At 72.4% G+C, this 57,671-nt stretch carries 46 protein-coding genes, 1 tRNA gene and 1 pseudogene (1 of these 48 running past the window's edge); 24 read left to right on the top strand and 24 right to left on the bottom strand.

The features are described 5' to 3' along the window. Positions 1-164: the 3' portion of a respiratory nitrate reductase subunit gamma gene (gene narI / locus BBH68_RS02095; RefSeq protein WP_065958489.1), read on the top strand. The gene continues 592 nt to the left of window position 1, outside the view; only the last 164 of its 756 coding nucleotides appear in the window; its start codon lies off the left edge, out of view; it ends in the stop codon at positions 162-164. Here narI and BBH68_RS02090 read toward each other — a convergent pair. Beyond that, complete coding sequence (locus BBH68_RS02090; protein WP_065958488.1) at positions 106-657, bottom strand: MarR family winged helix-turn-helix transcriptional regulator; 552 nt, start codon at positions 655-657, stop codon at positions 106-108. The genes narI and BBH68_RS02090 overlap by 59 nt on opposite strands. A 452-nt stretch (positions 658-1,109) precedes the next feature. Between BBH68_RS02090 and BBH68_RS02085 the strand changes: the two genes are divergently transcribed. The 4 genes from BBH68_RS02085 to pyk all read left to right on the top strand — a co-directional run bounded on the left by BBH68_RS02085 (position 1,110) and on the right by pyk (position 5,377). Further along, a complete protein-coding gene (locus BBH68_RS02085; RefSeq protein ID WP_065958487.1) occupies positions 1,110-2,564 on the top strand; it encodes a lysine N(6)-hydroxylase/L-ornithine N(5)-oxygenase family protein in 1,455 nt (484 codons plus the stop codon). Further along, complete coding sequence (locus tag BBH68_RS02080) at positions 2,564-3,019, top strand: NUDIX domain-containing protein (RefSeq protein ID WP_065958486.1); 456 nt, start codon at positions 2,564-2,566, stop codon at positions 3,017-3,019. Before BBH68_RS02085 ends, BBH68_RS02080 begins: the two co-directional genes overlap by 1 nt. Positions 3,020-3,096: 77 nt before the next feature. Then, positions 3,097-3,810: an SIMPL domain-containing protein gene (locus tag BBH68_RS02075; protein ID WP_065958485.1), complete on the top strand. Its 714-nt coding sequence runs from the start codon at positions 3,097-3,099 to the stop codon at positions 3,808-3,810. Positions 3,811-3,943: 133 nt separating this feature from the next. Continuing rightward, on the top strand, positions 3,944-5,377 hold the full coding sequence (pyk, locus tag BBH68_RS02070; protein WP_065958484.1) for a pyruvate kinase: 1,434 nt from the start codon (positions 3,944-3,946) through the stop codon (positions 5,375-5,377). 47 nt (positions 5,378-5,424) lie between these two features. Here the strand turns inward: pyk and BBH68_RS02065 are convergent, their stop codons facing one another. Both BBH68_RS02065 and BBH68_RS02060 read right to left on the bottom strand, forming a co-directional pair. Continuing rightward, positions 5,425-6,213 (bottom strand): helix-turn-helix domain-containing protein, encoded by a 789-nt coding sequence (locus tag BBH68_RS02065; RefSeq protein ID WP_065958483.1) that lies wholly within the window; start codon positions 6,211-6,213, stop codon positions 5,425-5,427. Between the two features lie 86 nt (positions 6,214-6,299). Beyond that, a tRNA-Leu gene (locus BBH68_RS02060) sits at positions 6,300-6,384 on the bottom strand. 91 nt (positions 6,385-6,475) lie between these two features. Here BBH68_RS02060 and BBH68_RS02055 point away from each other — a divergent pair. Then, complete coding sequence (locus BBH68_RS02055; RefSeq protein ID WP_065958482.1) at positions 6,476-7,105, top strand: ANTAR domain-containing response regulator; 630 nt, start codon at positions 6,476-6,478, stop codon at positions 7,103-7,105. A 96-nt stretch (positions 7,106-7,201) separates the two neighbouring features. Here the strand turns inward: BBH68_RS02055 and BBH68_RS02050 are convergent, their stop codons facing one another. The 8 genes from BBH68_RS02050 to BBH68_RS02015 form a co-directional block, all read right to left on the bottom strand. Continuing rightward, positions 7,202-7,918 (bottom strand): ABC transporter ATP-binding protein, encoded by a 717-nt coding sequence (locus BBH68_RS02050; protein ID WP_065958481.1) that lies wholly within the window; start codon positions 7,916-7,918, stop codon positions 7,202-7,204. Beyond that, positions 7,915-8,802, bottom strand: coding sequence for an ABC transporter ATP-binding protein (locus BBH68_RS02045; RefSeq protein ID WP_065958480.1), 888 nt, complete (start codon positions 8,800-8,802; stop codon positions 7,915-7,917). The genes BBH68_RS02050 and BBH68_RS02045 overlap by 4 nt, the downstream gene beginning before the upstream one ends. A gap of 5 nt (positions 8,803-8,807) precedes the next feature. Next, entirely contained in the window at positions 8,808-10,550 is a 1,743-nt protein-coding gene (locus BBH68_RS02040; protein WP_065958479.1) for a branched-chain amino acid ABC transporter permease, read from the bottom strand. A gap of 13 nt (positions 10,551-10,563) precedes the next feature. After that, positions 10,564-11,496 (bottom strand): branched-chain amino acid ABC transporter permease, encoded by a 933-nt coding sequence (locus tag BBH68_RS02035; protein WP_065958478.1) that lies wholly within the window; start codon positions 11,494-11,496, stop codon positions 10,564-10,566. 99 nt (positions 11,497-11,595) lie between these two features. After that, the gene (locus BBH68_RS02030) at positions 11,596-12,834 is read right to left on the bottom strand and encodes a branched-chain amino acid ABC transporter substrate-binding protein (RefSeq protein WP_065958477.1); all 1,239 of its coding nucleotides are present in this window, start codon (positions 12,832-12,834) and stop codon (positions 11,596-11,598) included. A 442-nt stretch (positions 12,835-13,276) separates the two neighbouring features. Further along, complete coding sequence (locus tag BBH68_RS02025; RefSeq protein ID WP_065958498.1) at positions 13,277-13,693, bottom strand: hypothetical protein; 417 nt, start codon at positions 13,691-13,693, stop codon at positions 13,277-13,279. Between the two features lie 146 nt (positions 13,694-13,839). Next, complete coding sequence (locus BBH68_RS02020) at positions 13,840-14,355, bottom strand: hotdog fold thioesterase (protein WP_065958476.1); 516 nt, start codon at positions 14,353-14,355, stop codon at positions 13,840-13,842. 79 nt (positions 14,356-14,434) lie between these two features. After that, positions 14,435-16,729 carry an FdhF/YdeP family oxidoreductase gene (locus BBH68_RS02015; RefSeq protein ID WP_065958475.1) on the bottom strand — a complete coding sequence of 765 codons (2,295 nt, stop codon included), beginning with the start codon at positions 16,727-16,729 and terminating at the stop codon, positions 14,435-14,437. Positions 16,730-16,898: 169 nt separating this feature from the next. On the opposite strand from BBH68_RS02015, the gene polA reads away from it, so the two are divergent. From polA to BBH68_RS01995, 5 genes are all read left to right on the top strand, one after another. Further along, entirely contained in the window at positions 16,899-19,637 is a 2,739-nt protein-coding gene (gene polA / locus BBH68_RS02010) for a DNA polymerase I (RefSeq protein ID WP_065958474.1), read from the top strand. A 165-nt stretch (positions 19,638-19,802) separates the two neighbouring features. After that, the gene (locus BBH68_RS02005) at positions 19,803-21,608 is read left to right on the top strand and encodes a lytic transglycosylase domain-containing protein (protein ID WP_065958473.1); all 1,806 of its coding nucleotides are present in this window, start codon (positions 19,803-19,805) and stop codon (positions 21,606-21,608) included. A gap of 161 nt (positions 21,609-21,769) precedes the next feature. Then, the gene (locus BBH68_RS40395; protein WP_104531196.1) at positions 21,770-21,904 is read left to right on the top strand and encodes an SPW_0924 family protein; all 135 of its coding nucleotides are present in this window, start codon (positions 21,770-21,772) and stop codon (positions 21,902-21,904) included. A 24-nt stretch (positions 21,905-21,928) separates the two neighbouring features. Then, positions 21,929-22,960: a cell envelope lipid trafficking protein PgfA gene (gene pgfA, locus BBH68_RS02000; RefSeq protein WP_065958472.1), complete on the top strand. Its 1,032-nt coding sequence runs from the start codon at positions 21,929-21,931 to the stop codon at positions 22,958-22,960. Between the two features lie 44 nt (positions 22,961-23,004). Next, positions 23,005-23,640, top strand: coding sequence for a hypothetical protein (locus BBH68_RS01995; protein ID WP_065958471.1), 636 nt, complete (start codon positions 23,005-23,007; stop codon positions 23,638-23,640). A 106-nt stretch (positions 23,641-23,746) separates the two neighbouring features. Here BBH68_RS01995 and BBH68_RS01990 read toward each other — a convergent pair whose 3' ends face one another. Both BBH68_RS01990 and BBH68_RS01985 read right to left on the bottom strand, forming a co-directional pair. After that, positions 23,747-26,437 (bottom strand): ATP-dependent RNA helicase, encoded by a 2,691-nt coding sequence (locus BBH68_RS01990; protein ID WP_065958470.1) that lies wholly within the window; start codon positions 26,435-26,437, stop codon positions 23,747-23,749. 67 nt (positions 26,438-26,504) lie between these two features. Next, on the bottom strand, positions 26,505-27,473 hold the full coding sequence (locus BBH68_RS01985; protein WP_425428756.1) for a class I SAM-dependent methyltransferase: 969 nt from the start codon (positions 27,471-27,473) through the stop codon (positions 26,505-26,507). Between the two features lie 357 nt (positions 27,474-27,830). Between BBH68_RS01985 and rpsA the strand changes: the two genes are divergently transcribed. After that, positions 27,831-29,330, top strand: a complete 1,500-nt coding sequence (rpsA, locus tag BBH68_RS01980; RefSeq protein WP_065958468.1) for a 30S ribosomal protein S1 — start codon at positions 27,831-27,833, stop codon at positions 29,328-29,330. An 86-nt stretch (positions 29,331-29,416) separates the two neighbouring features. Here the strand turns inward: rpsA and BBH68_RS01975 are convergent, their stop codons facing one another. Then, a complete protein-coding gene (locus BBH68_RS01975; RefSeq protein ID WP_065958467.1) occupies positions 29,417-29,875 on the bottom strand; it encodes a right-handed parallel beta-helix repeat-containing protein in 459 nt (152 codons plus the stop codon). 438 nt (positions 29,876-30,313) lie between these two features. Between BBH68_RS01975 and BBH68_RS01970 the strand changes: the two genes are divergently transcribed. The 3 genes from BBH68_RS01970 (at position 30,314) to BBH68_RS01960 (ending at position 32,547) form a co-directional block, all read left to right on the top strand. Continuing rightward, entirely contained in the window at positions 30,314-31,258 is a 945-nt protein-coding gene (locus BBH68_RS01970; RefSeq protein WP_065958466.1) for a PAC2 family protein, read from the top strand. Positions 31,259-31,311: 53 nt separating this feature from the next. Beyond that, positions 31,312-31,953 (top strand): dephospho-CoA kinase, encoded by a 642-nt coding sequence (gene coaE / locus BBH68_RS01965; protein WP_065958465.1) that lies wholly within the window; start codon positions 31,312-31,314, stop codon positions 31,951-31,953. Between the two features lie 225 nt (positions 31,954-32,178). Next, positions 32,179-32,547 carry a tetratricopeptide repeat protein gene (locus tag BBH68_RS01960; protein WP_065958464.1) on the top strand — a complete coding sequence of 123 codons (369 nt, stop codon included), beginning with the start codon at positions 32,179-32,181 and terminating at the stop codon, positions 32,545-32,547. Here the strand turns inward: BBH68_RS01960 and BBH68_RS01955 are convergent. Then, positions 32,516-32,851, bottom strand: a complete 336-nt coding sequence (locus tag BBH68_RS01955; RefSeq protein ID WP_065958463.1) for a DUF6343 family protein — start codon at positions 32,849-32,851, stop codon at positions 32,516-32,518. The genes BBH68_RS01960 and BBH68_RS01955 overlap by 32 nt on opposite strands. A 209-nt stretch (positions 32,852-33,060) precedes the next feature. On the opposite strand from BBH68_RS01955, the gene BBH68_RS01950 reads away from it, so the two are divergent. Beyond that, positions 33,061-34,266, top strand: a complete 1,206-nt coding sequence (locus BBH68_RS01950; protein ID WP_065958462.1) for an ADP-ribosylglycohydrolase family protein — start codon at positions 33,061-33,063, stop codon at positions 34,264-34,266. Between the two features lie 44 nt (positions 34,267-34,310). Here BBH68_RS01950 and BBH68_RS01945 read toward each other — a convergent pair whose 3' ends face one another. Beyond that, entirely contained in the window at positions 34,311-35,387 is a 1,077-nt protein-coding gene (locus tag BBH68_RS01945; protein ID WP_065958461.1) for an RNA ligase (ATP), read from the bottom strand. Between the two features lie 105 nt (positions 35,388-35,492). Next, positions 35,493-36,716 (bottom strand): FUSC family protein, encoded by a 1,224-nt coding sequence (locus BBH68_RS01940; protein ID WP_065958460.1) that lies wholly within the window; start codon positions 36,714-36,716, stop codon positions 35,493-35,495. A gap of 101 nt (positions 36,717-36,817) precedes the next feature. Here BBH68_RS01940 and BBH68_RS01935 point away from each other — a divergent pair, with 101 nt between their 5' ends. Beyond that, positions 36,818-37,288 carry a type II toxin-antitoxin system PemK/MazF family toxin gene (locus tag BBH68_RS01935; protein ID WP_425428755.1) on the top strand — a complete coding sequence of 157 codons (471 nt, stop codon included), beginning with the start codon at positions 36,818-36,820 and terminating at the stop codon, positions 37,286-37,288. Between the two features lie 111 nt (positions 37,289-37,399). Here the strand turns inward: BBH68_RS01935 and BBH68_RS01930 are convergent, their stop codons facing one another. Further along, complete coding sequence (locus tag BBH68_RS01930; RefSeq protein WP_065958459.1) at positions 37,400-37,942, bottom strand: DUF1697 domain-containing protein; 543 nt, start codon at positions 37,940-37,942, stop codon at positions 37,400-37,402. A gap of 220 nt (positions 37,943-38,162) precedes the next feature. Between BBH68_RS01930 and BBH68_RS01925 the strand changes: the two genes are divergently transcribed. Then, a complete protein-coding gene (locus BBH68_RS01925) occupies positions 38,163-40,580 on the top strand; it encodes an NB-ARC domain-containing protein (RefSeq protein WP_281182458.1) in 2,418 nt (805 codons plus the stop codon). A 143-nt stretch (positions 40,581-40,723) separates the two neighbouring features. Here BBH68_RS01925 and BBH68_RS01920 read toward each other — a convergent pair whose 3' ends face one another. Further along, complete coding sequence (locus BBH68_RS01920) at positions 40,724-42,775, bottom strand: CDP-glycerol glycerophosphotransferase family protein (RefSeq protein WP_245737851.1); 2,052 nt, start codon at positions 42,773-42,775, stop codon at positions 40,724-40,726. Between the two features lie 108 nt (positions 42,776-42,883). On the opposite strand from BBH68_RS01920, the gene BBH68_RS01915 reads away from it, so the two are divergent. After that, positions 42,884-43,531, top strand: a complete 648-nt coding sequence (locus BBH68_RS01915; protein WP_065958458.1) for a nucleoside/nucleotide kinase family protein — start codon at positions 42,884-42,886, stop codon at positions 43,529-43,531. Positions 43,532-43,560: 29 nt separating this feature from the next. On the opposite strand, the gene BBH68_RS40390 is transcribed toward BBH68_RS01915, so the two are convergent. Beyond that, a complete protein-coding gene (locus BBH68_RS40390; RefSeq protein WP_425428754.1) occupies positions 43,561-44,310 on the bottom strand; it encodes a methylated-DNA--[protein]-cysteine S-methyltransferase in 750 nt (249 codons plus the stop codon). 160 nt (positions 44,311-44,470) lie between these two features. Then, positions 44,471-45,400, bottom strand: coding sequence for a glycerophosphodiester phosphodiesterase (locus BBH68_RS01905; RefSeq protein ID WP_065958456.1), 930 nt, complete (start codon positions 45,398-45,400; stop codon positions 44,471-44,473). A 205-nt stretch (positions 45,401-45,605) separates the two neighbouring features. Here BBH68_RS01905 and uvrB point away from each other — a divergent pair, with 205 nt between their 5' ends. The 4 genes from uvrB to BBH68_RS01885 all read left to right on the top strand — a co-directional run bounded on the left by uvrB (position 45,606) and on the right by BBH68_RS01885 (position 51,938). Beyond that, positions 45,606-47,753: an excinuclease ABC subunit UvrB gene (gene uvrB, locus BBH68_RS01900; protein ID WP_065958495.1), complete on the top strand. Its 2,148-nt coding sequence runs from the start codon at positions 45,606-45,608 to the stop codon at positions 47,751-47,753. Positions 47,754-47,998: 245 nt separating this feature from the next. Further along, the gene (locus BBH68_RS01895) at positions 47,999-48,577 is read left to right on the top strand and encodes a TerD family protein (protein ID WP_065958455.1); all 579 of its coding nucleotides are present in this window, start codon (positions 47,999-48,001) and stop codon (positions 48,575-48,577) included. Positions 48,578-48,684: 107 nt separating this feature from the next. Further along, entirely contained in the window at positions 48,685-50,652 is a 1,968-nt protein-coding gene (locus tag BBH68_RS01890) for a TerD family protein (RefSeq protein WP_065958454.1), read from the top strand. 263 nt (positions 50,653-50,915) lie between these two features. Further along, positions 50,916-51,938: a TerC family protein gene (locus tag BBH68_RS01885; protein WP_065958453.1), complete on the top strand. Its 1,023-nt coding sequence runs from the start codon at positions 50,916-50,918 to the stop codon at positions 51,936-51,938. A 45-nt stretch (positions 51,939-51,983) separates the two neighbouring features. Here the strand turns inward: BBH68_RS01885 and BBH68_RS01880 are convergent, their stop codons facing one another. The 3 genes from BBH68_RS01880 to BBH68_RS01870 form a co-directional block, all read right to left on the bottom strand. Continuing rightward, on the bottom strand, positions 51,984-53,294 hold the full coding sequence (locus BBH68_RS01880; protein ID WP_065958494.1) for an MFS transporter: 1,311 nt from the start codon (positions 53,292-53,294) through the stop codon (positions 51,984-51,986). A gap of 142 nt (positions 53,295-53,436) precedes the next feature. After that, positions 53,437-54,093 carry an MBL fold metallo-hydrolase gene (locus BBH68_RS01875; RefSeq protein ID WP_065958452.1) on the bottom strand — a complete coding sequence of 219 codons (657 nt, stop codon included), beginning with the start codon at positions 54,091-54,093 and terminating at the stop codon, positions 53,437-53,439. A 4-nt stretch (positions 54,094-54,097) separates the two neighbouring features. Next, complete coding sequence (locus tag BBH68_RS01870; protein WP_065958493.1) at positions 54,098-54,826, bottom strand: maleylpyruvate isomerase family mycothiol-dependent enzyme; 729 nt, start codon at positions 54,824-54,826, stop codon at positions 54,098-54,100. Between the two features lie 230 nt (positions 54,827-55,056). Between BBH68_RS01870 and uvrA the strand changes: the two are divergent. Then, positions 55,057-57,660, top strand: a pseudogene (gene uvrA, locus BBH68_RS01865) (excinuclease ABC subunit UvrA); the annotation flags it as partial. Between the last annotated feature and the right edge of the window lie 11 nt (positions 57,661-57,671).

Genomic DNA, 57,671 nt, shown 5'->3' with positions numbered 1-57,671 from the left:
TCAGCCGGCTCGTGCACGCCTTCACCGCACCCCTCGGCTACCTCGCCAGGCCCTACGTCGTCTACCGCTCCCGAACCCCCGCCCGCCCCTACCGCCACCCCGCCCTCACCGGGCCCGACGACGCGGACGCACCTCTCCGGAAGCGGCGGCGAGCACATCGCTGAACCGCGCCGGACCCGACCCCGACAGCCCGGCCCCCCGCAGGTCGGGCTCGTCGGCGACCGCGCCCAACGCCCGCAGCCCCCGCGCGAGCCCCGCCCGCTCGGCCGCGGGCAACCGCCCCACCAACACCGCGATCTCCCCCCGCCGGTACTCCAGAACCCGCGCCACCAACTCCGCGCCCCCGTCCGTCAACCGCAGCACCACCTCCCGGCGGCTGTCCGGATTGACCTGCCGATCCACCAGCCCCCGCGACTCCAGCCGGGCCACCGTCCGCAGCGCGGTGGACGGATTCACGCCCAACCCCGCCGCCAGCTCCGCCAACTTCACCGGCCCGCACCCGTCCAGCACCATCAGGGCCCGCAGCTGCGTCAGCGTCAGCGTCTCGTCGATCGACGCCAGCGCACGCGCCGAAATCGCCACCAGCAGCCGTGAGGCGGCCATCACCGAAGCGATCAGCTCCTCGGCCAGGCCACCGTCCTCCGGCTGCTCATCCATGCCCGCCCCCGCCCACTCGTCCCACCGGTCCCGGGCATCCTAGGCGCGCCCCCCGGATCACGCCGGGCTCCCGACGCCTGCCACGCCCGACCCGACACGGGCCCCGGCGGCCGAAAACCTGCCCCCCGAACAGGGGCGCGCGGCCCCCACCGTACGCCCCTCACCCCGCCCACCATTACCACGTACGAGTGGACCCACGCCCACCCCCCACCGAACCGCCCTCCCGCGAAGTACTTTTAAGCCGTCCTCACCCGTGAGCCGCCCTCACTCCTGAGCCGTCATCGCCGTGCCGCCACGCGCGAAAAGCCGTGGCCCGGACCCTGGCACAGACCATGGCCCGGACAGCCCCGGGACCCCGCCTCCACCCCCGCACACCCACCCCCCGGCACACCCACCCCGCACACCCAGCCCAGCGCCCCCGGACGCCGGTCGAACCGTCGAAGGCAGCCCCCATGAGCACCACCCAGCCCCCCACCCCCGCCGCCGCCCCACCCGACCACCCCCTGGACCTCGCCGGCATCGGCATCGGCCCACTCAACCTCTCCCTGGCCGCCCTCGCCCACCGCATCCCCCACCTCCGCACCGCCTTCTACGAACAGCGCCCCACCTTCCACTGGCACCCCGGGCTCCTCATCGACGGCGCCACCATCCAAGTCCCCTACCTCGCCGACCTCGTCACCCTCGCCGACCCCACCAGCCCCTGGAGCTTCCTCAACTACCTCAAAATCCACGACCGGCTCTTCCCCTTCTACATCGCCGAGCGCTTCCACATCGAACGAACCGAATACGACGCCTACTGCCGCTGGGTCAGCCGCCAACTCCCCGGCCTCCACTTCAACCACCAGATCGACGCCATCCGCTGGAACCACGACCACCTGCTCTTCGAGATCGACTACACCGAACTCGACCCCACCGGCGAAGCCCGGCACATGGGCCGCAGCTACGCCCGCGCCCTCGTCCTCGGCGTCGGCACCGAACCCCACGTCCCCCCACCCCTGTGCCCCCTCGTCGACACCCCCGGCGTACCCGTCATCCACTCCGCCGACTACCTCCAACACCGCGACCGGCTCCTGACCGCGGGCCACATCACCGTCGTCGGCTCCGGCCAGTCCGGCGCCGAAGTCTTCCTCGACCTCCTCCGCAACCGGCCCCCGGGCGCCGAAGGACTCCACTGGCTCACCCGCACCCCCGCCTTCGCCCCCATGGAATACAGCAAACTCGGCCTCGAACACTTCACCCCCGACTACGCCCGCTACTTCCACGCCCTGCCCGAGTGCGTACGCGACCAACTCCTGCCCCGCCAATGGCAGCTCTACAAGGGCATCGCCCACGACACCATGACGGCCATCCACGACGAGCTCTACCGCCGCACCCGACACGGCCGCTGGCCCGACGCCGTCCTCACCCCCGGCGTCACCGTCCGCACCGCCGGCCGCATCGCCACCGCCCGCCTCGAACTCCACCTCGAACACCACCAACAAGGCACCCGCAGCCGCCACACCACCGAAGCCGTCGTCCTCGCCACCGGCTACCGCGAACGACGCATCGAGACCCTCATCGCCGCCCTCGACCCCTACATCCGCCGCGACCACCGCGAACGCCCCCGCATCGACGAACACCACCGCATCGTCCTCGACCCCCTCGTCAAGGGCCCCATCTACGTCCAGAACGCCGAACGCCACGCCCACGGCGTCGGCGCCCCCGACCTCGGCCTCGCCGCCTGGCGCTCCGCCGTCATCCTCAACTCACTCACCCCCCGGCCCACCTACACCCTCCCCGCACGCACCGCCTTCACCACCTTCGGCCTGACCCCCACCACCCCCGGTGGCCCCACCACCCCCGGCGGCCACCTCCCCGAGCAGCGCGACAGCTTTCGATCACCCGACACCCAGGCCATGCTTGGGTGATGGCCAACAGACAACTCAGAGTCGCCGCATACGCCGTCTGCATCCAGGACGGCAACATCCTCCTCGCCCGATGGGTCGGCCCCGACGGCAAACAATGGACCATGCCCGGCGGCGGCATCCAACACGGCGAAGACCCCTACGACGCCGCCATCCGCGAAGTCGAAGAGGAAACCGGCTACACCGTCGAGATAGACCAACTGCTGGGCATCGACTCCGTCCACCACCGCTACACCCGCCGCCGCGGCCGCGACGCCGACTTCCACGGGCTCCGCGTCATCTACACCGCCCACGTCACCGGCGGACAGCTGCGCCACGAGACCAACGGCTCCACCGACCAGGCCGCCTGGATCCCACTCGACCGCGTCGCGGAACTGCCCCGGGTCCCCCTCGTGGACATCGCCCTCTCCCTGCACCGGACCCGCCCCGCGCAAGGCCGCGTCCAGACGCCCGCCTGACGAGCGTCCTCCCCACCCCCTACGCTCTCCTGCCACCACCACCGACGCCACCACCCACCGACCCAGGAGCCCACCCCATGGACCAGGCCTCCCCGCAGCCCACGACCGCCCTGCCCTACGGCACCCCCGAAGCCCCGCGCGTCGCGGTCCGCGGCGAGGCCCACCTCGAATTCGACCCCGAGATCGCCCGCCTCGGCATCACCGTCAGCGCGCGCGGCAGCGACCGCCGCACCGCCCTCGAAGACCTCACCCGCCGCAACGGCCAGGTCATCGAGCTGGTGAAGTCCTACGGACAGGCGGTCGAGAAGCTGGAGACCGGCGCCTTCGCCATCACCCCGCAACTCACCGCCAAGGGCCGCCACGAGCGCGTCCACGCCTACCACGGCCGGGTCCACCTCTCCGTCACCATCGCCGACTTCACCGCCCTCGGCGAACTCACCACCCGCCTCGCCGACCTGGAACTCACCCAGGTCAACGGCCCCTGGTGGGCCCTCCGCCCCGACTCACCCGCCCACGGCGAGGCGCGCCGCCAGGCCGTACGCGAAGCCGTCCAGCGCGCCCGCGAGTACGCGGGCGCGCTCGGCGCCCGGCTCGTCGCCCTCGTCGAGCTCGCCGACCTCGACGCGGAGAGCACCGAGCAGCCCTACCCGGTCGCCCTCGCCGGGGCGCGCAGCGCGGCCGGCTACGGCGCCGCCCCCCAAGCCGCCCCCGCCCTGGACCTCGAACCCCAGCGCCAGACCGTGTACGCCCAGGTCAACGCCCGCTTTACGATGTCCCCTCCGCAGCTGTGAAACCGCCCGGAAACCGCTCATCGGAGCACCGCCCTGCACGTTTCATTAGTTGTCGACGAGCGGACACCCAAAGGCCATGGAGGAGTGGCAGGTTCCCGGTTCTTTACCCGCCGGTAAGTCATAGGCTCGCCGCATGCGCCGAGCAAAAATCGTCTGTACTTTGGGACCCGCAACCGACTCGTACGAGCAGATCAAGGCGCTCGTCGAAGCCGGAATGGACGTGGCCCGCTTCAACCTCAGCCACGGCACCTACGCCGAGCACGAGGAGCGTTACCGGCGAGTCCGGAAGGCCTCGCTCGAAACCGGTCGCAGCGTCGGCATCCTCGCCGACCTTCAAGGCCCGAAGATTCGTCTCGGCCGCTTCCGCGAAGGCCCCGTACTCCTTGAACGCGGCGACGAGTTCACCATCACCGTCGAACCCATCGAGGGCGACCGCCTGCGCTGCGGCACCACCTACAAGGGCCTGGCCACCGACGTCAGCCGGGGCGAGCGCATCCTCGTCGACGACGGCCGGGTCACCCTTGAAGTAGTGGACGTCGAAGGCCCCCGCGTGCACACCATGGTCATCGAGGGCGGCATGGTCTCCGACCACAAGGGCCTCAACCTCCCCGGAGTCGCCGTCTCCGTCCCGGCACTCTCCGACAAGGACATCGAGGACCTCCGCTGGGCGCTGCGCACCGGCGCCGACATCATCGCCCTCTCCTTCGTCCGCAACGGCAAGGACGTCGTGGACGTGCACCGCGTCATGCGGGAGGAGGGCGTCCGGCTCCCCGTCATCGCCAAGATCGAGAAGCCGCAGGCGGTCCAGGACCTGGAAGGGATCGTCGACGCCTTCGACGGGATCATGGTCGCGCGCGGCGACCTCGGCGTCGAGATGCCGCTGGAGCAGGTGCCGCTGGTCCAGAAGCGCGCGATCAAGCTCGCCAAGCGGAACGCGAAGCCGGTCATCGTCGCGACCCAGATGCTCGACTCCATGATCGAGAACTCCCGTCCCACCCGCGCCGAGGCCTCCGACGTCGCCAACGCGGTCATCGACGGCACGGACGCGGTGATGCTCTCCGGCGAGACCAGCGTCGGCAAGTACCCGATCGAGACGGTCAAGACCATGGGCCGCATCGTCGCGGCGGCCGAAGAGGACATCCTCGCCAAGGGCCTCCCCCCGCTCACGGAGCGCAACAAGCCCCGCACCCAGGGCGGCGCGGTCGCCCGCGCCGCCGCCGAGATGGGCGACTTCCTCGGCGCGAAGTTCCTCGTCGCCTTCACCCAGAGCGGCGACACCGTCCGCCGCCTCTCCCGCTACCGCTCACCCATCCCCCTCCTCGCCTTCACCCCCGAGCCCTCCACCCGCTCCCAGCTCAACCTCACCTGGGGCGTGGAGACCTTCCTCGGCCCCATGGTCGACTCCACGGACGAGATGGTGGCCCAGGTCGACGAGGAACTCCTCCGCATCGGCCGCTGCCGCAAGGGCGACCTCGTCATCATCACCGCCGGCTCCCCGCCCGGCGTCTCGGGCTCCACGAACCTGGTGCGCGTGCACCGCATCGGCGAGGGCGGCGACTTGCGGTAGCGGTTCTGGCCCTGGTCCGGGCCGGAGTGCGGAGCGGTGCGGGGGGCTCAGTACTTCGGCCCGATGTGGGCGTCCATGAGGGCGACGGAGGCGCGCTTGGCGACGGATATGTTGAACGGATCGCTTCCTCGGGCGAGGGTGGACCACTCGACGCCCACCTTCGTGAGGGTGTCGGTGCACAGCTTGCGGATGTCGTCGGACTTGTTGGCGAAGAAGTACCGGGGATATTCGTAGCGCTTCGATTCCCCGGCGACCTTCCGCACAGTCCAGTTGATGATGCGGCAACCATCGGAGTGGAACAGCCCGCGTAGGAATTCCCATGGCTGCCTGTCCACGATGCGCTGCTGCCATGGTTCGAGGGTGATGCGTCGCTCGTGCTTCTTGCCCGCGCCGTGCTGAGGAAAGACGCACCAGAGGTGCTTGGAGTAGACCTTGACGTTATGGCAGCCGGGCCTGCGTACTCGGCAGACCGAGTTGTCCGGGAAGACCGCCTGCATCGCTTCATGGCACGCGTCCATGATCCCCGGCCAGGCATCGCCACAACTGATCATGAGGCTGGGGGCGCGGTGTGCGGAGTATTGGATGATGTGCCCGTCGCCCAGATACAAGCCGAGCAGATAGGCGTAGGCGGCTTCGTCGAGCCGGCGGCCGTCGCAGCGGGGACACGGCCGAGGGGATCTTCCTGGGAGCGCACCTTGCTTCGCGCGATCGAGATGGAGCCAGTAACCGACAGTCCCCGTTGGTACACCGAGACGCCGGGCGACGTCCGCGTTCTTGACCCCGGAGCGGAGCAAAGCGATTGCCTTCTGCCGCACCTCAGTGCTGTGCGTATGCATGCACTAACTCTTTGGCACAAGAGTTCGGTCTCGAGGTTGAACGGCTAAGGTTCACGAGAATGTGCACGTCCGCTTTGACTGCTCGGTGCCCGGTGTGGGATTCGAACCCACACGCCCCAAAGGGCACGGCGGTTTGAGCGCCGCGTGTCTCGCCTGTTCCACCAACCGGGCTGGTTGCGCTCGCTCAGCGTACCCTGTGCGGCTCACTGCTCGCCGCTAGGTAGGCTCAAGAGAGCAGGACCTGCCATGACCGAGGAGCCACGTGAGCACCACCGACGCCCCCGACGCGCAGTCGCACGTCCCCCCGCACACCACCCGCGTGGTCATCGCCGAGGACGAGGCGCTCATCCGCCTCGATCTCAAGGAGATGCTCGAGGAGGAGGGGTACTCCGTCGTCGGCGAGGCGGGCGATGGGGAGACGGCCGTCGCGCTCGCTCAGGAGCACCGCCCCGACCTGGTGATTCTCGATGTGAAGATGCCGGTCCTCGACGGCATCTCCGCCGCCGAGCGGATCGCGGCCGACCGTATCGCCCCGGTCCTGATGCTCACCGCCTTCTCGCAGCGCGAGCTCGTCGAGCGGGCGCGGGACGCGGGGGCGATGGCGTATCTCGTGAAGCCGTTCAGCAAGAGCGACGTGGTCCCGGCCATCGAGATGGCCGTCTCCCGGTTCACGGAGCTGAAGACGCTGGAGAAGGAGATCGCCGACCTCGCCCAGCGGCTGGAGACCCGCAAGCTCGTCGACCGCGCGAAGAGCATTCTGCAGACGCAGTACGGGCTGACCGAGCCCGCCGCGTTCCGCTGGATCCAGAAGACCTCGATGGATCGCCGGATGTCCATGCAGCAGGTGGCCGAGGCGGTCATCGAGGACGCCGAGGAGAAGAAGCAGCAGTAGTGCCCGAGTCGGAGATGGGGTGAGGGCCTGCCCGTACCGTCGCGGTGCGGGCAGGCCCTCGGTGCGCGGGTGCGCGGGGGCGGGGCGGGGGGGGTGTCAGTCCTCGCCGAGGTAGGCCTTTCGCACGGACTCGTCGTGCAGCAGTTCCGCGCCCGTGCCGGACAGCACGATGTTGCCGATCTCCATCACATGGCCCTGGTCGGCCAGGGAGAGGGCGGCCTGGGCGTTCTGTTCCACGAGCAGGATCGTGGTGCCCTGGGCCTTCAGTTCGGCGATCGTCTGCATGATCTTCTGCATCATGATCGGCGAGAGGCCCATGGAGGGCTCGTCGAGCATGAGCAGTTTGGGGCGGGACATCAGGGCGCGGCCCATGGCGAGCATCTGCTGTTCGCCGCCGGAGAGGGTGCCCGCGGCCTGGGCGCGGCGCTCGCCGAGGATGGGGAAGAGGTCGTAGGCCTTCTGGATGTCCTGGGCGATGCCGGCGGCGTCCTTGCGCAGGAAGGCGCCGAGTTGGAGGTTCTCGGCGATGGTCAGGCGCGGGAAGATGTGCCGGCCCTCGGGGGAGTGGGCGAGGCCGAGGGCGACGATCTTGTGGGCGGGGATGCCGTTCAGGGGCTTGCCGTCGAAGCGGATGGAGCCGCCGAGCGGTTGCAGCAGGCCGGAGAGGGTGCGCAGGGTGGTGGTCTTGCCCGCGCCGTTGGTGCCGATGAGGGTGACGACCTGGCCGGCCTCGACGGTGAAGGAGATGCCTTTGACGGCCTCGATCTTGCCGTAGGCGACGCGCAGGTCCTCGACCTCGAGCAGTGCGGTCACTGTCCGTCCTCCGTACGTGCTGTGGTGCTCTTGGGGGCCCCGCTCGGCCTGGTGCCCTGCTGTGCCTCGGCGGCCTCGACTTCGGCGGCCTCCTCCTGGCCGGGCGCGCCTTCGAAGGGGGTGCCGATGTAGGCGGCGATGACGCGCTCGTCGCTCTGGACGACGTCGGGGGTGCCCTCGATGAGTTTCTGGCCTTGGACGAGCACGGCGACGCGGTCGCAGAGGTTGAAGATGAAGCGCATGTCGTGCTCGATGACGAGGACGGCGGTGCCCTGGTCGCGGATGGCGAAGACGAGTTCTTCGGTGGCGCGGGTCTCCTGGGGGTTCATGCCGGCGGTGGGCTCGTCGAGGAGGAGCAGGCCGGGGTCGCTGGCGAGGGCGCGGGCGATTTCCAGCTTGCGCTGTTCGCCGTAGGGGAGGTTGCGGGAGAGGTGGTCGGCCTTGTGGGCGAGCCCGGTGAACTCGAGCAGTTCCATGGCGCGTTCCTTGGAGGCGGCTTCGGCGCGTTTGAAGCCGGGGCCGCGCAGGAGGGCGGACCACAGGCCCTCTTTGGTGCGGGTGTGGCGGCCGACGAGGACGTTTTCCAGGACGGTCATGTTGGCGAAGAGCCGGATGTTCTGGAAGGTGCGGGCGACGCCGGCCTGGGTGACGAGGTGGGGCTTGGGCGGCAGGACGGTGCCTTTGTAGGAGACGCTGCCCTCGGTGGGGACGTACAGCCCGGTGAGGCAGTTGAAGAAGGTGGTCTTGCCGGCGCCGTTGGGGCCGATGAGGCCGACGATCTCGCCGGAGTTGACGGTGAGGTCGACGGAGCGTACGGCGGTCAGTCCGCCGAAGCGCATGGTGACGCCGTTGGCGTTGAGCACGGGAGAGGTGGTGGTCGTCATCTCTGTTACGCCTCCGCCTTGGTCACGCCGACGGCGTTGCCGGAGAGCTGGGGCTGGTCGGGGACGTCGAGCTGGCCGGTCTCGTGGTACTCGAGCTGCTGACGCCGGTTGGGGATGATCCCTTCGGGGCGGAAGCGCATCAGGAGGATGAGCGCGATGCCGAAGGCGAGGAGCTGGTAGTCCTGGAGGAACTCCAGCTTCTTGGGGATCAGGAACAGGAGCGTGGCGCCGAGGAGCGGGCCGCCGATGGTCCCCATGCCGCCGAGGATGACGGCGGCGAGCAAGAAGGTGGAGTTGGGGGGTACGGGTCCGGCGAAGACGTACTGCTCGGGCACGACGGTGGACTGGACATGCGCCCAGACGGTGCCGGCCACGCCGGCGAGGGTGGCGCCGAGGGCGAAGGCGATGAGCTTGACGCGGAAGCCGTTGATGCCCATGGCGGTGGCGGCGGTCTCGTCCTCGCGGATGGCGACCCAGGCCCGGCCGATGCGGGAGTTGCCGGCGCGGCTGAAGACCAGCACGACGACGATCGTCACCAGCAGCATCAGCAGGAAGTAGTTGGCGTTGGTGTCGAGCGTGTGGCCGAGGACGGTGTGGTCTTCCCCGAAGTTGAAGCCGAAGATCTCCAGCGGCGGGATGTTGGGGATGCCGTTGGGGCCGTTGGTGACGGATGGGCCGGAGGTGCCGTCCAGGTTGAGGACGGCGATGCGGAAGATCTCTCCGAAGCCGAGGGTCACGATGGCGAGGTAGTCGCCGCGTAGCCGCAGGGTGGGTGCGCCGATGAGGACGCCGAAGATCAGGGAGACGACGGCGCCCGCGATGACCGCCGCCCAGAAGGGGAGGTGGATGTCGAGGGTGGAGGATCCGGCTCCGGAGACCAGGGCGGCGGTGTAGGCGCCGACGCCGAGGAAGGCGACGTAGCCGAGGTCGAGGAGGCCGGCCAGGCCGACGACGATGTTGAGGCCCAGGGCGACGGTGGCGAAGACGAGGATGTTGACGCCGAGTTCGGTGTAGCTGGCCTTGTTCTGGGTGAACGGGAAGGCCACGGCGGTCACCAGGGCCGCGATGAGGGTGACGGAACGATACTTCGCGGTGAGCGCGCTCAGGCGGGTGACCACCCCGGCCTTGAAGAGGGCGGCGGCGGCGAACCCGGTGGCGATCAGGTAGCCGAGGAACGGCTCGGGGTCGTCCGCGTCGGTCTGGATGCCGTAGTTGACGACGTAGAGCCCGATCGCGAAGACGGCGGCGATGATGAGGATCTCGGCCCAGGACGGCAGCTTTGCCGGGCGCTTGAGCGGGCGGGCGTCGTTCGGGAGCAGGAAGGCCGCGACGGCGGGGATCAGGCCGGCGATGGCGGCGACCCAGGCGCCGGGTTCCCAGTTGGCCAGGCCGCCGAGGTCGACGGCGATGGCGATGACGGTGAACCAGGTGGTGGCGAAGGTGCCCAGGGCCATGAGCCGCAGGGCCTGGGTGGAGCCGGCGGGGGTGAGCCAGCCGAGCCCGCGCACGTCCATGGCGGAGAGCGCGAAGAGGGTGGTGAGCAGGCCCAGCACCAGGGTGAGGAGCTGGAGGCCGCCGGGGTAGCCGTTGAAGGTGAGGTCGCCGGGGAACTCGGAGGTCCAGGTCCAGGCGAGGAAGGTGGAGGCGACGGAGGCGAGGCCGCCGGCGGCGGTGATCGCGCGCAGCATGGTGGGGCGCCCGCCGGTGGGGGCGTTCTCGCCCGTGGTCTTGCTGGTGTCGGTGGTCATGTGTGGTCCCTCCTCACGCCCGGTCCGCGACGCGTTCGCCGAGCAGGCCCTGTGGCCTGACCAGCAGGACGACGATGAGCAGGGTGAAGGCCCAGACGTCCTTCCAGGCGCCACCGCCGAGCTGTTCCATGCCCGGGATGTCCTGGATGTACTTGATGGCCAGGGCTTCGACGATGCCGAGGACGACTCCGCCGAGCATGGCGCCGTAGATGTTGCCGATGCCGCCGAGCACGGCGGCGGTGAAGGCCTTGAGGCCGGCGATGAAGCCCATCTCGAAGCTGATCTGTCCGTACTTCAGCCCGTGTGCGAGCGCGGCGACGGCGGCGAAGGCGCCGCCGATGGCGAAGGCCATCACGATGATGCGGTCGGTGTTGATGCCCATCAGCTTGGCGGTGTCCGGGTCCTGCGCGGTGGCCTGCATGGCGCGTCCGGCACGGCTCTTGGAGACGAACAGGCCCAGGGCGAGCATGCACAGGGGGGCGGCTATGAGGAGGAAGACATCGCCGCGCTGGATGTGCAGATTGCTGAGGATCTCCAGGGACTTGCCCTCGAACTGGGGGAAGCTGCGCGGCTGGTCGGCATCCGGGTAGAAGGCCCAGACGGCCTGCTGGAGCGCGATGGACAGGCCGATCGCGGTGATCAGGGGCGCGAGCCTGGGTCCTCCGCGCAGTGGCCGGTACGCGAAGCGCTCGGCGGCCGTGGCGATGCCCACCGAGGCGATGACGCCGCCGACGAGCATGAGGGGCAGGGCCAGGGAGAGCGCGGTGCCGCTGGGCAGCCAGAGGTAGATGGTGAGGGCGCCGAAGCCCCCGACCATGAAGATCTCGCCGTGGGCGAAGTTGATGAGCTGGACGATGCCGTAGACCATGGTGTACCCGATGGCGATCAGGCCGTAGAGGGCGCCAAGGGTCAGGCCGTTGACCAGCGTTTGCGGCAGTTCGTGCACCGCAGGGCCTCCGATGAGCGTGTCGGATATGACACCGCGCGGGGGCGCTGTTGCGCCTCCGCGCGGCTGGGGGTCGATGGGCGGGGCGGTCCCGCGGGGTCAGTCCTTGAAGGTCCTGCTGACCGCGTCCTTCCAGACCCCCTTGGTGACCTTGTAGACGGTGAGCTGCTTGTTGGTGGTGTCGCCGTACTCGTCGAAGGAGACCTTGCCGGTCACGCCGTCGAAGGAGACCTTGGCCAGGGCCTCGGTGATCTTGGCGCGGGCGTCGTCGGGCAGCTTGCCGTCGTTGTCCTGGACCACGGCCTTGACGGCCTGGACGATCGCCCAGCCGGCGTCGTAGGAGTAGCCGCCGTAGGCCGCGTAGGGGTCCTTGTAGCCCTGGGCCGAGTACTCCTTGACGAAGTTCTTGGCGGAGGGCAGCTTCTCGACGGGGTAGCCGACGGAGGTGGCCAGGTCACCGTCGTTGCTGGTGCCGGAGGCCTTGATGAAGGCGGGGTCGTAGATTCCGTCGCCGCCCATGATCGGGACGTCGGCCCCGGCCTGCTTGACCTGGTCGGACAGGAGGCCGCCCTCGGGGTACTGGCCGCCGAAGTAGACGGAGTCGGCGCCGGAGGACTTGACCTTGCCGGCGATGCCGGAGAAGTCGGTCTCCTTGACGGTCAGGTGGTCGGTGCCGACGACCTTGCCGCCCAGGCGCTCGAACTCCTGGGAGAAGATCTTGGCGAGGCCGGCGCCGTAGGTCTGCTTGTCGTCGACGACGAAGACCTTCCGCTTCTTGGCGTCCTTGTAGTAGTACTGCGCGGCGAAGCGGCCCTGGATGACGTCGGTGGTGGCGGTGCGGAAGTAGGTCTTGAAGGGGCGGACCTTCTTGCCCGAAGCCCAGTCGGGGCCCTGGCTGAGTTCCGGGTTGGTGTTGGCGGGGGATATCTGCGCCAGGTCGGCCTTGGCGAACACGCCCTGCATGGACTGGGAGACGCCGGAGTTCAGCGGGCCGACCATGGCGACGATCTCGTCGTCGTCGACCATCGAGGTGGCGTTCTGCTTCCCGGAGGACGGGACGGCCTGGTCGTCAAAGGCCTTGATCTTGAAGGTGACCCCGGGCACCTCGTTGTTCTTGTTGGCCACCTTGGTGGCGAGGTCGACCGAGTTCTTGATGCCCTGGCCGAGGGCGGACAGTGAGCCGGTCAGCGGGGCGTCGACACCGATGACGACGGTGGTCTTCTTGTTGTTGTCGCCGCCGCTGTCACTGTCGCTCTTGTCGCGCGATCCACAGGCGCTGAGGGTGAGTGCTCCCGCAGTGACCGCGGTCGTGATGATGAGCAAGGAACGGTGTCGCACGAGGAATCCTTTCCCTGGCCGGCCCCCTCTTCCGGGCGCCGAGTCCTCGCCGGAGGTCCTGGAACGGCCGTGTGGGTGTTCGGTGAACACCCGAAGGTGTGGTGACTGGCTGTGACTCTAAGCGCGGGGCGGAGCGTGGGGCAGAGGTCCAGGCCATGATGTGACTGTCTTGTTATGACACAGGTCACCCAGGCCCGTCCGTGTAGCGGAACCTAAGGGATTAATCGGGCGTATCGCTTTAATTCATAAGGTCCGGATACTGAGAATCTGCAGTTCCGCTAAGTAGTGCGGCGAGTTGGCGGCGCATGTGTGGACTGACGTGCGATCATGTACACAGAAAGATCACCAAGACGGGTCTTGAGAAAAGTCAAGACCCTGTTTCGCATTGCGTGAATGTTACAGACGGTTACGATCGCCGGTCCTGTCGCCGGTCATGCCGGGGTCATGCCGGGGGGCGCCAGTTCTCCGAGCTGCGGGTCGCGCCGTGCTCGGCCGTACAGCGCCGCCGGGTCTCCTGCCTGACCAGCTTCCGGGCGGCGCCGGCGCCGTGCCGCTTCCGCTCCGCGCGGGCGGCGCGCACGACGTCGTCGTAGATCTCGTACTGCTGGTTGGACAGCCCCTTCTGCTCCCAGTCGAGCCCGGCCCATCTGCTGTCCGCCAGGTCCTGCCCGGCCCAGTACGAGATGAGGTCGTAGCACAGCTCGACGGCCGAAGTCGTGGGCGGCGTGGGGGAGTTGGGTGCGGGGCGGGGGCCCGGGCCGCCGCACGCGCTCACCGCCGCGGCGAGTATCAGCGCGAGGACGCCGACGACGCCGGGGCGGATCAGGGCGCGGGTCCGCGCGCGGGTCGATGCCCCCATGGGGAAACGGTAGAGCCCGCCCGGGCGGGCGGGCAACGGCCGTGCGCGGGGGGCTCGTTCGGGTGGAGGGGGTGTTCTCGGTGGCGCCGTGGCGCCACGGGGGAGGCCGGGCGGCCCGGCGGCGGGGCCGGGCCGCCCGCCGGGCGTCAGCTCGCCGGGCCGTCCTCCGTGTCGCCCGCTCGGGTGACATGGGTCAGCGCCTGGTCGACGTCGACCTCGCGCAGCAGGCAGGTCAGCCGGGCCGTGCACACGCGCCGGTCCTGCTCGTCGGTGATGACGATCTCGTACGTGGCGGTGGAGCGGCCCCGGTGGACGGGCGTGGCGACGCCGGTGACCAGTCCGGACCGGACCCCGCGGTGGTGGGTGCAGTTGAGGTCGACGCCGACGGCGATCTTGGAGCTGCCGCCGTGCAGCATCGAGCCGACCGAGCCGAGGGTTTCGGCCAGGACCGCCGAGGCGCCGCCGTGCAGCAGCCCGTACGGCTGGGTGTTGCCCTCGACGGGCATCGTGCCCACCACGCGCTCGGCGGAGGCCTCGATGATCTGCACGCCCATGCGGGTGCCGAGGTGTCCGGCGGAGAACAGCGCGGGGAGGTCGACGCCGAGCGCCGCGTATTCGTCGATGACCTCTTGCGGAAACTTCACGCCGGTCTGCTCGCCCATGGGGTCCTGCTCCAATCGTCCGTGTGTCCTGCCGTCGTCCTGGTGGCGGCCGGCCCCTGCCGGCCGGCTGAGCAAACGCTCAGGCGGGGTCGCTCGGTTCCAGGCGGACCACCACCGACTTGCTGGCCGGGGTGTTGCTGGTGTCCGCGGTGGCGTCCAGCGGGACCAGGACGTTGGTCTCCGGGTAGTAGGAGGCCGCGCAGCCGCGCGCGGTGGGGTAGTGGACGACCCGGAACCCGGGGGCGCGGCGCTCGCTGCCGTCCGTCCATTCGCTGATCAGGTCGGCGTACGAGCCGTCGGCGAGGCCGAGTTCGCGCGCGTCCTCGGGGTGCACCAGCACCACGCGCCGGCCGTTCTTGATGCCGCGGTAGCGGTCGTCCAGGCCGTAGATGGTGGTGTTGTACTGGTCGTGGGAGCGGAGGGTCTGCAGCAGCAGACGGCCCTCGGGCGCCGTCGGGTACTCGACGGGCGCGGCCGTGAAGTTGGCCTTGCCGGTGGCGGTGGGGAAGCTGCGCGAGTCGCGCGGGGCGTGCGGCAGCGCGAAGCCGCCGGGCCTGCTCACCCTGGTGTTGAAGTCCTCGAAGCCGGGGATCACGGCCGCGATGCGGTCGCGGATCGTGCCGTAGTCCTTCTCGAACTCCTCCCAGGGGGTGCGGCTCTCCGGGCCCAGCACGCGCCGGGCCAGCCGGCAGACGATGGCGGGCTCGGAGAGCAGGCCGGGGCTCGCGGGCTCCAGGCGCCCGCGGGAGGCGTGCACCATGCCCATGGAGTCCTCGACGGTGACGAACTGCTCGCCGCCGCCCCGCACATCGCGCTCGGTGCGGCCGAGCGTGGGCAGGATGAGGGCCCGCGCGCCGGTGACCGCGTGGGACCGGTTCAGCTTGGTGGACACATGGACGGTGAGACGGGCGCGGCGCATCGCGGCCTCGGTCACCTCGGTGTCGGGGGAGGCGGCGACGAAGTTGCCGCCCATGGCGAAGAAGACCTTGGCCTGCCCGTCGCGCAGCGCCCGGATGGCGCGTACGACGTCGAGGCCGTGCTCGCGCGGCGGGGCGAAGCCGAACTCGCGCTCCAGGGCGTCCAGGAACTCCGGGGCGGGGCGCTCGAAGATGCCCATCGTGCGGTCGCCCTGCACATTGCTGTGCCCGCGCACCGGGCAGACACCGGCGCCGGGCCGGCCCACATTGCCGCGCAGCAGCAGGAAGTTGACGACTTCCCGGATGGTGGGCACGGAGTGCTTGTGCTGGGTCAGGCCCATGGCCCAGCAGACGATGGTGCGCCGGGAGGCGAGGACCATGCGCAGCGCCTGGTCGATCTCGGCCCGGGTGAGGCCGGTGGCGCGCAGGGTCTCGTCCCAGTCGGCGGCGCGGGCGGCGGCGGCGAACTCCTCGAAGCCGTGGGTGTGCTCGCGCACGAACTCCTCGTCGACCGCGCCGGGGGTGGTGTCGGCGGCTTCGAGGATCAGCCGGTTCAGGGCGCGGAAGAGGGCCTGGTCGCCGCCCAGCCGTATCTGGAGGAACAGGTCGGTGAGCGCGGTGCCGCCGCCCACCAGGCCGCGGGCGGTCTGGGGGTTCTTGAACCGCTCCAGGCCGGCTTCGGGCAGCGGGTTGATGCTGATGATCTTCGCGCCGCCGGCCTTGGCCCGCTCCAGGGCGGAGAGCATCCGCGGGTGGTTGGTGCCCGGGTTCTGGCCGGCCACGATGATCAGATCGGCCTTGTGGAGGTCGTCGAGCAGGACGCTGCCCTTGCCGACGCCGAGGGTCTCGGTGAGTGCCGAGCCGGAGGACTCGTGGCACATGTTCGAGCAGTCGGGCAGGTTGTTGGTGCCGAATTCGCGGGCGAAGAGCTGGTAGAGGAAGGCGGCCTCGTTGCTGGTGCGCCCGGAGGTGTAGAAGACGGCCTCGTCCGGGCCGGCGAGGGCGTGCAGTTCCTCGGCGATGATGTCGAAGGCGCGCTCCCAGGTCACCGGCTCGTAGGACGCGGCGCCCTCGGGCAGGTACATCGGGTGGGTGAGGCGTCCCTGCTGGCCGAGCCAGTAGCCGCTGCGGCCGGCGAGGTCGGCGACGGGGTGGGCGGCGAAGAACTCGGGGGCGACCCGGCGCAGCGTCGCCTCCTCGGCGACGGCCTTGGCGCCGTTCTCGCAGAACTCGGCCTTGTGGCGCTTGTCCGGCTCGGGCCAGGCGCAGCCCGGGCAGTCGAAGCCGTTCTTCTGGTTGACCTTGAGGAGGGTGAGCGCCGTGCGGCGCACGCCCATCTGGCGCTGGGCGATGCGCAGCGTGTGGCCGATGGCGGGCAGCCCGGCGGCGGCGTGCTGCGGGGCGGCGACCTCGGGTGCGTCCTGCACCGGGTCGCCTGCGGGCGGCTTGGCTGCCATGTCGCTCTCCCTCTCCCGTGGGCCGGGTCCTTTGTGCTCGGTGTGGCGTGTGCTCGAGTGTGGCGTGTGCTCGGGTGTGACGTGTACGGACCGATCCTTTCATGACGCACGCGGTTCGTGGGCGGGAGGCGGGAGGGCGTTGTCGGTGGGGCGTGGCAGGATCGGGGGCGTGGCAGAGAAAGCATCGAAGAAGACCGCAGCGCCCGCGTCCGCCGACCGTGCGGGAGACCGCCCCCGGCTCCTCCTGCTGGATGGGCATTCCCTGGCATACCGGGCATTCTTCGCGCTGCCGGCGGAGAACTTCAACACCACCACCGGCCAGACCACCAACGCGATCTACGGCTTCACGTCGATGCTGGCCAACACGCTCCGTGACGAGCGGCCCACGCATCTGGCGGTGGCGTTCGACGTCTCGCGCAAGACCTGGCGCTCCGAGGAGTTCACCGAGTACAAGGCGAACCGCTCCAAGGCGCCCGACGAGTTCAAGGGCCAGGTCGAGCTGATCGGCGAGCTGCTCGACGCGATGAACATCACCCGCTTCGCGATCGAGGGCTTCGAGGCCGACGACATCATCGCCACCCTCGCCACCCAGGCCGAGGCCGAGGGCTTCGAGGTGCTGATCGTCACCGGCGACCGGGACTCGTTCCAGCTGGTCAGCGACCATGTCACGGTCCTCTACCCGACCAAGGGCGTCTCCGAGCTGACGCGCTTCACCCCCGCCAAGGTCGAGGAGAAGTACGGCCTCACCCCCCGCCAGTACCCGGACTTCGCCGCGCTGCGCGGCGACCCGTCCGACAACCTCCCGGGCATCCCGGGGGTGGGGGAGAAGACCGCGGCGAAGTGGATCAACCAGTTCGGCTCCTTCGCCGAGCTGGTGGAGCGCGTCGACGAGGTCAAGGGCAAGGTCGGCGACAAGCTCCGCGACCACCTGGAGGCCGTCAAGCTCAACCGCCGGCTGACCGAGCTGGTGCGGGACGTCGAGCTGCCGGTCGGCCCCGACGGCCTCAAGCGCCTTCCGTACGACCGGCAGGCGCTCTCCGTGATCCTTGACGCGCTGGAGTTCCGCCACCAGAACTTCCGGGACCGCGTCCTGGCCGCCGACCCCGGCGCCGCCGAGGAGGAGCCCGCGGCCGCGAGCCCCGGCGTGGAGGTGGACGGCTCGGTGCTCGACTCGGGCGACCTCGGCCCGTGGCTGGAGCGGCACGGCGCGGAGCCGCTCGGCCTCGCCACCGTCGACACCCTGGCGCTGGGCAGTGGCAGCGTCAGCCAGATCGCCCTGGCCACCGCCTCGGGCCCGGCCGGCTGCTTCGACCCCTCGGCGCTGGACGAGGCCGACGAGCGGGCGTTCGCCGCCTGGATCGCCGATCCCGGCCGGCCGAAGGTGATGCACGACGCCAAGCGCGTCATGCGGGTCTTCGCCGAGCACGGCTGGACCGTGGCCGGGGTCACCATGGACACCGCGCTCGCCGCCTACCTGGTCAAGCCGGGCCGCCGCTCCTTCGCGCTGGACACCCTGTCCGTGGAGTACCTGGGCCGTGAGCTGTCCCCGGCCGCCGCCGCGGACAGCGGGCAGCTCGCCTTCGGCACCGACGAGCAGGCCGAGCAGGACGCGCTCATGGTCCAGGCCCGGACGATCCTGGACCTCGGCGCGGCCTTCGGCGAGCGGCTCGCCGAGGTCGGCGCGGTCGAGCTGCTCCGCGATGTCGAGCTGCCGACCTCCGCCCTCCTGGCCCGCATGGAGCAGGCGGGCATCGCGGCGGACCGGGCCTGGCTCGACCGCATGGAGCAGCAGTTCGCCGGGGCCGTGCAGCAGGCCGTCAAGGAGGCCCACGCCGCGGTGGGCCACGAGTTCAACCTCGGCTCGCCCAAGCAGCTGCAGGAGGTGTTCTTCGGCGAGCTCGGCCTGCCCAAGACCAAGAAGACCAAGACCGGCTACACGACGGACGCGGACGCGCTGGCCTGGCTGGCCACCCAGACCGACCACGAACTCCCGGTGATCATGCTGCGCCACCGCGAGCAGGCCCGGCTCCGCTCCACCGTCGAGGGCCTGATCAAGACCATCGCCCCCGGTGGCCGCATCCACACCACCTTCAACCAGACCGTGGCGGCGACCGGGCGGCTCTCGTCCACCGACCCCAACCTGCAGAACATCCCGGTGCGCACCGACGAGGGCCGGGCCATCCGGCGCGGCTTCGTCGTCGGCGAGGGCTTCGAGTCGCTGCTGACCGCCGACTACAGCCAGATCGAGCTGCGCGTCATGGCCCATCTGTCCGAGGACGAGGGCCTGATCGAGGCGTTCACCTCCGGCGAGGACCTGCACACCACGGTCGCCTCCCAGGTGTTCGGCGTGGACAAGTCCGCGGTGGACCCGGAGATGCGCCGCAAGATCAAGGCGATGTCCTACGGGCTGGCGTACGGCCTGTCGGCGTTCGGCCTCTCCCAGCAGCTGGGCATCACCCCGGACGAGGCCCGCAAGCTGATGGACACCTTCTTCGAGCGGTTCGGCGGGGTGCGCGACTACCTCCAGCGGGTCGTCGACGAGGCCCGCGCCACCGGCTACACCGAGACCATGCTCGGCCGCCGCCGCTACCTCCCCGACCTCAACAGCGACAACCGCCAGCGCCGCGAGATGGCCGAGCGCATGGCGCTCAACGCGCCGATCCAGGGCACCGCCGCCGACATTGTGAAGATCGCGATGCTGCGGGTGGACGAGGCGTTGACGCGAGAGGAACTGTCGTCGCGGATGCTGCTCCAGGTCCACGACGAAATCGTGCTGGAGGTCGCCCCCGGCGAGCGCGAGCGGGTGGAGGCCCTGGTGCGCCGGGAAATGGCCGGGGCCTTCCAACTCCGGGCCCCGCTGGACGTGTCCGTCGGCTCCGGCGCGGACTGGGAATCCGCGGCGCATTAGGACCCGGCCGACGGGGCACGAGGACTCGCGCAGGGCCGGTGGGGCCGCCTCGGGGGATGGCACGGGCGGTACGTACCGGTAGCTGCGGAGCGGCAAGTTGCCGTAATGTCACCAGGGTTGACGCTCCGGGGGGAGCGTGCAGTGCTCGACGGGAGGGGCAATCGCATGGCACCGCACATCGGCCGACGACTGCGCAAGGGGGCGGCCACGACGGCGGTGGCGGCGGTCGTGATGGCCGCCCTCACCGCCTCGCAGGCCCCCGGGTTCGCCGGTACGGCCCCGGACCGGCACCACGACAGCGCGGGCGAGACGCCGACCCCGCCCACCGAGGCCCCGATCGACGGCGGCTCCTCGTACCACACGGACCTGCCGCCGCTGCGGAAGCCCGGCAAGCCCGGCGCCTCCATCGACCTGCCGGGGCTGCCGGACGGCGTGGCCACCGCCGAGGCGGGCATACCCGCGACCGTGCTCGACGCGTACAAGAAGGCCGAGGCGGCCCTCAAGGAGTCCAAGCCCGGCTGCAACCTCCCCTGGCAGCTGCTCGCCGCGATCGGCAAGGTCGAGTCCGGCCAGGCGCGCGGCGGCCGGGTCGACGCCGAGGGCACCACCTACTCGCCCATCCTGGGCCCGGTGCTCAACGGCAACGGCTTCGCCAGGATCACGGACACCGACGGCGGCGCGTACGACGGGGACACCACCCACGACCGAGCCGTCGGCCCCATGCAGTTCATCCCCTCCACCTGGGCCACCTGGGGCAGGGACGGCAACGGCGACGGGGAGAGGAACCCCAACAACATCTACGACGCCGCGCTCGCCGCCGGCGCGTATCTGTGCGCCAACGGCCGCGATCTGTCGGTCAAGGCCCACCTGGACCAGGCGATCCTCGGCTACAACCACTCGCAGGAGTATCTGGCCACGGTCCTGTCCTGGTTCGAGTACTACAAGAAGGGCACCCACGCCGTGCCCGACGGCACCGGTGTGCTGCCCGACCCGGACAAGGCCGGCAGCGGGAAGGACGGCGGCAAGGGCGATAAGGGAGATAAGGGCGGCAAGGGCGGCAAGGGGGACAAGGGCAAGGACCACAGCGGCTCGGGGAGCCCCACCCCGCTCCCGGACCCGACCCCGGGCGGCGGCGACAACTCCACGTCCGAGCCCCCCACGCCCGGCTCCGACGACCCCGGGACGCCCACCCCCGGGACGCCCACGCCCGAGCCCCCGACGCCGGGGACCCCCGCCCCCACCCCGTCCGCGGTCGCCAAGCTCAAGACCGTCGGCACCACCGAGCTGACGGCCACGGCGGGCACCGAATTCGCCGTCAAGCCCCGGGTCCGCGCCGAGACCACCGACGGCAAGCCGGTCCCGGGCGTGCTCGTGCGGTACGAGATCCGCGGCGAGACCGACGCCCGCTTCCCGGGCGGCGCGACCCGCGTCACCGCCATCACCGGCAGCGACGGCACCGCCACCGCCCCGGCGCTGCGCGCGGGCGAGACCACCGGCTCCTTCACCGTCCGGGCCACGGTCGTGGGCCGCGGCGTGGACGCCGCCGAGTTCCCCGCCACCGTCAAGGCCCGCCCCGTGCCGCAGGCCGACGCGCTGGTCCGCACCGACGACAAGGTCCTCAAGGCCGAGGCCGGCGGCTCCTTCGCCGACACGGTCGCGGTCAAGGCGACGTACAAGGGCAAGGCCGCGGCCGGGGTGGCCGCGACCGCCACCATGATCACCTCAGACTCGGCGAAGGCGGACAAGCCCACTCAGAACGACAAGGGCCCCTACTTCAAGGACGCCAAGGGTCAGCCGATCCGCACCCTCACCGCCCTGAAGACGGACGCCAACGGGCAGCTGATCCTGCCCAAGATCTACACCGATGACCAGACGGGCACCTTCCTGCTCCGCCTCACCATCGCCGGCGGCGCGACCCTGACCATCGAGCTGACCGTCACCCAGCCCGCGGCCCAGGAGGCCGCCGGGTAATCACCGGCCGAGGCCACCACGCACCGCCCCTGTCGCCCCACCCGGCGCAGGGGCGGTGCGCGTGTGCGCCCAGGTGTTCTCATCTTCGCCGCCCGTTGCTACGGTGCCCCGACCCTGACGAACCGTCAGACATGCGACCGCAGCAACCGAAAGGCCGACACATGCGCGCCCTCGCCGCCGCCGCGATCGGACTGGCCGCCGCATTCGCCCTCGTCCTGACAGTGACGGCCCTCGGCGCCCCCGGCGGGAAGACCTCCCCGAAGCCCCTGCTCACCACCGTCCCCGAGCACCCCTGAGCCCCGCGGGAGGGACCGACCGCCATGCGCCGCAAAGCCAGCCTGGTGCTGCTCGCCTTCGCCGTCTTCTTCGCCGTCCTCGCCCCGCTGCTGCGCTGGTACGCCTTCCCGCGGCTGGCCAAGATCCCGCCCGACGAGTACCAGACCGCCGTCCTGGAGGCCAAGCCCGCCGTGCTCCTCGACTACGGCACCATGCGACCCAAGAAGGTCCCCCAGGTCAGCATCGTGCAGACGCTCCGCGGAAACGTGGCGGCGGCGAAGAAGGCCGGGAAGGCCGCCGGGCGCGACGTCGTCGTCTGGGACGCCCTGTCGTACATCGCCGGACCCGACGGCAAGATGGTCTCCAAGATCCCCGAGCGCTACGTCTTCGACGCCCACTCCCAGGACCCGGTCCACCAGGGCGGCGAACACGTCGACGGCGACCCGGTCCGCCGGGAGGGCATCGAATTCAAGTGGCCGTTCCTCACCGAGAAGCGCGACTACACCTACTTCGACGCCCAGACCAGGACCTCCGCGCCCATCCACTACAAGGGCACCCGCACCTTCCGCGGCCTGGAGGTCTACTACTTCGAGCAGACCATCCCCTGGACGAAGGTGCCCCTGCCCAAAACCATGCCGGTCGAGGGCATCACCCCCGAGACCGTCCGCAAGGCAGGCACCACCCGCTGGTACACCACCAAACGCATGTTCTGGGTCGAGCCCACCACCGGCGCGCCCGTCAACGGGGAGGAGATCCACCGGGAGGAGCTGCGCGGCGGCACGCTGCTCGGCGACCGCGACAAGGTGACCGTCTTCTCCGGCCATGTGAAGATGCGCGAGGACTACATCGCGCACACGGTGAAGCTCGTGAAGTCCCAGCGGCAGCTCGTCCTCCTCCTCACCACCTATCTGCCCTGGGGCTTCCTGGCCCTCGGCACCGGGCTGCTCGCGCTCTCCCTCGTGCTCGAGGCCCGGGGCCGCCGGCCCGGCAGTGACACCGGCACCCCCGACGAGGCTCCCGCCCCGCCGCCCGCACCGGCCCCGGCGCCCCCGGTGGCCCCCGCGTCCCCGGTCTGAAGCGAGCCGGCGGGGCTGTCGGTGGCGGCCCGTAGCGTACGCCCATGCCTACCACCACCTGCCTGCCCACCGCCGAACTCGTCGATCAGCTCGTCGAGCTGGCCCGCCTGGACTGGACGCCCGGCGCCACCGCGGCCGCCGCCGAGCGCTTCGGCTGGACGCCGGTGGACGACGGCTCCTGGACGGCCGCCTTCGCCACCAACACCGGCCACTACGTCGTCCCCGACTGGTTCGCCGCGCCGCCGGAGCGGCGGACGGAGGACGAGGAGTGCCACATCCCGTTCTGCTACTACTACGAGGCCGACGACTTCGACCAGGAGCTGGCCGCCGGCGGCCTGAGCGGAAACATCGACTGGCTGGAGAAGCAGCACGCCCAGGACCCCGAGTGGCGCTTCGACCGCGACGCCGACCGCGCCCACTTCGACGCCCAATGGCTGCTCGCCGTCACCCTCTTCACCCGGCGGCTCGGCGCCCCGGAGGTCACCGCGCGCGACGAGGAGCGCAAGACACCGTGGCACTACGCGGCATGGCGCTGCGGGGCGAACGCGCTGGTGGTCGGCCAGTGCACGGACAGCGGCTCCTACGACACCTTCGAGCAGGCGCTCGTATGGATCGCCCCCTACCCGGCGGACCGGCCGTTCCCGGACGCGGGCGCGTTCGACGGCCTCATCGAGTGCTGACCGGGGCGACCGGGGACCCGACGAAGGGACGGGGGGCTGAGGGGGCCGGTGCCCACGTGGCCTGCGGGCCCGATGCGTTGGGAGTGCGGGGCTTGGGCGGGCCGGGTCAGCGGCGGGCGTTGGTACGGCGCGTCGGCTCGGCGGTCGCCGGGTCCTCCGGCCACGGGTGCTTGGGGTAGCGGCCGCGCAGCTCAGCGCGCACGGACCGGTACCCCTCCCGCCAGAACGACGCCAGATCGGCCGTGACCGCGGCCGGGCGCCCGGCCGGTGACAGCAGGTGCACCAGCAGCGGCACCCGCCCGCCCGCGATCCGGGGCGTCTCCTGCCAGCCGAACAACTCCTGCAGCTTGACGGCCAGCACCGGCTGCTCCTGGCCGTAGTCCACCCGCACCCGCGAACCGCTGGGCACCCGCACCCGCTCCGGGGCCAGTTCGTCCAGGCGCGCCGCGTCCCCGGTCGCCCACGGCAGCAGCCGGGCGAGCGCCTGGCCCGCGTCCACCCGCTCCAGGTCGGCCCGCCGCCGCGCCCGGTCCAGCTCCGGGCCCAGCCAGGCGTCGAGATCCGCCAGCAGCGCCGGGTCGGACACATCCGGCCACGGGGCGCCCATCTCCCGGCGGAGGAACGCCAACCGCTGTCGCAAGGCGACCGCTTCCGGGGACCAGCGCAGCAGCTTGAGCCCCTCCTCGCGCAGCCCGTCCCGCAGCGCGGCCCGCACCAGAAGCGGGTCGGGCGCGCCCAGCGGCCGCGCCGCCAGCTCCACCGCCCCCAGCCGCTCCACCCGCCGCGCCACCACGTCCCCGCCGGACCAGCGCACCTCCTCGCCCCGCTGGTACAGCGCCGACGCCGCGGTACGCGCCGTCTCCTCGTCCACCACGGCCGCGAGCCGCACCCGCGCCGACGCCGCCGAGACGGGCCGGTCCGCGACCGCCACCGCCAGCCACGGCGCGTCCCGCAGCCGGGACCCCTCACCCAGCTCCGCGCCGGTGCCGGAAGCCATGAGATAAGACCTCTCCCCGCGCCGCCGCGCCACCCGCTCCGGAAACGCCAACGCGGCCACCAGCCCGACGACGGCGTCGTCGCCGAAGCCACCCCGCGCCCCGCGCCCGCCTCCTGATTCCGCCGGGCCCGGCTGGGAGGCGGGCGCCGGGTCGCCCGCCACGGCCGGCGCACCCCCGCTCGGCGTGGCGCCAGGCGGCGCGGTCGGGCCAGGGGCGTGCGCCGGGTGGGCGGAGGGGCGCGACTTGCTTATCGCGCTCTCCAGGCGTCGTGCCTCCTGGCGCCAGCGGGCGCTGTACGCGTCGGTGCCGCGCCGGGCGGTGCGCCAGGCGGCGGCCAGGTCGTCGCCGTACTCCCGGGGCGGTTCCTCGCTGAGCAGCGCCACCGCCTCGGCCGCCCGGCGTGCGCCGACGTCGCGCGCGCCGTCCAGCAGGGCGCGCGCGAGCCTCGGGTGGAGCCCCAGCCGGGCCATCCGGGTGCCCCGGTCCGTGGGCCGCCCGTATCCGTCCACGGCGCCGATCGCGGTCAGCACCTCGCGCGCGGCGGTCATCGCCCCGCCCGGCGGCGGGTCGAGCAGCGCCAGGCCGGAGGCGTCGGGGTCGCCCCAGCAGGCGGCCTGCAGCGCGAAGGCCGTCAGGTCCGCCACGCCGATCTCCGGGGACGGGAAGCGCGGCAGCCGGGCGTCCTCCGCCTCCGGCCAGCAGCGGTAGACGGTGCCCGGCGCCTCACGCCCGGCGCGGCCCGCCCGCTGCCGGGCCGCGGCCCGCGACGCGCGTACGGTCGTCAGCGCGCTCAGCCCCCGCGCGTGGTCCATCCGCGGCTCCCGCGCGAGACCGCAGTCCACGACGACCCGCACCCCCGGCACGGTCAGGCTGGACTCGGCGACCGAGGTCGCCAGCACCACCCGCCGCCGCGCCGCCGGCCCCGCCGCGCCCGCCAGCACCGCGTCCTGCGCGGCGGCCGGCGCGCGCCCGTGGACCTGGAGCACCTCCGCGCCGGCCGCGCCGAGCAGCCCCGCGACCCGCGCGATCTCCCCGACGCCCGGCAGGAAGCACAGCACGTCCCCCTCCCGCTCGCGCAGCGCCCGCCGCACCACCGCCGCGACGTGGTCGAGGAGGGCGGGGTCCACCCGGGTGCCGTGCGGCGGGCGGACGGGGCGCTCCGGCGGCGCCCACACCACCTCCACCGGATGCGACACCCCCTCGGCGGACACCACCGGCGCCGGCCCGCCGCCTTGCCCGCCGTGGCCCAGCAGCCGGGCCCAGCCCTCCGCGTCCGTGGTCGCGGACGCCGCGATCAGCCACAGGTCGGGCCGCAGGGTGGCCCGTACGTCCAGCAGGAAGGCGGCCGCCGTATCGGCGTCCAGGTGCCGTTCGTGGCACTCGTCGAGCACCACCGCGTCGATCCCGGCGAGCTCGGGGTCGCGCTGCAGCCGCTGCAGCAGCACCCCGGTGGTGACCACCTCCACGACGGTCTCGCGGCCCACCCGCCGCTCCCCGCGCACCGTGAAGCCGACCCGGCCGCCCACCGACTCCTCGCCCAGCAGCCACGCCATCCGCCGCGCGGCGGCCCGCGCCGCGATCCGCCGCGGCTCGGCGACCAGCACCCGCCGCGGGGGCCGGCCGGAGGGTCCCACCGCCCCGGCGAGCGCCAGGGGCACCAGCGTCGTCTTGCCGGTCCCGGGCGGGGCGCACAGCACCGCCACGCCCCGGTCCTCCAGCGCGCGCAGCAGGGCGGGGACGGCGTCGCGTACGGGAAGCGCGTCGAGCGCGTCGGCGCGGGGTGCGGGGCCGCTGGTCATCCGAACATCCTGTCAGCCGGCCGAGCCTGCGCCGCCGCCCGGACGCCCCCGTTCCGCCGCCCCGGCATCAGTCCCGCTCGCACACGAAGATCGCCGTCCCCGGGATCAGATTCCCGCGCAGCGGGGACCAGCCGCCCCACTCCTGGTCGTTCCAGGCGGGCCATTCCGGTTCCACGAGGTCGAGCAGCCGGAAGCCCCCGGCCACCACGTCCCGCACCCGGTCGCCCAGGGTGCGGTGGTGCTCCACATAGACGGCCCGGCCCGTTTCGTCCTGCTCGACGTAGGGCGTGCGGTCGAAGTAGGAGGCGGCGACGCTCAGCCCCTCGGGGCCGGGTTCGTCCGGGAAGGCCCACCGGATCGGATGCGTCACCGAGAACACCCAGCGCGCGCCCGGCCGCAGCACCCGGTGCACCTCGCGCATGACCCGCACCGGGTCGGCGACGAAGGGGATCGCCCCGTACGCGGAGCAGGCGAGGTCGAAGGAGCCGTCCCTGAAGGGGAGCGCCGTGGCGTCGGCCTGGACGAGCGCGACCGTCCCCGAGCCCCCCGTACCGGCCGCGCCTCCCGCACCGGCCGCGCCCCCCGTACCAGCCGAGCCGGCCGCGCCTCCCGAGACAGCCGCGCCTCCCGAGACAGCCGCACCCGCTTCGGAGTCCCTCCGCAGCGCGTGCCACAGCTGCCGGTGCGAGATGTCGAGCGCCACCGGCCGCGCCCCCCGCGCCGCCAGCCAGCGCGAGCACTGCGCCGCGCCCGCCCCGACCTCCAGGACGGCCAGCCCCCTGAGGGCGTCCGCCGGCCCGAGCAGACCGGCCTCGGCCTCGTCGAGCCCCTCGGGGCCCCAGACGAAGCGGTCGTCGCCCAGGAAGCCGCCGTGCTCCTCCTGGTACTCGTCCGCGTTGCGGTCCCACCAGCCGCGGTTGGCCCGGCTGCTCTCCGCGGCGTCGGCGGTGCGCCGGGTGGCCGCGGGTTCCTCGGGGTCGCCGGCCATGGGCTCGGCGGGGTCGTCGGTTGCACGAGGCATGTGTTCTTGGACCATCGGGCGCGTCGTCGTACTCTCTGTATCGACCTGTGGCTGTGGGGAACGGCTGGACTCCGCGTCGCAGCACGGACTGTGCGATGTGCCGGGTTTGGGGCTAAATGTCCCGCGTGCGCTCTTCGTGCATTGACCCTGCCCGGCTGCCCCCGTATGCTACAAGTTGCGCTGCGGGCCTGCGCGCCTCAGACGGAGCAGGCCGCGCTCGCACCTGTTGTAGTCCCCTCGGTCGCCGAGGCGCTTTTCGATCCCTCGGGAAGAGATCAACGCCTCCGAGGCTGTCCGGCTTCTTCAGTGCGATACGGGTCCCCGGCGTAGCAGTACCTACGACTTCATGTCCGTACCGGAGCCCTTTCCCACATGACGAGCAGCACCGAGGCAACCCGCACCACCCCGCAGGTGGCGGTAAACGACATCGGTTCCGAGGAAGCCTTCCTCGCCGCGATCGACGAGACGATCAAGTACTTCAACGACGGCGACATCGTCGACGGCGTCATCGTGAAGGTCGACCGGGACGAGGTCCTGCTCGACATCGGTTACAAGACCGAAGGCGTCATTCCTTCCCGTGAGCTTTCGATCAAGCACGACGTCGACCCGAACGAGGTCGTGGCCGTCGGCGACGAGATCGAGGCCCTTGTTCTCCAGAAGGAGGACAAGGAAGGCCGCCTGATCCTCTCGAAGAAGCGCGCCCAGTACGAGCGTGCCTGGGGCACCATCGAGAAGATCAAGGAAGAGGACGGCATCGTCACCGGTACCGTCATCGAGGTCGTCAAGGGTGGTCTCATCCTCGACATCGGCCTCCGTGGCTTCCTCCCCGCCTCCCTGGTGGAGATGCGCCGCGTCCGCGACCTTCAGCCCTACGTGGGCAAGGAGCTCGAGGCCAAGATCATCGAGCTGGACAAGAACCGCAACAACGTGGTCCTGTCCCGCCGTGCCTGGCTGGAGCAGACCCAGAGCGAGGTCCGCCAGACCTTCCTCACCACCCTCCAGAAGGGCCAGGTGCGCTCCGGCGTCGTCTCCTCCATCGTCAACTTCGGCGCCTTCGTGGACCTGGGCGGCGTGGACGGTCTGGTCCACGTCTCCGAGCTGTCCTGGAAGCACATCGACCACCCGTCCGAGGTCGTCGAGGTCGGCCAGGAGGTCACGGTCGAGGTCCTGGACGTCGACATGGACCGCGAGCGCGTGTCCCTGTCGCTCAAGGCGACCCAGGAAGACCCGTGGCAGCAGTTCGCCCGGACCCACCAGATCGGCCAGGTCGTCCCGGGTAAGGTCACCAAGCTGGTTCCGTTCGGTGCGTTCGTCCGCGTGGACGAGGGCATCGAGGGCCTGGTCCACATCTCCGAGCTGGCCGAGCGCCACGTGGAGATCCCGGAGCAGGTCGTCCAGGTCAACGACGAGATCTTCGTCAAGGTCATCGACATCGACCTCGAGCGCCGCCGCATCAGCCTCTCGCTGAAGCAGGCCAACGAGTCCTTCGGTGCCGACCCGTCCGCGGTCGAGTTCGACCCGACCCTGTACGGCATGGCCGCGTCCTACGACGACCAGGGCAACTACATCTACCCCGAGGGCTTCGACCCCGAGGCCAACGACTGGCTCGAGGGCTACGAGAAGCAGCGCGAGGAGTGGGAGCGCCAGTACGCCGAGGCGCAGCAGCGCTTCGAGCAGCACCAGGCGCAGGTCATCAAGTCCCGCGAGGCGGACGAGCAGGCCGCTGCCGAGACGGGCGGCGCCGCCCCGGCGCAGGGTGGCCAGGCGTCCGGCGGTTCGTACTCCTCGGAGTCGGCCGACAACTCCGGCGCCCTTGCCTCGGACGAGGCGCTGGCCGCGCTTCGCGAGAAGCTGGCCGGCGGCCAGAGCTGAGGATCGGCCGCGTCGGCTCCGGCTGACGGGCTGACCAGCGGCTGACAAGGCCCGACGTGAGGCTCGCTCTCCCTGGAGAGCGGGCCTCACGCATGCCCGGGGCGCCGTACCGTGACGGAGTCGACCGTGACGCTCTCGGCCCGGTCGATCACGACGCCCTCGCGGCCGCCGGCGATCGTGATGCCCCGCACCGTCCAGTACGAGGCGCCGTCCAGCCGCAGGCCGTACGCGGCGCCGTCGCGTGCCGTGAGCACCGCTCGTGGGGAGCCGGTGAGCGTGATCCGGGCGTCCGCGGTGCCGGAGGCGGTGATCACCAGGCCGCCGCGGTATCTGCCGTCGGCCAGCTCGATGGTGTCGCCGGGCCTGGCGGCCGCGAGGGCGCTCTCGAGCTGGGTGGTGTCGGAGACCTGGATCGGCCGTGCGGCGGTGCTCTCGTGGCCGTCCTCGGCGGCCGCCCCGGCGGCGACCAGCCCGCCGACGGCGAGGATTCCGGCGGCGGGCGCGGCGATGAGGCCGCGGGTGCGGGAGGGGGTGCGGGAGTGCATGGGGGTTCCGCCTTCCTGCCGTGGTCAGGGGTGGCACCTTCGTGACGCGTAGGAGTTCTGGTGACTGAACGTGAGACGACAGCGTGAACCTCTGACGGATCGCGAAGTTAAGCGTGCCGCATGGGCGCGTCAACCCCTCGGAGACCGCCCATGACATGCATCCGGCCTGCGTCCGGAAGGCCGTCAGCGGCCCCCCGCCGCCCGGCTGACGCCCAGTGAGCGGGGGGAGCGGCCCTCCGGCCCGCGCGGCCGGAGGCACGACGGCGCCAAGTGCCGTACGGAACGGGCATCCTGCACTCCCGCCACGGCGCCGCACCCCGCGGCGTACTGTCCTGAAGTGATCGATCGCGCGCATGTCGTGAAGACGAGGACGGGGCCCGGGAATGCCGCGCCCTCGCCCGACGTTCCCCGAGCGGAACACAAGGAGGAGCGGTCACAGTGCTAGATCCGCAGGATTTGTACGCGTGGGAGCCGAGCGGACTCGCGGAAGTCGACGCGATAACCTCCCGGGACTCGGCCGGGGTGGTGCTGCTCTACCACTTCGACGGCTACATCGACGCCGGTGAGACCGGCGACCAGATCGTGCGCCGGCTGCTCGGCGGGCTGCCGAACCAGGTCGTCGCCCGCTTCGACCACGACCGCCTCGTCGACTACCGGGCGCGCCGCCCCCTGCTGACCTTCAAGCGCGACCGCTGGACCGACTACGAGACCCCCACGATCGAGCTGCGCCTGCTGCGCGACGCGACCGCCGCCCCCTTCCTGCTGCTCTCCGGGCCCGAGCCGGACGTGGAATGGGAGCGCTTCGCGGCCGCCGTGCGCCAGATGATCGAGCGGCTCGGGGTGCGGCTGTCGGTGAACTTCCACGGGATCCCCATGGGCGTGCCGCACACCCGCCCCGTCGGCATCACCCCGCACGGCAACCGCACCGACCTGATGCCCGGCCACCGGGGCTACTTCGACGAGGCCCAGGTGCCCGGCAGCGCCGAGTCCCTCATCGAGTACCGGCTTGCCGAGGCCGGCCACGACGTGCTCGGCGTCGCCGCCCACGTCCCGCACTACCTCGCCCGCTCCGCCTACCCCGACGCGGCGCTCACCGCGCTGGAGGCGATCACCGCGGCCACCGGCCTGGTGCTGCCCGGAGCGGCCCACGCGCTGCGCAACGAGGCGCTCAAGACCCAGGAGGAGATCGAGCGGCAGATCTCGGAGGGGGACGAGGACCTCGTCGCCCTCGTCCGCGGCCTGGAGCACCAGTACGACGCGGTGGCCGGGGCGGAGAGCCGCGGCAGCCTGGTCGCCGAGCCGGTCGAGCTGCCCTCCGCGGACGAGCTGGGGGCCGAGTTCGAGCGCTTCCTCGCGGAGCGGGAGGGCGACGGCGGCGCGTAGGAAAGTCGCAGAGCGCGCGGGGAGGCCGGGGAGTGCTCGTCTAGGCTGACCCCATGCTGAGGCTGGGGCTCACGGGCGGAATCGGTGCGGGCAAGAGCGAGGTGTCGCGCTTGCTGTCCTCGTACGGAGCGGTGCTGATCGACTCCGACCGGATCGCCCGGGAGGTGGTCGAGCCCGGCACCCCCGGACTCGCGGCCGTCGTCGCCGAGTTCGGCCCCGGCGTCCTCGCTCCCGACGGCGCTCTGGACCGCCCCAAGCTCGGCGGCATCGTCTTCGCCGACCCGGAGCGGCTGCGCGCCCTGAACGCGATCGTGCACCCCCTGGTCCGCGCCCGCTCCGCCGAGCTGGAGGCGGCCGCCGGGCCGGACTCCATCGTGGTCCACGACGTGCCCCTGCTCACCGAGAACGGCCTGGCGCCCCTGTACGACCTGGTGCTGGTCGTCGACGCCGCGCCCGAGACCCAGCTCGACCGGCTGGTCAGGCTGCGCGGCATGACGGAGGACGAGACGCGGGCCCGGATGGCGGCCCAGGCGACGCGCGAGCAGCGGCTGGCCGTCGCCGATGTCGTGATCGACAACAACGGGCCGCTGGAGGAGCTGGAACCGCAGGTCAGAAAGGTCTGGGCGGAGCTGTCCGAGCGGATGGCGGACGGCACGGGCAGCGCGGCGGCCGACCCCGGGACCCGCGACGGCTGACCCCGGGACCGCGGGCAGTGACGGCTGGCCCCGGGACCGTGGGCGGCGACGGCTGACCCCGGGACCGCGGGCGGCGACGGCTGGCCCCGGGCTCCGGCTCTGACGGCCTCTGGCGGGAATGCGCCGTGCTGCGGCATTGTTGAAGACCCGTACCAGCGATCACCTCGTCCGACGATCATCTCGCAGCGATGGTGATCGTCAGCGCGTTCCGGGAAGGAAACGGTCGTGCCCGAGCCCACGCCCGAGACCCATGTCATCGACTACCGCGCGGCCGAGCAACTGCTGGCCGCCCGCGACCCGCGCGGCGCCGTGAAGCTGCTCGATTCGGTCATCACCGCCCACCCCGAGAACACCGCCGCCCGGCTGCTGCGGGCCCGCGCCTTCTTCGGCGCGGCGCAGCTCAGGGCCGCGGAGCTGGAGTTCCAGCTCGTCCTGGAGCGGGAACCGGACAACGCCTTCGCCCACTTCGCCCTCGGCCGCACCCTGGAGCGCGCCAACCGCCCCGCCGAGGCCACCCGCCACTTCCGCCTGGCGGCGGCCCTCGACCCGCGCCCCGACTTCGTCAAGGCCGCGCGCTTCGGCGAAAACGGCTGACCCGTCTCACCCGCCGCGGGCCCGCCGGATACGGGCCGCGCACCGGCGCGTACGGCGGCACGTCCCGCCCGGGCTGGTAGTGCGGCCCCTGCCGGATGTGCCGGAGGACCAGCACCAGATCGGTGAGGGTGACGGCGGCGAGCACCCCGCAGACGGCGGCCCAACCGGGACGGTGGGCCAGCCAGAACGCCACCGTGCCCGCGACGGTCCAGGCCAGCCCCCACAGGGCCAGCGCGCACCGCATGCGCAGCGGGCTGCGCGCGTGCAGCGGCTCGTCGCCCGTACGGATCATCCGGCTCGGCATGGCGCACCATCTCCCACTTCGAATCTACCGCCGCGCCCCCCGGCACCCCGGCACCCCCGCACCCCCCGCGCCGACCGGCCTGCCGCCATCGGGCCCGCCCGCCCTCCGGACCGCGGCCATCGGGCCTGCCGCCCCGCCCGCCCTCCGGCCTGCCGCCATCTGGGAGCATGGCCTGAGCACGTCAGCACTACCCCCTGAGGAGCCGCGCGATGATCCGCGAGTCATGGGACGAGACGGCCGCCCGGAGGGCCCGCATCCGCGGCTGCCTGCTCGGGGGAGCGATCGGCGACGCCCTGGGCAACCCGATCGAGTTCCTGTCCCTGAGCCGGATCCGCGAGACCTACGGGCCGGACGGGATCACCGCTCTCGTCCCGGACTCCGACGGCGTCACCGGCCGGATCACCGACGACACCCAGATGACCCTGTTCACCGCGGAGGGGCTGATACGGGCCTGCGCCAGGGCCTCCCTCAAGGGCATCGGCGGCGCCGAGATCGCCATCGTGCGCAACGCCTACCTGCGCTGGCTCGAGACCCAGACCCACCCCGCGCCGCCCCCCGCCCGCCAGGAGCACGACCTCGTCCGCTCCGGCTGGCTGCGCGAACAGCCGTGGCTGTACGCCCGCCGCGCCCCCGGCAACGCCTGCCTGTCCGGCCTCGAACACGACCACATCCCCACCCACTCCGACCCGCTCGACGGCACCCCCGGCCCGGTGAACACCGGCTCCAAGGGCTGCGGCACCGTGATTCGCTCCGCCCCCTTCGGCCTCACGGGCGCGAGCGCGCCCGACTGCTTCGAACTCGCCGCCCGCTGCGCCCGGATCACCCACGGCCACCCCACCGGCTCGTACGCGGCGGGCGCCCTGGCCGCCATGATCGCCCACCTCGTCGAGGGCGACTCCATGGAAGGCTCCGTCCTGCGCACCCTCGAACTGCTGGCCCGCTACCCGGGACACGAGGAGACCAGCGCCGCCCTGCGCAAGGCCGTCGCCCTGGCGGCGGAGGGGGAGCCCAGCGCCGAGAAGACCGAAACGCTCGGCGGCGGCTGGATCGCCGAGGAGGCCCTGGCCATCGCGGTCTACAGCGCCCTCGCCCACGCGACGCCGCGGCCCGGCCTCTACAACAAGGGCGGCGGCATCGGCTACGACCCGAAGTGGCGGCGCACCCCCCTCCAGAGGGCCCTGCTGCTGTCCGTGAACCACTCGGGCGACAGCGACTCGACGGGCTCCATCTGCGGCAATCTGCTGGGCGCCCACTACGGCGACCTCCGCCTGCCCCCGATGTGGCTGACGCGGATCGAGGGCCGGGGCACCATCGCCGAAGTCGCGGACGACTTCTCCTCCGTGTTCCACCAGTCGATCGAGATGTACGAATACGACGGCAGGATCTTCCCGGACTCGCGCTACCCGCTCTACTGACACCGACCAGGCCGCCGGACGACCCTCCAAGGCGCACGCGTTCCCTACTCGTACTCGGTGCCGCCCTTGCGCGTCAGATACGCGCCGCTGACCACCTTGGCGATGGCCCGGCCGCCGAGCACCGGGCTGTACCGGTCGCTCGTCGCCCGCACCACCACCCCCTCCCTGATGTGCAGGCCGGTGCCGGAGACGGTCTCGCGCCCGTCGGCCAGCTCCAGCACCCGCCGGGCGTCGTACGGCCCGGCGTACAGCGTCGGGACCACCGGCAGCCGGCCGTCCAGTGCCTTCGCCACCTCCTCCGGATCCAGCCAGCGCACCCGCCCGCCGACGTCCACCGCGACGTCGAACACGGCGTACCCGGGGACCCCGCGCCGGCTGTCGGTCCCGTACCCGAGGTCCTGCACCCCGTCCCCGTACACCTCGCCGAAGATCCCGACCCGCGCCGCACCCAGCTCGGCGGCCACCCGCGCCGCCACGGCGGCCACGCCGTGCCCGCGCATGGCACGCCAGTAGAGGTTCTTCTCGTCCTCCACCAGCGCCAGCCGCTGGGCCCCCAGGCCCTTCGACGTCACGCGCACCTCCCCGCCGTCCGCGCAGTACGTCAGGCAGCACGCCGTCCCGTGCAGCTTCTCGGTGACCGCGACGGGCTCCCCGTCCTCGAACACGTCCGGGTAGCGCTTGAGGTTCTCGATGTCGATCCACGGCAGCAGATCCGGCGAGGGCTCCACGTCCCCGCTCATCGAGATCGGCACCGGCGGCACCCACTTGACGATCCCGAGCCGCTCGGCGAAGTCCACGCCCTCGCGGGCCGCCCGCTCCAGGTCCACCTCCGCCAGCGCCCGCGGCCGGCACACCAGCCCCTGGGACAACTCCCCGCGCAGCCGGATCGCCTTGACCCGGTTGTGCCCGGCCCCCGCCAGCTTGCCGGTCAGCCCCAGTTCGTCGATCAGTTCCGCGGGCAGCACCGCCTGCTCCGGCACGTACACGGCGAACTCGCCCGACCGGAAGGCTCCCTTGGCCACCACGGCCCGGTACAGCCCCACCTGCGCCAGCTCCAGTGCGTCGGCGTTCGGGTGCTCATGGATGGTCAGCCGCTCGGCGGTGACGCGCAGCGTCGACATGCTCGGGTCCCCCGTCCCTCGTTGTGTGGTGTGCCACCACTGTGGGGCGTGGGCGAGCGGACCGGCCACCGATTTTGCGGCGGGGCGGGCCCGCGGCACGGCCGATCAGGCCGCGCCGGGCCGCTCCGCGCGGTCGCCGCGGAGCCAGCGCTGGATCTTGTGCAGGAAGGGGTAGCGCTCGCGCTGCTCGCGGGCGTTGCGGTCGAGTTCTTCCATCAGGCGCATCGAGCGCTGTTCCATGTCCAGCTCGTCGAGGATCCGGTCGATCTCGGCGAGCAGGGCGCCCTGGAGCTGCCACTGGCGCGGGTGCTGCTGGACCCGTTCGAGGAGGGTGTGGGCGACGACGTCGCGGCTCGCGTGGGCCTTGACGAGCTCGCTGGCCAGCCGGGTCTCGGCCTCCTCGGCGTTCGCGCTGACCTGGGTGGTGACCAGGACGGCGAAGCTCTCGACGGCCGCGGCGAGGTGGACGAAGAGGTCCTCCAGGGCGGTCGCCACGTCGGAGGGGAACAGGGGCTCGTCGGTCCGTTTCTTGGCGAGGTCGGTGAGGGTGCGGGCCAGGACGCGCAGGACGACCATGCAGATCTCCAGGGTGTCCAGGCCGGTGCGCAGCACGACGCGGTAGAGCAGCCCCTCCTTGACGCGGGGGTTGAGCCGCAGGCTGTCCTCCGCCTGCCGGAGGGCGGCGTCCACCTGGGCGATGTCCTGGTCGAGGCGGCGGGCCTCGTGGAGCCGGGCGGCGGCGCGCTCGACAGGGGTGTGGCCGCCGAGCTCCTCGCCGATGTGCAGCAGCAGCCGGCGCATGCGGCGGGCCAGGTCCTCGATGGACTTCCCGGCGGTCTCCACCCACACCGGCGGGGCGAACAGCAGGTTGAAGGCCAGCCCCACCCCGGCGCCGATCAGCGTCTCCAGCACCCGGTCCCAGGCCGTGTTCGCGACCCGGGTCACGCCGAGGACCAGCATCGCGCTGATCGCCACCTCGGCGACGAACTCGCTGACCCGTACGAAGTGGCCCACGGTCAGCGCGACCAGGATGATCAGCCCCAGGCTCCACCAGGTCAGCCCCACCAGCGCGCTGAACCCGATCGCGATCATCACGCCGACGACCACGGAGTTCACCCGGCGGATGCCGGTGGTGATGGTGGCGTAGAGGGTGACCTGCACCACCAGCAGGGCGGTGAGCGGCGCGGTGAGCGGGGCCGGCTCGCTGCTCAGCCGCAGGGCGACGACATACGCGATGGTCGCGGCGGCCGTGGAGCGCAGCGTCTGCACGACCACCGGGTCTTTCCGCCGTTTGACGAGGTCCGCCACTGGGTCGAGAACATCTGGCACGTTCTGCCCCTTCCCGCATCAGGAGTCACACAGGCATCACTACGTCGGCTTGCCACCTGAGCGGCCCCTCACACGCCACCCGGAACCACGGACGGACTAACGTGTGCGCCGTGATCACGCCATTCAACGAGCCCGGCGGCGCCGCCCCGCTGCCGGGCAGCACGGGCCCCGCCGCCACCGTGGAGGCGCGGCCGCGCCAGGTCGGCCGCGTCCGCACCCAGTACGCGCCGGACCCGGACGGCGACCCGGACCCGGGGGAGATCGTCTGGACCTGGGTGCCGTACGAGGAGATGGACGGCCGGGGCAAGGACCGGCCGGTGCTCGTCGTCGCCCGGGAGCGCGGCGGGACGCTGCTGGCCGTACAGCTGTCCAGCAAGCGGCACGACGGCGACCGCGAGTGGGTGGTCATCGGCGCGGGGCCCTGGGACCGGGCCGGGCGCGACTCGTGGGTGGACCTCGACCGGGTGCTGCGGGTGCACCCGGAGGGCATGCGCCGGGAGGCCTGCGCGCTGGACCGGCCGCGCTTCGACCGGGTCGTGGCCCGGCTGAGGCAGCGCTACGGCTGGAGCTGAGCGGCGCGGCGGGCTCCTGCCCGGGCCGAGGCGGACGCCGGGGGGTGGGGCCGGGGGCCGGGCCGGCGCGGCCGGTTGGCCGGGGGCCGGGGCCGGGGGGCCGGGGGCGGGTCAGGCGTCGGCCAGCGCCAGCAGCTTGGTGACCGTGTTCCAGTTGCGGGCCGTCGCCGTCACGCCGAGCCGCACCCGGGTGACCCTCTCCGCCAGCTTGGAGCGGCCGATGCCGCCTGGCGTGCGCAGATAGATCTCCCGCCCGGACAGTCGGAACTCGTCCGGGGCGTACGGGGCCGGGTCCACGGCGTCCAGCGCGGCCGGGTCGGCCGGCGCGGCCGACAGGAACACCACGTGCAGCGTCTTGGGCTCGGCCGCGGCCTCGGGGTACGGATTCGCCTCGACGGCGGCGGCCAGCTCGTCCCGGGTACGGACGATCACCGGCACCGTCAGCCCGAGGTCGGCCGAGATGCGGTCGGTGATCGTACGGGCGGTCTGCTCGGGCGGGGTGCCGGGGTCGGCGAAGACGATGTTGCCGGTCTGCAGATGGACGGTGACGTCCTCGAAGCCCAGGTCCCGCATCAGCTCGCGCTGGCGCGCCATCGGGAACTTGTTGTGGCCGCCGACATTGATGCCGCGCAACAGCGCTATCTGGGACGACATGGTGAGGACTCCTCCGGATGAGATGACCGGATCCTACGCTCGCGTCCAGTAGCGTGACTCCTCCGGATGCGCGGAGCGATCAGGGGGCGACGAGGTGTCAAGGGCCGCTGGCGGTGGGGCCGATGACCGGGACCGGGAGGGCTGCGACGCGCCGGGGGCGCCGGGGGCGGCCGTACGACCCGCCGCGGGGGCTGCTGCGGGGCCCGCGGTAGGAGCCACGGTGGGGAACGAGGTCTCCGGCACCGTCCACGGCCCCGTCGTCCAGGCCGGGCAGCTGCACGGCGACGTGCACTTCCACTATCAGGCGCCGCCCGCCAGGCCCCCGGCGCGGGTGCCGCGGCAGGTGCCCGCGGGCACGGCGTCGTTCGAGAACCGCACGGCCGAGCTGGCGGAGCTGGACGGCTGGCTGACCCCCGACGTACCGGGCGCACCGAACGGACTGGGCGCACCGAACGGACCGGACGCACCGGACGTACCGGACGTACCGGACGTACCGGACGGACCAGACGCATCGGATAGACCGGACGCACCGGACGGACTGGGCGGACCGGGCGGACGGAACGGGGCGGTAGCGCCGGGTGGGCCGGACGGGTCCGGCGGCCCCGCGGGCGCCGGGTCACCGCGGATCGCCCTGCTCAGCGGCCTGCCGGGCGTCGGCAAGCGGGCCACCGTACGGCGCTGGGTGGAACGCGCCCGCGACCGCTTCCCCGGCGGCCAGCTGTACGTGGACTTCGCCAGGCTGCGCCGCGAAGGCGCGGCCGGAGGCGATGTCTCCGAAGGGCTGCGCCACTGTCTGCGCTCCATCGGCGTCGCCGAGGAGTATCTGTCCGGCGACCTGGCCGAGCTGACCGCCCACTACCGCAGCCACAGCGCCGAGCGCCGGGTCGTGGTCGTCCTCGACGAGGTGAGCGAGCCCGCCCAGGTCCGGGCGCTGATCCCCAAAGCGCCCGGCAGCGTCGTCCTGGCCACCAGCCGGGACCGGCTCGGCGAGCTGGTGTGGGACGGCGCCCGGCTGCTGCCCGTGGAGCCGCTGAGCGCCGACAGCGGGAGGCGGCTGCTCGCCCGGCTGTGCGGCGAGGACCGCGTACGGGCCGAGCCAGAGGCCGCGGCGCGGCTGGTGGAGTGGTGCGGCGGGCTGCCCGTGGCGCTCTACGTGGTCGCCGCCCGACTGGCCGTCCACCGGCGGCTGACGCTGTCGGCGCTGGCGGCGGAGCTGGCCGACGAGAACCGCCGGCTGGCAGGCCTGAGCATGACAGGGGAGCGGGGCATGGGCGGACCGCGCATGGGCGGACCGCGCATGGGTGACTCGCGCCCCGGGGAGGAGCACACCGTGTCCGCCGTCTTCACCGTCGCCTACCGCGACCTGCCCCAGGACGTTGCCCGCCTGTACCGGCTGCTGGGAGCCTGCCCGGGCCGCAGCTTCGACACCGGCGGCGCCGCGGCCGTCGGCGGGCTGCCCGCCTCCGCCGTGACCCCGCTGCTGGACGCCCTGGAACGGGCGTCCCTGCTCGACGTCGGCGAGGACGGCCGCTACCGCCTCCACGACCTCGTACGGCTGCACGCCCGGGACCTGGCAGGCGCGGAGGAGCGGGAGGCCGCCCTGGCGCGCGCCATGGAATACCAGCTGACCGGGGCCGCCTTCGCCGACCGGGCGATCATGGGCTGGCGGCTGCGGATCGCCGACCACGAGGAGCGGATGCGGCGGGCGGGCCCCGACCCGTTCGACCGGAACCGGAGCGGGGGCGAGGGGGACGGCAGGGAGGCGGCGCTGGCCTGGCTCGAGGCCGAGCGCGCCGACGCCCTCGCCGTACTGCGCGCGGCGGCCGCCCACGGCGGCATGGACCGGCAGACCTGGCAGCTCGCCGAGGCCCTCACCGCGCTGTATCTCCACCACCGCCACCTCGCCGACTGGATCGAATCCGGCGAGCTGGGCGCCGAAGCCGCCGCGCGGGACGGCCAGCCGGCGGCCGAGGCACGCCTGCGCGCCGTCCTGTCGCGACCGCTGATGGACCTGGGCGAGTTCGAGCGGGCCAGGCAGCAGCTCGACACCGCGATCCTCCGCGCCGACGAGGCCGCGGCGGCCACCCCTGAGGACCGCCGCCTGACCCTGCTGCGCGGCTCGGTACAGGAGTTCAGCGGGCGGTACTGGGACCGTTTCGACCCGTCCCGCGCCGCCGAGGCGTACGCCGCCGCCCGCGCGCTGAGCGCCGAGGCGGGGGAGGAGCGCGGCGTCGCCATCGCGCTGTACTTCCTGGGCTGCTCGCAGAGCGCGACCGGACGCCACGAGGAGGGACTCGCCACCCTCCGCGACGCCGACGAGCGACTGCGCGGGCTCGGCGACGTACGCATGGCGGCGCGTGCCCAGGCCGCCATCGGGGTCGCGTACGAAGCCCTGGGCCGCACCGCGGAGGCGGTGGAGGCCCTGGAGGAAGCGGCCCGGGCGCTGCGTGATCGGAACGCCACCCACTACGAGGCCCAAGCCCTCGAGACGCTCGCGGACATCGCGGCCCGGACGGGCGACACGGCCTCGCTGCGACGCCATCTGCGCCGCGCGGTCGAGATCCACGAGTCAGGCGGCAGCCCCCGTGCCCCGGAGCTCCGCGCCCGTCTGGAAGCGGCGGAGACCAACACGAGCTGACGGCCCGCGCCGGGCGGAGCCACCGGCGGTCTCGCGCTCTTGGTTGCGGCGGGGCGTGTCTTCGGTACTTGTCGGCCCGGGGCGGGGCCTGGGCGGCGGTCCGCGCGCCCGTACCCGTGCGCGCCGAGGCCGTCGCGAGCAGGTCAGGCGTGCGGCGGGCCCGTCGGGCGGGCGCGCAGGGCCACGGCCTCCTCTCGCCCTCCCATCCGCAGGGTGGCGATGCCCTCCAGCGGCCGACCCGCGCGCAGCCACCCGTACACCACGGCGGCCAGCAGACCCGGGTCGCGGATCGGGCCGGTGGCCGACGCCTCCGCGATCCGGCCGTCCCGCAGGGTGGCCAGGCAGTCGCCGCCCGTCGTCACGGCGGCGGCCATCACGCTGCCCGGATAGCGGCCGAGCGTCTCGCGGGCCCACCGCAGGGCGGCGACCGGCGTGGCGGCCGGCTCGGGGCGGGTGAGCACCGAGGCGCTCTCGACCAGCCGCCGGTCCGGCTCCCGGTCCTGGCAGCACAAGTGGCGGTACACACCGTCCGCGTCCTCCCGATCGCCCGCCTCGCCCGCCGCGCCGCTCACGGACGCGGGAAAGCGGCGTACGGTCACGGTGTCGCCGTCCACGGCCGTCACGACCACCGCCGAGCGCACCTCTTGGCGCTCGGGGACCGGATCGTCGAAGGCGCGTACGGGCGGTGGCGGGGTGGCCGGCTCCGGCAGCCGCAGCAGCGCGTACAGGTCGGCGCGCAGCCGGGCCAGCGCCCGGCCCGGCTCGGCGAACGCCGCAGCGCCGATCTTGGCGAACCGTTCCGGGTCGTGTCCGGCGATCGCGCGCTCGATCTGCTCGTACAGCCCCAGGCCGCCGGGGCTCTCCGGGCCGCCGGGGCTCTCCGGACCGCCGGGGATGGCCGGGCCGCTGAGCCGGGGCGCGACGCGGCCCAGTTCGGCCATGGGGGTGCCGGGCATCGACTCGTCCCCGAAGGCCGCCAGGATGACGGGTTTCCCGAGCGCGGCGCCGTAGAAGGTGACCGAGCCGTGGTCGCCGATCAGCACGTCCGCGGCGACGAGGGTGGCCTGCCAGCCCGCGGTCGGCGGGATCAGCAGCAGGCCCGCCTCCCGGGCCGAGGCCTGGCCGGCGCGCAGCTGCCAGGAGCCGTGGGCCGACGCCACGTTGGGATGGGTGACCAGCGCGACCCGGTACTCGTCCAACGGCAGTTCGGCCAGCAGCCGCGCTGGGAGGTCCGGTTGGCGGCCGAGGAGCGACTGGCCGCGCCAGGTGGAGCTGACCATGACCAGGCGCTGGCCCTCGGCGACGCCAAGGGCCTCGCGGTAGCGGGCGCGAAGTCCGCGGGAGGACAGGAGCTCGTCGTAGCAGGGGTCGCCGACGAGGAGGGTGCGGCCGACCGTGCCGGGGTGGAGCGCGGCCAGCTGGTCGGCCTGGTCCGGGTGCGAGATCGTCAGCCACGCGCGCTCCAGCAGGGCTTCCGGCACCAGGCCGGAGACCCGCTCGTGGGGGCCGCGCGCGTCGGGGACCAGCTTGTGGAACCCCACGCCGTGGGGGAGGACGAGGACGGGGGCGTCGGTGCCGGAGAGGTCCGCGTTCTCGGTGGCCGTCACGATCAGGTCGCAGGGTACGCGGGTCAGTTGGTCCCACGGCATGACGCGCGCGCCGTGGGCGCGCAGCAGGTCGTGGACCCCGTCGCTGAACGCGGAGGTCGGGTCGTAGCCGAAGACCACGTGGACGCGCGGGTCGTCGCGGAGGACCGGGGTGAGGGCGTCGAGGACGCGGATGGTCGAGGTGACGGTGCGGGCCACCGCTATCAGGGTCCGCTCGCCGTCGAACGTCGTCCAGCGCGCGGCGTCCGGGCCGACGGGCGTACGGAGGGGAAGCGGCTGGCAGCCGTGCGCGGGCGGCTGCGGGGGAGTGGAGGGCTGCGGGGCCGCGGGCAGGTGCGGCTGCCGCGGGGGCGCGGTCGCGGTGGCGGTCGCGAGCGCGGGCCTGGCCTCGGGCGTGAGGGCGGGCGGGCCGGCGGCCGGGGTGGTGGCCGGGGCGCCAGGCGGAGGCGTGGTCAGCCGCTCAGCGGCGCTCGGCGCTCGGCGCTCGGCGCTCGGCGCTCGGCGCTCGGCGCTCTCGGCGCTCGGCGCTCGGCGCTCTTGGCCATGCTCTCCATACCCTCTCGCAAGCCGCCCGACAACCCCTTCCATCGCCCTCACCTCATCCATCCGCCGCAGCCCCCACCGTAAGGCAAGGCCCGCCGAGGACGGTCGGCCCGCCGGAGCGGACCGGGCACGCATGCCTGCATGATGGGGGCTGTGCGGCTCGAAGCGATCTCCTGGGAACGGCTGACCGGCGCGCTCGCCGACCGCGTCGCGGGTCTGGCGGCGGCGGACGGCGGACCCTGGCTGAGGGTGGCGGTCGACGGGGCCCCGGCGGCGCGCACCGGGGAGCTGGCGGACCGGCTGGCGGAGGAACTGCGGCTGCGGGGGCGGCCGGTGCTGGTGGTCGCGGCGGGCGGCTTTCTGCGGGCGGCGTCGCTGCGCTACGAGTACGGGCGGCGGGACGCCGACGCGTACTACGACATGTGGCTCGACACGGGCGCCCTGTGGCGCGAGGTCTTCGACCCGCTGGAACCCGCGCCGCGCGGCACGGGGCGGGTGCTCCCCGATCTGTGGGACCCGGTGACCGACCGGGCCACCCGCTCCCCGTACGTGGAACTGCCGCCGGGCGGGGTGCTGCTGCTCCATGGCGCGCTGCTGCTGGGGCGCTGGTTCCCGTTCGACCTGTCCGTGCATCTGCGGCTGTCCCCGGCCGCGCTGGCCCGCCGTACGGAGGAGGACGCACAGTGGACCCTGCCCGCCTTCGCGCGGTACGAGGAGGAGGTGCGGCCCGCGGAGACCGCGGATGTGGTGGTCCGCGCGGACGACCCGCGCCACCCGGCCTGGAGCGGGCCGGGTGGCTGAGGCGCCCTCAGGCGGGGCTTCGGCCCGTCTCAGAAGAGCGGCTGCGGAAGGATCCCTTCCAGGGCCAGCAGCGTGCGTTTCGTCTCCAGACCGCCGCCGAAGCCGCCTATGCCGCCGCCGCTCTCGACGACGCGGTGACAGGGCACGACGACCGGGAGCGGATTGCTGCCCATGGCCACGCCGACGGCCCGGGCGGCGCCCGGATCGCCGACCCGGTCGGCGAGGTCCCCATAGCCGACGACCGTGCCGTACGGGACGTGCTCGGCCAGCTCGCGCAGCACGCGGCGGTTGAAGCCGGTGATGAGGGACCAGTCCAGGGGGACGGTGAACTCGGTCAGCGCACCGGTGAAATAGCGCTCCAGCTGGCGCACGGCCGAGCCGAGGTGCGTCAGACAGGGCGGCGTGCCTCCCGAGCCGACCGGTGAGCCGGCCGGCGAGTCTGCGGGTGAGCCGACAGGTGCGTCGGCCGGTGTGCCGGCCGGGGAGGCCAGGGAAGCCGGGGCGGGCTCCGGGGCCGTGCCGAGCCGGGCGGTGAGCCGCGCGACGGCCTCGGCCGCCCTCGCCTCGTCGGCGTGGAAGACGACCTGGGCCAGGCCCTGGTCCGTGGCCGCGAGCAGCAAGGGGCCGATGGGGGAGTCCACCACGCTCCAGCACCAGGCGCGCGCCTCACGGCGCGCCTCCGGCGCCTCCGGCCTGTCCGCCGCCGGTGCCTCGGCGTTCGCCGGTCCTGCCGCCTTCGCCGGACCTTCGGAGATCGTCGGCCCTTCAGAGATCGTCACCGTTTCAGCGTAGGCCCCGGGACCGACAGCGCTCCCCCGGGCCGGGCGGGGCCGGGGTGCCGCGGCAGCCGGGGCCAGGGCTGCCGCTTGCGGTCCCGGGGCGAGCGGAGCGGGGCGGCGGCCGTGGACCGGGCCCCGCCCCGGGGCCGTCGCGGCGGCGCTACGACGCCGTCGCGGGGGCGGCCGGCACCTCGTAGCCCGCGTCCTCCAGGGCGTCCCTTACGACGTCCGGGTTGTTGGTGATGATCCCGTTCACCCCCATCCGCGCGACGTTGACCGCCGCCGACGCGTCGTTCACCGTCCAGGCGTAGACCTCGAACGGACGGCCGTGCGCGCCGTCCACCTCGTGGACCGCGGCGACATACTCGGCGTCGATGGTCTTGTAACTCGGGTTGATCTGGTCGGCGAACTCCGCGTACGTCTCCAGGTCGCCGATCGCGGGCGTGCCCAGAAACCCGGTCTTGACGTCCGGCCGAAGGTCGTGTACCTGCTTCACGGCGCTCGCGTTGAAGCTCTGGACGATCAGCTTGTGCTTGACGTGGCGGCGGTCCAGCCAGCCCGCTCGGCGCAGCTCGCGCAGGGTCTGGCGCTCGATGTCCGGATACAGCTCGGGAGCCTTGAGCTCGACGAGGAGTTTCTGGTGGTTGTGTTCCACCCGATCGAGGTAGTCCTCGAGGGTCGGCACGCCCTCCCCCGCGAACTCGGGGCCGAACCAGCTGCCCGCGTCCAGCTGCTCGATCTCGTCGAGGGTGAAGTCGGAGATCTTCCAGGGGGCGCGGTCCGGGAAGACCTCCTCGACGTCCGTGGTCCGGCTCAGCGTGGTGTCGTGCATGACGATCAGCTCGCCGTCCTTGGTGCGCTGGACGTCGTTCTCCACCCAGGTGATGCCGAGGTCGTCGGCCGCGTCGACGGCGGCGAGGGTGTTCTCGGGGGCGTAGGCGGAGGCGCCCCGGTGGGCGATGGTGACGGTGTGGTGCGACTGCTCGCCGGTGTGGTCGGTCTGGCCGGCCTGGGCGGCCGCCGGTGAGAGGAAGAGCGCGGACATGCCGATGAGCGCGCCGGTGAGGGCGGCGGCGGGGCGGATGCGCATACGGACTCCTCGCGTCGTCTGACTCGCGTGACTCGCGGACGGGCAGAGGGTCCCAGTCGTGCCGTCCCGGAGGATAGGTCGCGGATGGACAGAGTGAAGCACGGGCCCGCCGGTCGGGCGGGCGGGGCGCGGGCGGGGTCACCCGGGCACGGCCCCGGGTTCGGCCGGTCGGCCGTTGTCGGTGGTGGGTCGTACCGTGGGGGACATGCGGCCCGTATCCCAGATCGAACGCAAGGTGGCGCCTTTCGAGGTCGTCAGCCCGTACCAGCCCAGTGGCGACCAGCCGACGGCGATCGCCGACCTGGAGCGGCGCATCCGCGCCGGTGAGCAGGATGTCGTCCTGCTCGGCGCGACCGGCACCGGAAAGTCCGCGACCACCGCGTGGATGATCGAGAAGCTCCAGCGGCCGACGCTCGTCATGGCGCCCAACAAGACCCTCGCCGCCCAGCTCGCCAATGAGTTCCGAGAGCTCCTGCCGAACAACGCGGTCGAGTACTTCGTGTCCTACTACGACTACTACCAGCCAGAGGCTTACGTACCGCAGTCGGACACCTACATCGAGAAGGACTCCTCGATCAACGAGGAGGTCGAGCGGCTGCGCCACTCCGCGACGAACTCCCTGCTCACCCGGCGTGACGTGATCGTCGTGGCGTCCGTCTCCTGCATCTACGGCCTCGGCACCCCGCAGGAGTACGTGGACCGCATGGTGCCGCTGAAGGTCGGCCAGGAGATCGACCGCGACCAGCTGCTGCGCCGCTTCGTCGACATCCAGTACGCGCGCAATGACCTGGCGTTCACCCGCGGCACCTTCCGGGTCCGCGGCGACACCATCGAGATCTTCCCGGTCTACGAGGAGCTCGCCGTCCGGATCGAGATGTTCGGCGACGAGATCGAGGCGCTCTCCACCCTCCATCCGCTCACCGGCGAGGTCATCAGCGACGACCAGGAGCTGTATGTCTTCCCCGCCTCCCACTACGTGGCGGGCCCCGAGCGTATGGAGAAGGCCATCGCCGGGATCGAGGCCGAGCTGGAGCAGACCCTGGCCAGGCTGGAGAAGCAGGGCAAGCTGCTGGAGGCCCAGCGGCTGCGGATGCGGACGACCTACGACATCGAGATGATGCGCCAGATCGGCACCTGCTCCGGCATCGAGAACTACTCCCTGCACATCGACGGCCGCGAGCCCGGCTCCCCGCCGCACACCCTGCTGGACTACTTCCCGGAGGACTTCCTCCTGGTCATCGACGAGTCCCATGTCACCGTCCCGCAGATCGGCGCGATGTACGAGGGCGACGCCTCCCGCAAGCGGACGCTGATCGAGCACGGCTTCCGGCTGCCCTCCGCCCTCGACAACCGCCCGCTGAAGTGGGAGGAGTTCCTGAAGCGCACCGGCCAGACCGTCTACCTCTCCGCCACCCCCGGGCCCTACGAGCTCTCGCGCGGCGACGGCTTCGTGGAGCAGATCATCCGCCCCACCGGTCTCGTCGACCCCGAGGTCGTGGTCAAGCCCACCGAGGGGCAGATCGACGACCTGATCCACGAGATCCGCACGCGCACGGAGAAGGACGAGCGCGTCCTGGTCACCACCCTCACCAAGAAGATGGCCGAGGACCTCACGGACTACATGCTCGAGCTGGGCATCCAGGTCCGCTATCTGCACAGCGACGTGGACACCCTGCGCCGCGTGGAGCTGCTGCGCGAGCTGCGCGCGGGCGAGTTCGACGTCCTGGTCGGCATCAACCTGCTGCGCGAGGGCCTGGACCTGCCGGAGGTCTCGCTGGTGGCGATCCTCGACGCCGACAAGGAGGGCTTCCTGCGCTCCGGCACCTCGCTGATCCAGACCATCGGCCGCGCCGCGCGTAACGTGTCCGGTCAGGTCCATATGTACGCCGACAAGATCACCCCGGCGATGGAGAAGGCCATCGAGGAGACCAACCGGCGCCGCGAGAAGCAGATCGCCTACAACAAGGCCAACGGGATCGACCCGCAGCCGCTCCGCAAGAAGATCGGCGACATCGTGGCGACCCTCGCCCGCGAGGAGATCGACACCAAGGAGCTGCTGGGCACCGGCTACCGCAAGACCGACGGGAAGGGCGCGGCCAAGGGGCAGAAGGCCCCGGTGCCTGCCCTGGCCGGGCACAAGGCGGGCAAGGGCGCCAAGGCCGGCAAGGCGGGCAAGGACGGGGCGCTGACGGACCGTCCGGCCGCCGAACTCGCCGAGTTGATCGAGGAGATGACCGACCGGATGCGGGCCGCCGCCGCCGAGCTGCAGTTCGAGGTCGCGGCCCGGCTGCGCGACGAGGTGGGGGAGTTGAAGAAGGAGCTGCGCCAGATGAAGGAGGCCGGGCTGTCCTGACCCCCGATCCGGCCGCCGCCCCCGGGTCCGTACGAGCGGGTTCCTCCTCCCTCGATCCGTACGGACCGGCCGCCGCCCCCCGGGTCCGTACGGACGCGACACCGCCCGTGTCGGCGCGATGTGTTGCAAGACCGACACAAAAGCCGGTGCGGGCGGCTGGCGGGCCCTTCCCAGTGCATAGGGTTCGAACAGGCCGTGCGGACCGGGCGGCCGCGGGGATCGAGACACGAGAGTAGGGACAGCGCGTGACGGTCAACATGTCCAAGGGACAGGCCATCAGTCTGCAGAAGGCCGACGGGGGCACCCTGACCGCGGTGCGGATGGGACTTGGCTGGCAGGCGGCTCCCCGGCGCGGGTTGTTCGGTTCCCGTACGCGGGAGATCGACCTCGACGCCTCGGCCGTCCTGTTCGCCGACAAGCAGCCGGTGGACGTGGTCTTCTTCCGCCACCTCGTCAGCGACGACGGCTCGGTGCGCCACACCGGCGACAACCTGGTGGGCGGCGCCGGCCAGGGCGGCGACGACGAGGCCATCCTGGTCGACCTGCAGCGGGTGCCGGTGCACATCGACCAGATCATCTTCACCGTCAACTCCTTCACCGGCCAGACCTTCGCCGAGGTGCAGAACGCGTTCTGCCGGCTGGTGGACGAGACCAACGGCCAGGAGCTGGCCCGCTACACCCTCACCGGCGGCGGGCAGTACACCGCGCAGATCATGGCCAAGGTGCAGCGCGACGGCGCCGGCTGGCAGATGAAGGCCGTCGGCGAGCCGGCCAACGGCCGCACCTTCCAGGACCTGATGCCGCACATCCTGCCGCACCTGTGAGCGGCTGAACCCATCGGCCCGGTAGGCGCACCGCCCACCGGGCCGATGTGCTCCCGGCGAGCCGAAACGCACCGACACACCACCGAACGCAACGAGGGGACGCAGCCATGACGGCCGAGCTGGTCCGAGGGCAGAACCACCCCCTGCCCCAGACCCGTTTGGAGATCCGGGTCTCGGCGGGCCATCCGATCGTGGCCGGGGCCACGCTCGGCGACGAGCAGGGCACGGTACGGGGCACCGAGTGGGTCGCGCACCCGGCCGCGCCCCAGCTGCCGGGCATCGACGTGTCCCGGCAGGCCGCGGCGGACCACCGCCTCGCCGTGGACCTCGGCGCGGTGCCCGAGGCCGTCCACCGGGTCAATGTGCTGCTGGCCCTGCCGACGGGCGTCGGCGGCCCCACCCGCTTCGGCGCCATGCCCGCGCCGTTCGTCGCCGTCACCGGCCTCGACGGCACCGAGGTCGCCAGCTACACCATCACCGACCTGGACTCGGAGTCCGCGGTGGTCGCCCTGGAGCTGTACCGCAGGCAGGGCGCCTGGAAGGTGCGCGCCGTGGGCCAGGGCTACGCGGGCGGGCTGGCCGCGATGCTGCACGACCAGGGGCTGCCGGAGGCCGCCGCGCTCGCCGCGCGGATCAACGAGGCGGTCGCCCAGGGCATGGCCCGCTCGGTCGCCCCGCCGCCGCCCCGCCCGGACGGCGAGGGGCGGGTGCGCACGGCCACGGCCGGCGGCGGTGCCGCGACGGCCGAGCCGGCCGCCGTCCCCCAGCAGGCGCCCCCGCCCGCGCCCCCCGGCACCGCCCCGGGCGGGCCGGGCTCCGGCGGTCCGGGCTCGGGTGGTCCGGGCTCGGGTGGTCCGGTCAACTACCAGCACCCCGGCCGCCGTACGTCCGCGCCGCCGACGCCCCCTCCGCCCGCCCCGCCCGCCGAGCCCGGGCGCCCCGCCCAGCCCGTCGCGGGCGACGCCTCCGGCTGGACCATGGACGAGCGGCTCTACAACCAGGTCTGGGGCATGTTCGAGGACCTGGCCCGCACGGCAGCCGCCTACCGCAGCGCCGTCGACTTCGCCGACTCCCGCATGGAGAAGGAGCTGGACGGGGTGCTCTCCGACCCCCGCACCCGCTTCGGCCCCGAGGCGGACGCGGCCCGCGAGCAGGCCCGCGCCAAGCACACCGCCCTGGTCGAGCAGGCCCGCGCGGTCCTCGACCGGGACCTGGCCCAGCTCGCCGCCGAGGCCGAGGTGGTCGAGCCCGCGCTGCCCCCGGCGTTCGCGCGCTGGGACAGCCCCGTCTGGCAGGCCTACCAGGTGCCGATGGAGATCCCGATGGCGCTGCGCCTGGGCGAGCTGCACCTCCCGGAGCGCCGGGACCTGCGCATCCCCATGCTGGTGCGGCTGCCGCTGGAACGCGGGCTGTGGATCGACAGCGGGCGGGACGGCCTGTCCGAGGCGGTCGCGGTGGACTCCGGGGAGCTGCGCCGGCTGGCCGCGGACACGGCGGTCGCGCATGCCGCCCGGCTGCTCGCGGTCTACCCGGCGGGCGAGTTCACGGTCCATGTGATCGACCCGGCGGGCTCGGCCGCGGCGTCCTTCGCCCCGCTGCTGCGCTCCGGCGTGCTGCGCGAGCCGCCCGCGACCGGGGCCCAGGGGGTGAGCGCGATGCTCGCCGCGCTGACCCGCCGGGTGGACCTGGTGCAGATGGCGGTCCGCAGCGGCGCCGCGGACGCGCTGCCGCCCGACCTGGACATCGCCGAACAGCTGCTGATCGTCCATGACTTCCCGCACGGCTTCGACGACCGGGCCGTCACCCAGCTGCGCTATCTCGCGGACGAGGGGCCCTCGGTGGGCGTCCATCTGATGATGGTCGCCGACCGGCGGGACGCACAGGCCTACGGCCCGGTGCTGGACCCGCTGTGGCGCTCGCTGCTGAGGGTCACCCCGGTCCCCGACGAGCATCTGGCCGACCCGTGGGTGGGCCACGCCTGGACGTACGAGCCGTCGCTGGTGCCGGCGGGCAGCCAGGTGGTGGAGCAGGTGCTGGCCCGGGTGGTCCAGGCCCGGCAGGCGTACGGACGCTGACCCATGACCTCCCGCCATTACCCGAGAAAGCGCTACTGACCAGCGGATTTACCCATCTCTTTACTCTTCCTTGGTGATTCCTGTACTCTTCTTGGTGCGGAGGGGAGTACACCTGTCGCGGCGTTCCCGTCAGTACGGATCGCGTCCGGCGCCTGGCCGGGCCGGATGCGATCCCGGGGCGTCGGCCCGTGGCCCCGGCCCGGGCGGAAGAGACCTCCGGCAGCGACGACGCTGAACATTGCCGTACGAATGCCGGAGGAACCGTGGACGTTTCCTGGACCCTGTGGGTCCTGACCATCGTGGGCCTGTGCGCCCTCATAGCCGTCGACTTCTTCGTCGGCGGCCGCAAGCCGCATGAGGTCTCGCTCAAGGAGGCGGGGATCTGGACCGCCGTCTGGATCGCCCTCGCCGGGCTGTTCGGGCTCGGGCTGCTGCTCTTCGCGGGCGGTCAGCCCTCGGGCGAGTTCTTCGCCGGGTTCATCACCGAGAAGTCCCTGAGCGTCGACAATCTCTTCGTCTTCGTGCTGATCATGGCGAAGTTCGCGGTGCCGACGATCTACCAGCAGCGGGTGCTGATGGTGGGCGTGCTCATCGCCCTGGTGCTGCGGGCGGGCTTCATCGGCGCCGGCGCCGCGATCATCTCGACCTTCTCCTGGGTCTTCTACCTCTTCGGCGCCTTCCTCATCTGGACCGCGTGGAAGCTGATCCAGGAGGCGCGCGCGGACGAGGAGGACGAGGAGTTCGAGGAGAACCGCCTGCTCAAGGCGGTCGAGAAGCGCTTCCCCTCCACCGACAAGTACCACGGCACCAAGCTGTTCGTCGTCGAGCAGGGCAAGCGTCTGATGACCCCGATGCTCGTCGTCATGCTGGCGATCGGCACCACGGACGTCCTGTTCGCGCTGGACTCGATACCCGCGATCTTCGGCCTCACCCAGGACCCGTACATCGTCTTCACGGCCAACGCCTTCGCGCTGATGGGCCTGCGCCAGCTGTACTTCCTCATCGGCGGGCTGCTGAAGAAGCTGGTCCACCTGTCGTACGGGCTGTCGGTGATCCTCGGCTTCATCGGCGTGAAGCTGGTGCTCCACGCGCTCCACGAGTCCGGGGTCCACGTCCCCGAGATCAGCATCCCCGTCTCGCTCGGGGTCATCTGCTCGGTGCTCGCCGTCACCACCATCACCAGCCTCTACGCCTCCAGGAAGCAGGCCGAGCGGGAGGCGGCGGCCGGGGAGCGGGGAGAGGGGACCACGGCCGAGGAGCGCGACAGCGTCGACGCCCGGCCCTGACCCCCGGCCCCGCTCCCTGATCCGGCCTGATCCAAACGAAAGACCCTAGACCGCCGCCTCCCCGGCCCCCATCGGCCGTGGGAGGGGGCGGTCCGTGCCGTCCGCCGGCTGGGGCGGGCGGGTCTCCGGGAGCAGCGCGAAGCAGCCCAGGCTGAGCAGCGCCACGCCCGTCAGATACGCGGCGACGCCCCACGGCGGACCGCCGCCGCGCGACAGGGCGGTCGCCACCAGCGGGGTCAGTCCGCCGCCGAGCACGCCGCCCAGGTTGTAGCCGAGCGACGCGCCCGTGCAGCGCACCCTCGGCTCGTACAGCTCGGGCAGATAGGCCGCCGTGACGGCGAGCATCGCGACGAAGGCCAGCAGCGCGCCCAGGAAGCCGAGGAACATCAGCGGCGCCCGCCCCGTGCGCAACAGCGCCACCATCGGGAACATCCAGATCACCGTGCCCGTGCAGCCCGCCAGGCACATGCTCCGCCGGCCGAGGCGGTCGCCGAGGTGCGCGGCCAGGGGCGTGAGCGCGCCCTTGACCGCCACGGCCGCCATGACGCAGCCGAGCATCACCGTGCGGTCCACCCCCAGCCGCCCCGTCCCGTAGGCGAGGGACCAGGTCGTCACGGCGTAGAAGACCGCGTAGCCCACCGCGAGGCCCCCCGCGGTCAGCAGCACCAGCCGCCAGTGGCCGCGCACCACCTCGGCGAGCGGCGCGGCGGCGCGCTCGTCACGCTCGGCCAGCTCCCGGAACCGGGGGGACTCGGGGAGCTGGGCGCGCAGCAGCAGCCCGGCCGCCACCAGCACCCCCGCCGCCCAGAACGGCACCCGCCACCCCCAGGAGCGGAACTGGGCCTCGCTGAGCGTCGCGGACAGGGTCAGCATCACGCCGTTGGCGAGGAGGAAGCCGACGGCCGGGCCGACCTGAGGGATGCCCGCCCACAGCCCGCGCCGCCGCTCCGGGGCGTGCTCGGCGGTCAGCAGCACCGCGCCGCCCCACTCGCCGCCGAGCCCGAGACCTTGCAGGAAGCGCAGCACGAGCAGCAGCACGGGGGCCGCCGTGCCGATCGAGGCGTAGGGCGGCACGAAGCCGACCGCGACCGTCGCGACCCCGGTGAGCAGCAGCGACAGCAGCAGCACCGGCCGTCTGCCGTAGCGGTCGCCGAGGGGGCCGAAGACGGCCGAGCCGAGGGGCCGGGAGAGGAAGCCGACGGCGAAGGTGCCGAAGGCCGCGAGGGTCCCGGTGAGCGGGGAGACGGTGGGGAAGAAGAGCGGGCCGAGGACGAGGGCGGCCGCGGTGCCGTAGACGAAGAAGTCGTAGAACTCGATGGCGGTGCCGGCCAGGGACGCGGCGGCGAGCCGGACCATGGACGGGGAGCGGGCGTCGTGCATGAGGCGGGCGTCGTGCATGAAGCGCCAACCGCCGCCGCGCGCCCGCGGTTACGGGATCTCGGGCGCGGGGGAGGGCGCGCGGCGTACGGGCGCGGCGCGCGCTCCCCTCACGCGTCGCTCACCAGCCGCGCTCGCGCCACTCGCCGAGGTGCGGGCGCTCGGCGCCGAGGGTGGTGTCGTCGCCGTGGCCGGGGTACACCCAGGTCTCGTCCGGCAGGCGGTCGAAGAGCTTGGCCTCGACGTCGCCGATGAGGCTTTCGAAGGCCTTGGGGTCCTTGTGGGTGTTGCCGACCCCGCCGGGGAAGAGGCAGTCGCCGGTGAAGACGTGCGGGTGGCCGTGCGGGTCGTCGTAGATCAGGGCGATGCTGCCCGGCGTGTGGCCGACCAGCCGGCGGGCGGTGAGCTCGACCCGGCCGACGCGCAGCGTGTCGCCGTCCTCGACCGGTACGTCGGTGGGGACCGGGATGCCCTCGGCGTCGTAGCGGCCCGCGTAGGTGCGGGCGCCGGTGGCCTCCACCACCTCGCGCAGCGCGCCCCAGTGGTCGGGGTGGCGGTGGGTGGTGACCACGGAGGCGATGCCGCCGGCGCCGATGAGCGACAGCAGGGTGTGCGGCTCGGCCGCGGCGTCGATGAGCAGCTGCTCGTCGGTGGCGCGGCAGCGCAGCAGGTAGGCGTTGTTGCTCATGCGGCCGACCGCGACCTTGGAGATCATCAGGTCGGTCAGTTCGTGCACGTCCGCCGGTCCGCCGACCTTCACCGCTCCGCTGTACGTCATGGGCTCAGCCTAGCGGCGGGAGGGCCGGCAGGGGCGCGTCGGGGCAGGACAGGCCGGACCCGTCCGTGCGCCCGGTGAGCCACCCCAACAGGGCGGCGGGGGAGCCCTCGACGGTGACGGCGGGACCGGCGCCCTCGCCCGCGCGGCCGGTCCACCGGACCCGGCCGCCCCAGCCCGAGGCCAGCCGCAGCGGGGGCACCTCGGGATGGCCGGCGAACTTCACCTCGGTGAGGAAGTCGAGCTCCCGCTCGACGAACTCGGCGGGCAGGTCCGCCAGGGTGTAGCCGATCCCGAGGTCCACATGGTGCAGCTCGACCTCGACCAGCCTGCGAAACGGCAGCCGGCCGGCGGGTTCGGTGACCCCGCGCCGCATGGTGACCTCGTACGACCAGCGGGCCGCGGGCAGCGCCGCGGCCGCCGAGTAGAAGCGGAAGGCGCTGGTGCGCAGGTCGTCGAGGTGGACCGGCAGCGGGCGGCCCGCCGCCTCCTCGATGGCGCGGTCCCGCGCGTCCTCGCTGGGGTACATGGGGGTCGGCACCCCGGTGCGGGCCCATGTGAGGAGATTCACCAGGGCGTCCGCGTTGCGCGCCAGATGGGCCAGCACGTGGCCGCGGGTCCAGCCGGGGAGCAGCGAGGGCTCCCGGACGGCCGTCTCGTCCAGCCGGGACACTCCGCTCAGCAGCCGGTCGGTCGCGCCCCGTACAGCGGCGGCGTCACGTGCGTAGTCAGTCATGTTCCGACGGTAGTCCGCGCCACACGTTCGGGTGAAGCCGTCGTCCTCGGCCCGCAAATCGAATGTGCGTGCTATAGGCTCGTGTGCTGCATCCTTAAGACATCGCCGCAGCGCCCCCATACCCTGGGTCGGGGGGCTTTCGCCTCGCTCCGGCTCTGCGCCCCGGCAGAGCCCCTCATGGGAGCGGGGCCCGCGGACCCCCACCTCTCTCAAGAAAGGTGCCGACCGGCGTGGCCGACCGTCTCATCGTCCGTGGCGCTCGCGAGCACAATCTCAAGAACGTCTCGCTCGACCTCCCTCGCGACTCCCTCATCGTCTTCACCGGGCTCTCCGGGTCGGGCAAGTCGTCCCTCGCGTTCGACACGATCTTCGCGGAGGGACAGCGCCGCTACGTCGAGTCCCTCTCGTCGTACGCCCGCCAGTTCCTGGGGCAGATGGACAAGCCCGACGTGGACTTCATCGAGGGCCTGTCCCCGGCGGTGTCCATCGACCAGAAGTCCACCTCGCGCAACCCCCGCTCGACGGTCGGCACCATCACGGAGGTCTACGACTACCTCCGGCTGCTGTTCGCCCGGATCGGCAAGCCGCACTGCCCCGAGTGCGGCCGCCCGATCGCCCGCCAGTCGCCGCAGGCGATCGTCGACAAGGTGCTGGAGCTGCCCGAGGGCAGCCGCTTCCAGGTGCTGTCCCCGCTGGTGCGCGAGCGCAAGGGCGAGTTCGTCGATCTCTTCGCCGACCTCCAGACCAAGGGTTACAGCCGGGCGCGGGTGGACGGCACGACCATCCAGCTCTCCGAACCGCCGAAGCTCAAGAAGCAGGAGAAGCACACCATCGAGGTGGTCGTCGACCGCCTGACCGTCAAGGACAGCGCCAAGCGGCGGCTGACCGACTCGGTGGAGACGGCGCTAGGCCTCTCCGGCGGCATGGTGATCCTCGACTTCGTGGATCTCGAGCAGGACGACCCGCAGCGCGAGCGGATGTTCTCCGAGCACCTCTACTGCCCGTACGACGACCTGTCCTTCGAGGAGCTGGAGCCGCGCTCCTTCTCCTTCAACTCGCCCTTCGGTGCCTGCCCCGACTGCACCGGCATCGGCACCCGCATGGAGGTCGACCCCGAGCTGATCGTCCCGGACGAGGAGAAGTCGCTCGACGAGGGCGCCATCCACCCCTGGTCCCACGGCCACACCAAGGACTACTTCGCCCGGCTGTACGGGGCGCTCGCCGACGCCCTCGGCTTCCGTACGGACATCCCCTGGGCCGGGCTGCCGCAGCGCGCCAAGAAGGCGCTGCTCAACGGGCACCGCACGCAGATCGAGGTCCGCTACCGCAACCGCTACGGGCGGGAGCGCGCCTACACCACGGCCTTCGAGGGGGCGGTGCCCTTCGTCAGGCGGCGGTACTCGGAGGCGGAGAGCGACTCCAGCCGCGAGCGCTTCGAGGGCTATATGCGCGAGGTGCCCTGCCCCACCTGCCAGGGCACCCGGCTCAAGCCCCTCATCCTGGCCGTCACGGTGGAGGGCCGCTCCATCGCGGAGGTCTCCGCGATGTCGATCAGCGAGTGCGCCGAGTTCCTGCGGGCGCTCAAGCTGAGCGCCCGCGACAAGGCCATCGCCCAGCGCGTGCTGAAGGAGGTCAACGAGCGGCTGCGGTTCCTGGTCGACGTCGGCCTGGACTACCTCTCGCTCAACCGCGCGGCGGGGACCCTCTCCGGCGGCGAGGCCCAGCGCATCCGGCTGGCCACCCAGATCGGCTCCGGCCTGGTGGGCGTGTTGTACGTGCTGGACGAGCCGTCCATCGGCCTGCACCAGCGCGACAACCACCGGCTCATCGAGACGCTGGTGCGCCTGCGCGACCTGGGCAACACGCTGATCGTCGTCGAGCACGACGAGGACACCATCAAGACCTCGGACTGGGTGGTGGACATCGGCCCGGGCGCGGGTGAGCACGGCGGCAAGGTGGTGCACAGCGGGCCGCTCGCCGAGCTGCTGGCCAACGAGGACTCGATGACCGGGCAGTACCTGGCCGGGAAGAAGGCCATCGAGCTGCCGGCGATGCGCCGGCCCACCGACCCCACCCGGCGGCTGACCGTGCACGGCGCCCGGGAGAACAACCTGAAGGACATCGACGTGTCCTTCCCGCTCGGCGTGCTCACCGCCGTCACCGGCGTCTCGGGCTCGGGCAAGTCCACCCTGGTCAACGACATCCTCTACACCCATCTGGCCCGCGAGCTGAACGGGGCGCGGGCCGTCCCCGGCCGGCACACCCGGGTCGCCGGCGACGACCTGGTCGACAAGGTGGTCCATGTCGACCAGTCGCCGATCGGCCGCACGCCGCGCTCCAACCCGGCGACGTACACCGGCGTGTTCGACCATGTGCGCAAGCTGTTCGCGGAGACGATGGAGGCCAAGGTCCGCGGATACCAGCCCGGGCGCTTCTCCTTCAACGTCAAGGGCGGCCGCTGCGAGAACTGCTCCGGCGACGGCACGATCAAGATCGAGATGAACTTCCTGCCGGATGTGTACGTGCCGTGCGAGGTCTGCCACGGCGCGCGCTACAACCGGGAGACCCTGGAGGTGCACTACAAGGGCAAGTCCATCGCCGAGGTGCTGGACATGCCCATCGAGGAGGCGCTCGACTTCTTCGAGGCCGTGCCGACCATCGCCCGCCACCTGCGCACGCTGACCGAGGTCGGGCTGGGGTACGTCCGGCTCGGGCAGCCCGCGCCGACCCTCTCCGGCGGCGAGGCGCAGCGCGTCAAGCTGGCGAGCGAGCTGCAGAAGCGCTCGACCGGGCGCACGGTCTACGTCCTGGACGAGCCCACCACCGGGCTGCACTGACATCAGCA

Origin of the sequence: Streptomyces sparsogenes (genome assembly GCF_001704635.1) — a bacterium.
Taxonomy (GTDB): domain Bacteria; phylum Actinomycetota; class Actinomycetes; order Streptomycetales; family Streptomycetaceae; genus Streptomyces; species Streptomyces sparsogenes.
Note: the sequence above shows the minus strand (reverse complement) of the source record. Positions and strands in the feature narration are given on the sequence as shown.

Coding starts and splice junctions, on each gene's coding strand:
- BBH68_RS01880 (WP_065958494.1), bottom strand. CDS start 53,294: ATGGTCCGGCTCGCCGCCGCGTCCCTGGCCGGCACCGCCATCGAGTTC.
- BBH68_RS01870 (WP_065958493.1), bottom strand. CDS start 54,826: ATGACTGACTACGCACGTGACGCCGCCGCTGTACGGGGCGCGACCGAC.
- BBH68_RS01945 (WP_065958461.1), bottom strand. CDS start 35,387: ATGTCGACGCTGCGCGTCACCGCCGAGCGGCTGACCATCCATGAGCAC.
- BBH68_RS01990 (WP_065958470.1), bottom strand. CDS start 26,437: ATGACCAGCGGCCCCGCACCCCGCGCCGACGCGCTCGACGCGCTTCCC.
- BBH68_RS02015 (WP_065958475.1), bottom strand. CDS start 16,729: ATGGCAGCCAAGCCGCCCGCAGGCGACCCGGTGCAGGACGCACCCGAG.
- BBH68_RS02025 (WP_065958498.1), bottom strand. CDS start 13,693: ATGGGGGCATCGACCCGCGCGCGGACCCGCGCCCTGATCCGCCCCGGC.
- BBH68_RS01930 (WP_065958459.1), bottom strand. CDS start 37,942: ATGTCGTCCCAGATAGCGCTGTTGCGCGGCATCAATGTCGGCGGCCAC.
- BBH68_RS02085 (WP_065958487.1), top strand. CDS start 1,110: ATGAGCACCACCCAGCCCCCCACCCCCGCCGCCGCCCCACCCGACCAC.
- BBH68_RS02045 (WP_065958480.1), bottom strand. CDS start 8,802: ATGACGACCACCACCTCTCCCGTGCTCAACGCCAACGGCGTCACCATG.
- BBH68_RS40395 (WP_104531196.1), top strand. CDS start 21,770: ATGCGCGCCCTCGCCGCCGCCGCGATCGGACTGGCCGCCGCATTCGCC.
- pyk (WP_065958484.1), top strand. CDS start 3,944: ATGCGCCGAGCAAAAATCGTCTGTACTTTGGGACCCGCAACCGACTCG.
- BBH68_RS01890 (WP_065958454.1), top strand. CDS start 48,685: ATGACGGCCGAGCTGGTCCGAGGGCAGAACCACCCCCTGCCCCAGACC.
- BBH68_RS01950 (WP_065958462.1), top strand. CDS start 33,061: ATGATCCGCGAGTCATGGGACGAGACGGCCGCCCGGAGGGCCCGCATC.
- rpsA (WP_065958468.1), top strand. CDS start 27,831: ATGACGAGCAGCACCGAGGCAACCCGCACCACCCCGCAGGTGGCGGTA.
- BBH68_RS01920 (WP_245737851.1), bottom strand. CDS start 42,775: ATGGAAGGGGTTGTCGGGCGGCTTGCGAGAGGGTATGGAGAGCATGGC.
- BBH68_RS01905 (WP_065958456.1), bottom strand. CDS start 45,400: ATGCGCATCCGCCCCGCCGCCGCCCTCACCGGCGCGCTCATCGGCATG.
- BBH68_RS02090 (WP_065958488.1), bottom strand. CDS start 657: ATGGATGAGCAGCCGGAGGACGGTGGCCTGGCCGAGGAGCTGATCGCT.
- BBH68_RS02075 (WP_065958485.1), top strand. CDS start 3,097: ATGGACCAGGCCTCCCCGCAGCCCACGACCGCCCTGCCCTACGGCACC.
- BBH68_RS01975 (WP_065958467.1), bottom strand. CDS start 29,875: ATGCACTCCCGCACCCCCTCCCGCACCCGCGGCCTCATCGCCGCGCCC.
- BBH68_RS02065 (WP_065958483.1), bottom strand. CDS start 6,213: ATGCATACGCACAGCACTGAGGTGCGGCAGAAGGCAATCGCTTTGCTC.
- coaE (WP_065958465.1), top strand. CDS start 31,312: ATGCTGAGGCTGGGGCTCACGGGCGGAATCGGTGCGGGCAAGAGCGAG.
- BBH68_RS02080 (WP_065958486.1), top strand. CDS start 2,564: ATGGCCAACAGACAACTCAGAGTCGCCGCATACGCCGTCTGCATCCAG.
- BBH68_RS01985 (WP_425428756.1), bottom strand. CDS start 27,473: ATGGTCCAAGAACACATGCCTCGTGCAACCGACGACCCCGCCGAGCCC.
- BBH68_RS02005 (WP_065958473.1), top strand. CDS start 19,803: ATGGCACCGCACATCGGCCGACGACTGCGCAAGGGGGCGGCCACGACG.
- uvrB (WP_065958495.1), top strand. CDS start 45,606: ATGCGGCCCGTATCCCAGATCGAACGCAAGGTGGCGCCTTTCGAGGTC.
- BBH68_RS01875 (WP_065958452.1), bottom strand. CDS start 54,093: ATGACGTACAGCGGAGCGGTGAAGGTCGGCGGACCGGCGGACGTGCAC.
- BBH68_RS01995 (WP_065958471.1), top strand. CDS start 23,005: ATGCCTACCACCACCTGCCTGCCCACCGCCGAACTCGTCGATCAGCTC.
- BBH68_RS02020 (WP_065958476.1), bottom strand. CDS start 14,355: ATGGGCGAGCAGACCGGCGTGAAGTTTCCGCAAGAGGTCATCGACGAA.
- BBH68_RS02040 (WP_065958479.1), bottom strand. CDS start 10,550: ATGACCACCGACACCAGCAAGACCACGGGCGAGAACGCCCCCACCGGC.
- pgfA (WP_065958472.1), top strand. CDS start 21,929: ATGCGCCGCAAAGCCAGCCTGGTGCTGCTCGCCTTCGCCGTCTTCTTC.
- BBH68_RS01955 (WP_065958463.1), bottom strand. CDS start 32,851: ATGCCGAGCCGGATGATCCGTACGGGCGACGAGCCGCTGCACGCGCGC.